General features: G+C 34.3%; 56 protein-coding genes and 3 tRNA genes (2 of these 59 cut by a window edge). 8 read left to right on the plus strand and 51 right to left on the minus strand.

Annotation, left to right across the window (positions count from 1 at the left end):
• The 12 genes from QNH69_RS00265 to QNH69_RS00320 all read right to left on the minus strand — a co-directional run.
• Nucleotides 1–157 carry the beginning of an NAD(P)-dependent oxidoreductase gene (locus tag QNH69_RS00265; RefSeq protein ID WP_282928653.1) on the minus strand. It extends 845 nt beyond the left edge of the window, so 157 of the gene's 1002 nt are visible here — the first part of the coding sequence; the start codon lies at nucleotides 155–157; its stop codon lies beyond the left edge, outside the window.
• An 8-nt stretch (nucleotides 158–165) separates the two neighbouring features.
• Nucleotides 166–768, minus strand: coding sequence for a DJ-1 family glyoxalase III (locus QNH69_RS00270; protein ID WP_282928654.1), 603 nt, complete (start codon nucleotides 766–768; stop codon nucleotides 166–168).
• Nucleotides 769–946: 178 nt separating this feature from the next.
• The gene (locus QNH69_RS00275) at nucleotides 947–2041 is read right to left on the minus strand and encodes a Glu/Leu/Phe/Val dehydrogenase dimerization domain-containing protein (protein ID WP_282928655.1); all 1095 of its coding nucleotides are present in this window, start codon (nucleotides 2039–2041) and stop codon (nucleotides 947–949) included.
• Between the two features lie 46 nt (nucleotides 2042–2087).
• Entirely contained in the window at nucleotides 2088–3218 is a 1131-nt protein-coding gene (locus QNH69_RS00280) for a 2-oxoacid:acceptor oxidoreductase family protein (protein WP_282928656.1), read from the minus strand.
• A gap of 4 nt (nucleotides 3219–3222) precedes the next feature.
• A complete protein-coding gene (locus QNH69_RS00285; RefSeq protein WP_282928657.1) occupies nucleotides 3223–3969 on the minus strand; it encodes a thiamine pyrophosphate-dependent enzyme in 747 nt (248 codons plus the stop codon).
• On the minus strand, nucleotides 3969–5030 hold the full coding sequence (gene vorB, locus QNH69_RS00290) for a 3-methyl-2-oxobutanoate dehydrogenase subunit VorB (protein ID WP_282928658.1): 1062 nt from the start codon (nucleotides 5028–5030) through the stop codon (nucleotides 3969–3971). The genes QNH69_RS00285 and vorB overlap by 1 nt, the downstream gene beginning before the upstream one ends.
• A gap of 9 nt (nucleotides 5031–5039) precedes the next feature.
• Nucleotides 5040–5273, minus strand: a complete 234-nt coding sequence (locus QNH69_RS00295; protein WP_073997362.1) for a 4Fe-4S dicluster domain-containing protein — start codon at nucleotides 5271–5273, stop codon at nucleotides 5040–5042.
• Nucleotides 5274–5282: 9 nt separating this feature from the next.
• Entirely contained in the window at nucleotides 5283–5966 is a 684-nt protein-coding gene (locus tag QNH69_RS00300) for an ATP-binding protein (protein ID WP_282928659.1), read from the minus strand.
• Between the two features lie 639 nt (nucleotides 5967–6605).
• Nucleotides 6606–7289, minus strand: coding sequence for a DUF6873 family GME fold protein (locus QNH69_RS00305; protein ID WP_282928660.1), 684 nt, complete (start codon nucleotides 7287–7289; stop codon nucleotides 6606–6608).
• 41 nt (nucleotides 7290–7330) lie between these two features.
• A tRNA-Cys gene (locus tag QNH69_RS00310) sits at nucleotides 7331–7404 on the minus strand.
• Between the two features lie 85 nt (nucleotides 7405–7489).
• Nucleotides 7490–7564, minus strand: a tRNA-Gly gene (locus tag QNH69_RS00315).
• Between the two features lie 357 nt (nucleotides 7565–7921).
• Nucleotides 7922–7997, minus strand: a tRNA-Phe gene (locus tag QNH69_RS00320).
• A gap of 198 nt (nucleotides 7998–8195) precedes the next feature.
• On the opposite strand from QNH69_RS00320, the gene QNH69_RS00325 reads away from it, so the two are divergent.
• Both QNH69_RS00325 and fetB read left to right on the plus strand, forming a co-directional pair.
• Nucleotides 8196–8768 carry an ABC transporter ATP-binding protein gene (locus QNH69_RS00325; protein ID WP_282930175.1) on the plus strand — a complete coding sequence of 191 codons (573 nt, stop codon included), beginning with the start codon at nucleotides 8196–8198 and terminating at the stop codon, nucleotides 8766–8768.
• Nucleotides 8761–9549, plus strand: a complete 789-nt coding sequence (gene fetB / locus QNH69_RS00330; protein ID WP_282928661.1) for an iron export ABC transporter permease subunit FetB — start codon at nucleotides 8761–8763, stop codon at nucleotides 9547–9549. Before QNH69_RS00325 ends, fetB begins: the two co-directional genes overlap by 8 nt.
• A 170-nt stretch (nucleotides 9550–9719) precedes the next feature.
• On the opposite strand, the gene QNH69_RS00335 is transcribed toward fetB, so the two are convergent.
• Genes QNH69_RS00335 through QNH69_RS00345 form a run of 3 tightly spaced genes read right to left on the minus strand, consistent with a single transcriptional unit; the run spans nucleotide 9720 to nucleotide 13808 of the window.
• Nucleotides 9720–11615 carry an ABC transporter ATP-binding protein gene (locus QNH69_RS00335; RefSeq protein ID WP_282928662.1) on the minus strand — a complete coding sequence of 632 codons (1896 nt, stop codon included), beginning with the start codon at nucleotides 11613–11615 and terminating at the stop codon, nucleotides 9720–9722.
• Complete coding sequence (locus QNH69_RS00340) at nucleotides 11605–13368, minus strand: ABC transporter ATP-binding protein (protein WP_282928663.1); 1764 nt, start codon at nucleotides 13366–13368, stop codon at nucleotides 11605–11607. The genes QNH69_RS00335 and QNH69_RS00340 overlap by 11 nt, the downstream gene beginning before the upstream one ends.
• Nucleotides 13365–13808, minus strand: a complete 444-nt coding sequence (locus tag QNH69_RS00345) for a MarR family winged helix-turn-helix transcriptional regulator (protein WP_282928664.1) — start codon at nucleotides 13806–13808, stop codon at nucleotides 13365–13367. The genes QNH69_RS00340 and QNH69_RS00345 overlap by 4 nt, the downstream gene beginning before the upstream one ends.
• 106 nt (nucleotides 13809–13914) lie before the next feature.
• Between QNH69_RS00345 and QNH69_RS00350 the strand changes: the two genes are divergently transcribed.
• Both QNH69_RS00350 and QNH69_RS00355 read left to right on the plus strand, forming a co-directional pair.
• Nucleotides 13915–14820: an AAA family ATPase gene (locus QNH69_RS00350; protein ID WP_282928665.1), complete on the plus strand. Its 906-nt coding sequence runs from the start codon at nucleotides 13915–13917 to the stop codon at nucleotides 14818–14820.
• A complete protein-coding gene (locus QNH69_RS00355; RefSeq protein ID WP_282928666.1) occupies nucleotides 14813–16531 on the plus strand; it encodes a hypothetical protein in 1719 nt (572 codons plus the stop codon). The genes QNH69_RS00350 and QNH69_RS00355 overlap by 8 nt, the downstream gene beginning before the upstream one ends.
• Nucleotides 16532–16638: 107 nt before the next feature.
• Here the strand turns inward: QNH69_RS00355 and QNH69_RS00360 are convergent, their stop codons facing one another.
• The 18 genes from QNH69_RS00360 to QNH69_RS00445 all read right to left on the minus strand — a co-directional run bounded on the left by QNH69_RS00360 (nucleotide 16639) and on the right by QNH69_RS00445 (nucleotide 34836).
• Nucleotides 16639–19137, minus strand: a complete 2499-nt coding sequence (locus QNH69_RS00360) for an FtsX-like permease family protein (RefSeq protein WP_282928667.1) — start codon at nucleotides 19135–19137, stop codon at nucleotides 16639–16641.
• The gene (locus tag QNH69_RS00365; protein WP_282928668.1) at nucleotides 19124–19813 is read right to left on the minus strand and encodes an ABC transporter ATP-binding protein; all 690 of its coding nucleotides are present in this window, start codon (nucleotides 19811–19813) and stop codon (nucleotides 19124–19126) included. The genes QNH69_RS00360 and QNH69_RS00365 overlap by 14 nt, the downstream gene beginning before the upstream one ends.
• Before the next feature lie 99 nt (nucleotides 19814–19912).
• Nucleotides 19913–20890 (minus strand): HAMP domain-containing sensor histidine kinase, encoded by a 978-nt coding sequence (locus QNH69_RS00370; protein WP_282928669.1) that lies wholly within the window; start codon nucleotides 20888–20890, stop codon nucleotides 19913–19915.
• Nucleotides 20883–21542 carry a response regulator transcription factor gene (locus QNH69_RS00375; RefSeq protein ID WP_282928670.1) on the minus strand — a complete coding sequence of 220 codons (660 nt, stop codon included), beginning with the start codon at nucleotides 21540–21542 and terminating at the stop codon, nucleotides 20883–20885. The genes QNH69_RS00370 and QNH69_RS00375 overlap by 8 nt, the downstream gene beginning before the upstream one ends.
• Nucleotides 21523–21738, minus strand: coding sequence for a helix-turn-helix transcriptional regulator (locus QNH69_RS00380; RefSeq protein ID WP_282930176.1), 216 nt, complete (start codon nucleotides 21736–21738; stop codon nucleotides 21523–21525). The genes QNH69_RS00375 and QNH69_RS00380 overlap by 20 nt, the downstream gene beginning before the upstream one ends.
• A 555-nt stretch (nucleotides 21739–22293) precedes the next feature.
• The gene (gene murJ / locus QNH69_RS00385) at nucleotides 22294–23928 is read right to left on the minus strand and encodes a murein biosynthesis integral membrane protein MurJ (RefSeq protein ID WP_282928671.1); all 1635 of its coding nucleotides are present in this window, start codon (nucleotides 23926–23928) and stop codon (nucleotides 22294–22296) included.
• A 60-nt stretch (nucleotides 23929–23988) separates the two neighbouring features.
• On the minus strand, nucleotides 23989–24549 hold the full coding sequence (locus QNH69_RS00390; protein ID WP_282928672.1) for an ATP-binding cassette domain-containing protein: 561 nt from the start codon (nucleotides 24547–24549) through the stop codon (nucleotides 23989–23991).
• Nucleotides 24542–25285, minus strand: coding sequence for an ABC transporter permease subunit (locus tag QNH69_RS00395; protein ID WP_282928673.1), 744 nt, complete (start codon nucleotides 25283–25285; stop codon nucleotides 24542–24544). Before QNH69_RS00395 ends, QNH69_RS00390 begins: the two co-directional genes overlap by 8 nt.
• Complete coding sequence (locus tag QNH69_RS00400; protein ID WP_282928674.1) at nucleotides 25263–26336, minus strand: MqnA/MqnD/SBP family protein; 1074 nt, start codon at nucleotides 26334–26336, stop codon at nucleotides 25263–25265. Before QNH69_RS00400 ends, QNH69_RS00395 begins: the two co-directional genes overlap by 23 nt.
• 2 nt (nucleotides 26337–26338) lie before the next feature.
• A complete protein-coding gene (locus tag QNH69_RS00405) occupies nucleotides 26339–27880 on the minus strand; it encodes a 4Fe-4S dicluster domain-containing protein (protein ID WP_282928675.1) in 1542 nt (513 codons plus the stop codon).
• Nucleotides 27877–28173: a hypothetical protein gene (locus QNH69_RS00410; protein WP_282928676.1), complete on the minus strand. Its 297-nt coding sequence runs from the start codon at nucleotides 28171–28173 to the stop codon at nucleotides 27877–27879. The genes QNH69_RS00405 and QNH69_RS00410 overlap by 4 nt, the downstream gene beginning before the upstream one ends.
• Before the next feature lie 87 nt (nucleotides 28174–28260).
• Nucleotides 28261–29910, minus strand: a complete 1650-nt coding sequence (locus QNH69_RS00415; RefSeq protein WP_282928677.1) for an ATP-binding protein — start codon at nucleotides 29908–29910, stop codon at nucleotides 28261–28263.
• Nucleotides 29907–30566, minus strand: a complete 660-nt coding sequence (locus QNH69_RS00420; protein WP_282928678.1) for a response regulator transcription factor — start codon at nucleotides 30564–30566, stop codon at nucleotides 29907–29909. The genes QNH69_RS00415 and QNH69_RS00420 overlap by 4 nt, the downstream gene beginning before the upstream one ends.
• 1 nt (nucleotide 30567) lies before the next feature.
• Nucleotides 30568–31185 (minus strand): PhoU domain-containing protein, encoded by a 618-nt coding sequence (locus QNH69_RS00425; protein ID WP_044567585.1) that lies wholly within the window; start codon nucleotides 31183–31185, stop codon nucleotides 30568–30570.
• 5 nt (nucleotides 31186–31190) lie between these two features.
• Complete coding sequence (gene pstB / locus QNH69_RS00430) at nucleotides 31191–32126, minus strand: phosphate ABC transporter ATP-binding protein PstB (protein WP_282928679.1); 936 nt, start codon at nucleotides 32124–32126, stop codon at nucleotides 31191–31193.
• A gap of 12 nt (nucleotides 32127–32138) precedes the next feature.
• The gene (gene pstA, locus QNH69_RS00435) at nucleotides 32139–32951 is read right to left on the minus strand and encodes a phosphate ABC transporter permease PstA (RefSeq protein ID WP_282928680.1); all 813 of its coding nucleotides are present in this window, start codon (nucleotides 32949–32951) and stop codon (nucleotides 32139–32141) included.
• Nucleotides 32952–32973: 22 nt separating this feature from the next.
• Nucleotides 32974–33834: a phosphate ABC transporter permease subunit PstC gene (pstC, locus tag QNH69_RS00440; protein ID WP_282928681.1), complete on the minus strand. Its 861-nt coding sequence runs from the start codon at nucleotides 33832–33834 to the stop codon at nucleotides 32974–32976.
• A gap of 3 nt (nucleotides 33835–33837) precedes the next feature.
• Nucleotides 33838–34836 (minus strand): substrate-binding domain-containing protein, encoded by a 999-nt coding sequence (locus QNH69_RS00445; protein ID WP_282928682.1) that lies wholly within the window; start codon nucleotides 34834–34836, stop codon nucleotides 33838–33840.
• A gap of 257 nt (nucleotides 34837–35093) precedes the next feature.
• Between QNH69_RS00445 and asnA the strand changes: the two genes are divergently transcribed.
• A complete protein-coding gene (asnA, locus tag QNH69_RS00450; protein ID WP_282928683.1) occupies nucleotides 35094–36107 on the plus strand; it encodes an aspartate--ammonia ligase in 1014 nt (337 codons plus the stop codon).
• 155 nt (nucleotides 36108–36262) lie between these two features.
• Here asnA and QNH69_RS00455 read toward each other — a convergent pair whose 3' ends face one another.
• The 4 genes from QNH69_RS00455 to QNH69_RS00470 all read right to left on the minus strand — a co-directional run bounded on the left by QNH69_RS00455 (nucleotide 36263) and on the right by QNH69_RS00470 (nucleotide 40268).
• Complete coding sequence (locus QNH69_RS00455; RefSeq protein WP_044567445.1) at nucleotides 36263–36502, minus strand: Veg family protein; 240 nt, start codon at nucleotides 36500–36502, stop codon at nucleotides 36263–36265.
• 95 nt (nucleotides 36503–36597) lie between these two features.
• Nucleotides 36598–37980: an aminopeptidase gene (locus tag QNH69_RS00460; RefSeq protein WP_282928684.1), complete on the minus strand. Its 1383-nt coding sequence runs from the start codon at nucleotides 37978–37980 to the stop codon at nucleotides 36598–36600.
• Between the two features lie 8 nt (nucleotides 37981–37988).
• A complete protein-coding gene (htpG, locus tag QNH69_RS00465; protein WP_282928685.1) occupies nucleotides 37989–39827 on the minus strand; it encodes a molecular chaperone HtpG in 1839 nt (612 codons plus the stop codon).
• 54 nt (nucleotides 39828–39881) lie between these two features.
• Nucleotides 39882–40268, minus strand: coding sequence for a hypothetical protein (locus QNH69_RS00470; protein WP_282928686.1), 387 nt, complete (start codon nucleotides 40266–40268; stop codon nucleotides 39882–39884).
• 96 nt (nucleotides 40269–40364) lie between these two features.
• Between QNH69_RS00470 and QNH69_RS00475 the strand changes: the two genes are divergently transcribed.
• Complete coding sequence (locus tag QNH69_RS00475; RefSeq protein WP_073997337.1) at nucleotides 40365–40577, plus strand: DUF1858 domain-containing protein; 213 nt, start codon at nucleotides 40365–40367, stop codon at nucleotides 40575–40577.
• Between the two features lie 41 nt (nucleotides 40578–40618).
• Here QNH69_RS00475 and QNH69_RS00480 read toward each other — a convergent pair whose 3' ends face one another.
• The 3 genes from QNH69_RS00480 to QNH69_RS00490 all read right to left on the minus strand — a co-directional run bounded on the left by QNH69_RS00480 (nucleotide 40619) and on the right by QNH69_RS00490 (nucleotide 44111).
• Nucleotides 40619–41134 carry an NUDIX domain-containing protein gene (locus QNH69_RS00480; RefSeq protein ID WP_282928687.1) on the minus strand — a complete coding sequence of 172 codons (516 nt, stop codon included), beginning with the start codon at nucleotides 41132–41134 and terminating at the stop codon, nucleotides 40619–40621.
• Between the two features lie 73 nt (nucleotides 41135–41207).
• Nucleotides 41208–42857, minus strand: coding sequence for a putative manganese-dependent inorganic diphosphatase (locus QNH69_RS00485; protein WP_282928688.1), 1650 nt, complete (start codon nucleotides 42855–42857; stop codon nucleotides 41208–41210).
• Nucleotides 42858–42866: 9 nt separating this feature from the next.
• Nucleotides 42867–44111 (minus strand): hemolysin family protein, encoded by a 1245-nt coding sequence (locus QNH69_RS00490; RefSeq protein WP_282928689.1) that lies wholly within the window; start codon nucleotides 44109–44111, stop codon nucleotides 42867–42869.
• Nucleotides 44112–44222: 111 nt separating this feature from the next.
• On the opposite strand from QNH69_RS00490, the gene QNH69_RS00495 reads away from it, so the two are divergent.
• Nucleotides 44223–45542, plus strand: coding sequence for an NCS2 family permease (locus QNH69_RS00495; protein ID WP_282928690.1), 1320 nt, complete (start codon nucleotides 44223–44225; stop codon nucleotides 45540–45542).
• Between the two features lie 55 nt (nucleotides 45543–45597).
• On the opposite strand, the gene QNH69_RS00500 is transcribed toward QNH69_RS00495, so the two are convergent.
• Both QNH69_RS00500 and QNH69_RS00505 read right to left on the minus strand, forming a co-directional pair.
• Nucleotides 45598–45894 (minus strand): MTH1187 family thiamine-binding protein, encoded by a 297-nt coding sequence (locus QNH69_RS00500; protein ID WP_282928691.1) that lies wholly within the window; start codon nucleotides 45892–45894, stop codon nucleotides 45598–45600.
• Between the two features lie 9 nt (nucleotides 45895–45903).
• On the minus strand, nucleotides 45904–47172 hold the full coding sequence (locus QNH69_RS00505) for a M18 family aminopeptidase (protein WP_282928692.1): 1269 nt from the start codon (nucleotides 47170–47172) through the stop codon (nucleotides 45904–45906).
• A 122-nt stretch (nucleotides 47173–47294) separates the two neighbouring features.
• Here QNH69_RS00505 and QNH69_RS00510 point away from each other — a divergent pair, with 122 nt between their 5' ends.
• A complete protein-coding gene (locus QNH69_RS00510) occupies nucleotides 47295–47870 on the plus strand; it encodes a xanthine phosphoribosyltransferase (RefSeq protein WP_282928693.1) in 576 nt (191 codons plus the stop codon).
• Between the two features lie 24 nt (nucleotides 47871–47894).
• Here QNH69_RS00510 and QNH69_RS00515 read toward each other — a convergent pair whose 3' ends face one another.
• From QNH69_RS00515 to clpX, 9 genes are all read right to left on the minus strand, one after another.
• The gene (locus QNH69_RS00515) at nucleotides 47895–49001 is read right to left on the minus strand and encodes a Sapep family Mn(2+)-dependent dipeptidase (protein ID WP_282928694.1); all 1107 of its coding nucleotides are present in this window, start codon (nucleotides 48999–49001) and stop codon (nucleotides 47895–47897) included.
• A 2-nt stretch (nucleotides 49002–49003) separates the two neighbouring features.
• Entirely contained in the window at nucleotides 49004–49951 is a 948-nt protein-coding gene (locus QNH69_RS00520; protein ID WP_282928695.1) for a N(4)-(beta-N-acetylglucosaminyl)-L-asparaginase, read from the minus strand.
• Nucleotide 49952: 1 nt separating this feature from the next.
• Entirely contained in the window at nucleotides 49953–50678 is a 726-nt protein-coding gene (locus tag QNH69_RS00525; protein WP_282928696.1) for a copper homeostasis protein CutC, read from the minus strand.
• The gene (locus QNH69_RS00530; protein WP_282928697.1) at nucleotides 50668–51771 is read right to left on the minus strand and encodes a MupG family TIM beta-alpha barrel fold protein; all 1104 of its coding nucleotides are present in this window, start codon (nucleotides 51769–51771) and stop codon (nucleotides 50668–50670) included. Before QNH69_RS00530 ends, QNH69_RS00525 begins: the two co-directional genes overlap by 11 nt.
• A 103-nt stretch (nucleotides 51772–51874) precedes the next feature.
• Nucleotides 51875–52330, minus strand: coding sequence for a hypothetical protein (locus QNH69_RS00535; RefSeq protein ID WP_282928698.1), 456 nt, complete (start codon nucleotides 52328–52330; stop codon nucleotides 51875–51877).
• Between the two features lie 114 nt (nucleotides 52331–52444).
• Nucleotides 52445–54280, minus strand: coding sequence for a flavocytochrome c (locus QNH69_RS00540; protein ID WP_282928699.1), 1836 nt, complete (start codon nucleotides 54278–54280; stop codon nucleotides 52445–52447).
• A 132-nt stretch (nucleotides 54281–54412) separates the two neighbouring features.
• Nucleotides 54413–55012, minus strand: coding sequence for a ribosome biogenesis GTP-binding protein YihA/YsxC (gene yihA, locus QNH69_RS00545; protein ID WP_282928700.1), 600 nt, complete (start codon nucleotides 55010–55012; stop codon nucleotides 54413–54415).
• Entirely contained in the window at nucleotides 55009–57339 is a 2331-nt protein-coding gene (gene lon, locus QNH69_RS00550; RefSeq protein ID WP_282928701.1) for an endopeptidase La, read from the minus strand. The genes yihA and lon overlap by 4 nt, the downstream gene beginning before the upstream one ends.
• A gap of 56 nt (nucleotides 57340–57395) precedes the next feature.
• A protein-coding gene (gene clpX, locus QNH69_RS00555) for an ATP-dependent Clp protease ATP-binding subunit ClpX (RefSeq protein ID WP_282928702.1) crosses the window boundary here: on the minus strand, nucleotides 57396–57671 show its 3' end. Its footprint extends 945 nt past the window's final position; the window shows 276 of its 1221 coding nt (coding positions 946–1221); its start codon lies beyond the right edge, outside the window; the stop codon is at nucleotides 57396–57398.

Consider the following 57671-nt stretch of genomic DNA (forward strand, 5'->3'; position numbering starts at 1 on the left):
ATTCAACCTTATCTTCTTCTTTAAATTTCAAATTCTCTGGAAGTTCAACTATATCAACTGTTTTTACGCTATAGCCTCTGTTTACTGCTTCTTTGACGGTATGGTAGCCCAGAAATCCAGCTCCACCTAGGATAAAAATCTTATTTAATTGTTCCATAAATCCTCCTAATTATTGTTAATATAATCATAGCTTATATCATAATAAGCTTCCACAGCTTCTTGTTGGGTGCCCTTTTTTAGTTCTTCTACAGCTTTTTTGCCTTTTAAAATCTCAACTAGTCTCATAGCTAGATATACTGTAGTTGCCGCACCCCTACTAGTTGTAATATTGCCATCAGTCACTACTATTTGATCATCAATATAAGCCCCAACATTATCAATATCTTCCTTCATACTTGGAAAAGATGTTGCTTTTTTATCTGCCAAAACTCCTGCACGATTTAAAACTATAGGACCAGCACATATTGCAGCTATTACTTTGTTCTTTTGATCAAATTCTTTGATAATATCAATTACACGATTGTCATGACGCAAGGTTTCTGCACCCTTTGTGCCACCTGGTACATATAAACCTAGGTAATCATCTATATTGATATCAGAAATGTGCTTATCAGCGCTTATTTTTATATTAGATTTTGTGGTAACCGTTAGATCATCCATCACAGAAACAGTGTCGACATCAACGCCTGCCCTGCGTAAGTAGTCGATGACTGTTAGTCCTTCCACATCTTCAAAACCATCAGCAAGAAAAACAATAAATTTATCCATAAGAATCCTTTCCTTTATTTTACATTCTTTTAGAATATATACCCCTTTTGAAATGAAGCTATATATCATAGCAAGAACTTTATTATCCTAACGACTTTCTTAATAATCGTCTGCATTGATAGTAAAAGAGCCCTTGCACTGATGCAAGGACCCTCTTACTAACGATAATACTTATTTTCTATCTTTTTATAGAAGATTTAGATTCTTTTTCGAATATTCCCTTTGTTTTTTCTATGTCTTCTATCCTTCTTTCTGCAAGTCTATTTGCAGCTACATTTGTAGGAATATCTTCATTTTTGGAAATTTCAAATACTTTTAGGATTTGATCGCCAATTTTGTCTATTTTCTTGTTGGCTCTTTCTCTATTAAAACCCCCGTATAGTTCATCGTGGCAATGAATTACTCCACCTGCGTTTACTATGAAGTCTGGAGCATAGAGAATACCCTTATCTTTTAACATTTGACCATGGCGTTCTTCTTTAAGTTGATTGTTGGCAGAACCACATATTATGTTAAATTTCATCAAATCGATTGTTTGATCATTTACTGTGGCACCAAGGGCACACGGACAATATATATCCCCTTGCCAATCCCACATTTTGTCAGGATCGACTATAGCAAATCCTTCTTTTTTAGCCTTTTCAATCAGTTCTTGGTTGATGTCGCATACGGATACATCAGCGCCTTCTTCTTTCAAAAATTTAGCTATTTCGCTACCTACATGGCCAAAACCTTGGATTAGTATTTTCTTATCTTTTAGTAAGTCATCGCCGTATTTTTCTTTGGCTGAAGCCTTCATAGACATATATACTCCACGGGCTGTGGATGGTGATGGGTTGCCACTAGTGCCTGGCTTCATTGTTGTTCCAAGTACATAGTTTGTTTCCTGGTATACAAAGTCCATATCTTCTTCGCTTGATCCTACGTCTTCAGCTGTGATATATCTGCCTTCAAGAGAATCTATATATCGACCAAGAGATCTGAGCATAGCTTCTGATTTTGGATGTTCCTTATCCACCATTACAACTGTTTTGGCACCACCTGCCCAAATACCACAAGCGGCATTTTTGTAGGTCATGCCACGAGCTAGTCTCATGGCATCTTCAATGGCATCCTCTTCTGAGTCGTATTCCCAAATTCTCATTCCACCAATAGCTGGACCTAGAACTGTGTTGTGTATGCAGGTAACTGCACGCAAGCCTGTTTGTACGTCATTCATGAATATTAGTTGTTCAAAATCATGCTCTTGCATTTTTTCAAATATATTTGCCATAGTACACTCTTCTCTCTTTTTATTAAATTGTCGCTGTTTTATATCCTTAAAAAGCTGAATATGATTGGTCAGCCCACCATTGTTCTTGGTGTAATTTTGTGTGTTCGTCAAATTGATCAAAGTGCATTTTTTCCCATTTAATCAACTCAGTATACAATTTCTTTGATTTTTCTTCTTCTACTCTTTCACTTGCTTTCTTGTAAAAATCTAGTTCGTTATATTCTATATACAAAGCATTCTTAAGGGCAGATATTATTAGTTCACCTTCAAAGTCATCAGCCTTTGAGTCTTCAAATATAGCTGTTGTTTGGTAAGCATCATAATTTTGTTCTAGATTATCACTGCCTTCTTCTAAAGAAGCTAGCAAGTCTTTAATATAGCTTACATGCTCTTCTTCTTGGATAGCTATAGATTCAAATATTGCCTTGTAATCTCCATCTAGTTTTTCGTTAAGTGATTTGTAATAATCAATAGCATTTTGTTCAAATTCCAATGCATATCTTGCAGTTGTGATTGGATCATCGAATATAGACTCATCATATTTAAACTTTGCTTCAAACTCCTTGTTTGCAGCAAGGGCAAATGATTTTGGTGTTTTTCTATATTGATCTTTTTGATTATTATTGCCAGTTTCATTATTTTTAATTAAATTCATTCCTTCATCTAGGGCCTTTTGGTTTGCTGGAATCAAGTGTTTTTTCTTATCTCCAAAAACTTTTGTGAAAGCTTCGATGATTGAATCTAGTTTTAGTAAGTTGGTAACTTCAAGAAAAGAACCAAGCATTACCATATTTGCCATTTTTATATTGCCAAGTTCTTGGGCTTTACCACTTACAGGAACTTCGTAGATATTGATTTTGTCGTTTTCATAACCTTTTGTATCAATTAGTGAAGTGTTGATAAATAGATTGCCACCTTCTGATACCTTATCTTTAAATTTGTCAAAAGAAGGTTGGTTCATAACTATCATATCAGTAGCAATATCAACGTTTGGAGCTCCAACTGGATCATCTGATATTACTACAGAACAGTTTGCTGAGCCACCTCTCATTTCTGGACCATAGGATGGATACCAAGAAACTTCCTTGCCTTCTACCATACCTGCATAGGTTATCATTTGACCCATTGCAAGTACACCTTGACCACCAAATCCTGCACATAAAATACGTCTTTGCATACTATTACTCCTTTATTCTTCCTAATGGATAGTAAGGGATCATGTTGTCATCAACCCATTTCATGGCTTCTACTGGTGTCATACCCCAGTTGGTAGAACATGTTGAAAGTACTTCAACTATTCCAAATCCCTTGCCTTCTATTTGATATTCAAAGCATTTTTTTATGGCTGCCTTTGCTTTTCTAATTCCTGCTGGAGAGTTTACTGCAACTCTTTCTACAAATTTTGCTCCGTCGATTGTAGCAAGCATTTCTGAAACTTTTATAGGTTTACCTGACCAAGCTTCATAACGGCCTTTTGGAGATGTTGTTGTAACTTGGCCTACTAGTGTTGTAGGTGCCATTTGTCCACCAGTCATACCGTATATAGCGTTGTTGATAAATATTACTGATATATTTTCGCCCCTGTGAGCTGCATGGACTATTTCGTTGGTACCGATTGATGCTAGGTCTCCATCACCTTGGTATGTAAATACAAATTTATCTGGTTCTACTCTCTTGATGCCTGTAGCAAGCGCTGGTGCTCTACCATGATCTGCTAGAGTCATATCGAAATTCCAATATGCTGTAGATGGAGCTGCACAACCTACTGGAGCAACACCAACAGTTTTACCATCAACACCAAGTTCTACAAGGCATTCAGCTACTAGTTTGTGAACTATGCCGTGTGTACATCCTGGGCAAAAGTGAAGGGGTGTATCTGTTAATGCAGTTGATTTTTCATAAACCACTTTTTCTTTTACTTCAGTCATTATTTGCCTCCCAATATTTCCATTGCTTTAACTACTATTTCATTTGCAGTAGGGATCATGCCACCAAGCCTATTATAGAAGTGAATATTTGCTTTTCCTTCTGCCGCTATTTTTACATCTTCTATCATTTGACCATTGTTTAATTCTACAACTAGTATATCTTCACATGGTAAGTTTTTGTAAGAATCAAATGGGAATGGCCATACTGATATTGGTCTAACAAGTCCAACCTTGTAGCCATTTTCTCTTAAGATGTGGATGGCTGTCTTTACAATCCTAGCTGTTGATCCATAAGCTGTCAAAACAAGGTCGCAGTCTTCGATACCATCTGTTTCTACTACAACTTCTTTTTCCATAACTTCTAGGTATTTTTCGTATCTTTTTCTGTTTATCTTTTCAAGTTCTGGAGTTGATAGTTCTAGAGATGTTAAGACATTTCTATGTCCTCTTTGGCCACTATTACCATCTGTAACCCAAGGCTTATTAGCTTTGTTTAAAACTTCTTCATTAGGCTCTGGGAATTCTACTGGTTCCATCATTTGGCCAAGCATACCATCTGCCATTATGAAAGCTGGCATTCTCCACTCATCAGCTTTGTCAAAGGCCTTGATAGTGTAGTCAACAAGTTCTTGGACATTGCTTGGAGCATAGGCTAATACTCTATAGTCACCATTTCCACCGCCTCTAGTTGTTTGGAAGTAGTCTGTTTGAGAAGGTTGGATTGAACCAAGTCCTGGGCCACCACGCATCATATTTACGATAACCATTGGCAAATCAGATCCTGCTGCAGAAGATATACCTTCTTGCATTAGTGATATACCAGGTCCTGAAGATGATGTCATTGTCCTATGTCCTGCAGCTGCTGCTCCATAAAGCATATAGATAGAAGCAACTTCACTTTCAGCTTGAAGGAAAACTCCTCCTACTTCTGGCAATTTTCTAGCAAAATATTCTGGAACTTCTGATTGTGGTGTGATTGGGTAACCAAAATAACTTCTACAACCAGCTCTAATTGCAGCTTCTGCTAATGCTTCATTGCCTTTCATTAAAACTTTTGTCATAGTTTCCTCCTATACTAATTTATAAACTGAAATAACTGAGTCAGGGCAAGTTATAGCACAGTTTCCACAAGCTATACAATCATCAGCTCTTACAGCGCTTGATGGTGAATAACCCTTTGCATTGATAGTATTTAGGTCAAGCTCTAATACATTTTTAGGGCATACACTAACACAAAGACCGCAGCCTTTGCATAGATCTTTTTCTATTACTACCTTTCCTAGTCTTTTTTTTGTTTCTGTCATATTTCCTCCTTAGCTCATCCAATCTGATCTGAAGTACAAATCGATAGGAAATAATTTATCTTTAACTTCATTAGAAACATCCGGATCAGATCTCATAGCCTCCGCTAGATCTCTTTTACATACATTGTATCTAAATTCTATGCCAACTCTTTCAGAAACTTCTTTAACAATGGAATATCCCTTAAGAACATCTTCCATTGATGTGTCCTTCAACATATGAGTATTATTTATCAGTGTATTTGCCTTTATACCACCCATCCCTTCTATTTGATTCATATAAGCTATAATAGCATCTGGATTGCTAGTTTCTGGTCTATTGGTATTAATTACAAAAATATTGTCAGTATCTACTAAATATGGACTATAGGTGCGAAGAATCAAGGCTCCTTTTGGATCTCCTCCAACATCCAAGATTGCCTGGTAATCCTTGTTTTGGATAGGCTTTAGGATACTTGCATCCAAGGCTGGCACGTCCAAAACATCTTGGTGGCCCCTGGATGATGAATAAACCTCTATACCTTGATCAGCCAAAAAGTCCGTCTTCTCACGCGACCTAAAATACATATTGATAATATCCAAATCGCAGATAGCAACATTTTTGTATTGCTCTTTCAAATAAAGAGCGTAGTTAATGGAAAATTCAGTCTTGCCACTACCAAAATGGCCAAAAACGATATGAATTCTATTTTCCACTTATAACTCCTTTTTAAATATTGGAATCAACTATTTTTATCTTTAAGTATAAGCAATTATAGTGAAAACGTTATTTATATACTCAAAAAAAATAAGTCAATGAATTTTATATAAGATACAAATAATCACAATAATTAAGTTTAATAATGCAAGCTTACAAGTATTAAGATATTTACCGGTAAATTTTATATGTACTCTCTTTAATGATTTTAATCACCAAGATTAGATTTATTAAGTATTTATAAGCCCTAGATATCCTACTAGTAATCTATAGCATGCTAAGCAAAATATTCTTAAAGATATTCATAGAAAAATAGTTCAAATTCCTTTTAGCTCTTCTCCACTTTCTAATATTTGTGTAGAAATTGATAAAATATATAGGTAAACATACAAACGTTTTTATATATCTTATCAATAATATAATAACACTTTAGATAATAATTTACAATAATTAGTGAATAAAAGATAAAAAAAATACAAAGTTACATATTCCTATGAAAGTTCAGCAAAGGTCATAAGACCAATGTTTTTAGAACTTTAAATGGATAATGTGAAGAATAAATTATTAATAATAAGATGAATTATTCCAATAAAACCGCATAAACAATTAAAATAGCATACTTAATTAAAAGCTAATAACTAGCAATCAGTAAGGTAAATAATTGAACCAAGGTCTACTAGGGGCAAATCTGCATACATGAGTTTTATATTAGATTTCATAGCTTCATTTTTTATAATCTCATAATTAGGAGAATTTTCTATATTCCCATTAAAAATCAAAGTATCTCCTATTAGGCCGCAAGTCCCGCCAATAAAACCATTTGCAAAACCATCTAGGGGAATGTGCTCTTCTTTTAGTAAAATTACATTAATCTGATTTTTTAGTGACTTATAAATCCCATAGTCAGAAGTAAGAATCTTTTCTCCCATAGGAATGATAGAACACCTACTATAGCCTTGCTTAGTGTAAAAATGGGTATAAGAATTACTTTTCATATAAGCTTTTATATTGGATTCTGTTATATCATTATGGATATAAAAGTTGGCATATTGGTAAATATTATAGATAGAGTCATTAGGATAAGAGTAAGAAACTTCATCGCCATCTATTATGTTTTTAAATTTGATATGTTTTTTGTAATAAGAACTCACGTTTTTATCAATAACAAGATTATTATCATCCAAGGCAAAGATAGATAAGTCAGGATGATCAGCTATGCGTGAATCAAGGTTAGGGTTATCAATAGTTTCTATAAAAGAAAAATTATTATCGCAAAGAAACTTTTTAAATTCTTCTGATGACTTGTGAGAAATGATAAGCATAAAAACTCCTAACAAAAAAAGCTCTCAAAATGAGAGCAAATTGGAGGCGCCACCCAGATTTGAACTGGGGGTAAAGGTGTTGCAGACCTCTGCCTTACCACTTGGCTATGGCGCCAAAATGAGCCCGTCCGGCTAAAGAAGGACCCTCCATGGAATGGTCGTGCATGGCACGAAAAAAGCCCTTTTGGGCTTTTCTTATATGGAGCGGATGACGAGATTCGAACTCGCGACCCTCGCCTTGGCAAGGCGATGCTCTACCACTGAGCCACATCCGCATGAATTAGGTTACTAATATATTATACCATAATATGTTTTGTTTTTCAAATATTTTTTTGTTCTATTCGCTTCGCTCCTGCGGCCACTCCATGGAGGGTGCTCTCAGGACGCCGGACAGGCGTGCTTTTGGTCCTCGGCTTCGCCTGCGGTTGTTCCGCGTCTATAGGACGCGGGTGCTCCCGGGAAGCCGCACGGGCTTGTTATGGTCCTCGGCTTCGCCTGCGGTAGTTTCGCGTCTGTAGGACGCGAGGCCTCCCAGGAAGCCGGCCAGGCTTGCTTTGGTCCTCGACTTCGCCTGCGGTTATTCCGTGCCTGTTGGGCACGGGCCCTCTCAGGACGCCGGGCAGGCGTGCTGTTGGTGCCCAGAGGCGGAATCGAACCACCGACACGAGGATTTTCAGTCCTCTGCTCTACCGACTGAGCTATCTGGGCTTATTTACAATTACTTTACCTATTTTAAACTTAATTTTAATATTTGTCAAATATTTATTTCTTTTCTATGCATATTGTCTTTTATTAAATTTTGCTATAAACTATAATATAGTTATCAAAATTATTTTAGAAAGGAATTTTTATGTTTAATTTCATAATGTCGAGTTTGAAGACATTTTAGATATTGATGATCTTACTATTAATAGCAATGAAATTACTTGCATTATCGGGCCTAGTGGGTCTGGCAAGTCTACTTTATTAAGACTTATCAATAAGCTTATTTCTCCTACCAAGGGATATATTTCTCTTGATGGTGAGGATATTGCAAGTATTGATTCTACTACATATCGCAGGCGTGTACCTATGCTTTCTCAGAATCCTGTGACTTTTCCTGGCACTGTTAGAGATAATCTATTGATGGGAAGGAAGTTTCAAGAAAAAGATTTGCTTTCTGATGAGATTTTAAATAAAGCTTTAGAGTCTGTAAAGCTTTATAAATCACTAGGAGAAGATATTGATAATCTTTCTGGTGGCGAGGCCCAAAGGCTTGCTATAGCCAGACTTATGCTTTGCGATTCTGATATTTATCTCCTCGATGAGCCTTCATCTGCCCTTGATGATTTGACTGAAGATTTCGTTATTAAGACCATGGTAGATATGGCTAGAGAAAAGAACAAAACTATTATCTACATTACTCATTCCAATGCGATGGCAGATAAGTATTCTGACAGAGTAATTAAGATTGTAGATGGGAGAATATGTAATGAATGAATCAGTTATGAATATTTCAAATAGCCAGCTTATGCTAACCTATCTTTTTGCTCTAATTGCTATGCTAATCACATCATTTAATGGCATCAATCGCAACAAGGACATAGTCGTTGGCGCTGTCAGGATGACCGTTCAACTCTTTATAGCTGGTTTCATCCTTGTTTACATATTTGACAGTGCATCTTTCATCCTTTCTGCACTGATGATTGCTGTTATGGAGTTTTTTGCAATTTTTAATATTGTTACCAATAAGAAAGGCAAATTAAATAGCGTCCTTAAAAAGACTCTAATTCTCGCCCAAGTTATTGGAACTGTTTTTACCCTAGCATTTTTCCTTATAATAGTTGTAAGGCCAGATCCAATCTACAATCCCCAATATCTAATACCTCTTGGAGGTATGATTATTGGTAATTCTATGACTGGTATAAACCTTGCCCTAAACCAAATGCTAAAGTCCATTGAAAACAATAGATCTACCATAGAAGGATCATTGATGCTTGGTGCAAGCCCTAGAATGGCTATGAACAAGATTATCCAAAACGCCTTTGATACAGCCATCACGCCAACCCTCAATTCTATCAAAAATATGGGGATTATCTCCCTACCTGGTATGATGACAGGTCAAATCCTTGGAGGGGTTTCCCCACTTATAGCTATCAGATACCAAATAGCGATTATGACAGCCATAATGAGTTCAGTTGCCATCTGTGTCTTCATATTTTTGCACTTAGGATACAAAAATTTCTTCAATGACCAAAAACAATTAGTAAAAGCCCAATAAAAAAGCACCTGACCTGGTGCCTTTTTTATGTAAGTCATAGGGTAGCGAAATGTCTTGTCCTTACATTATCTATATATCCTAAATAATCCCTGATTAGTAAAATTATAGTAAAAGTTTTTTAAAATATATGTAAAAACCACTTTCCCGTATTTGGAAAAGTGGTTTTTTGCTTAGTCTAATTCTAAGGCTCCAGTGTAAAGTTGGTAGTAGGTTCCGTGTTTTTCCATAAGTTCTTGGTGGTTACCACGTTCTATTATCCTACCATCATCCATTACCATTATAACATCAGCATTTTGGATTGTTGAAAGTCTATGGGCTATAACTATAGAAGTTGACCCATCCATTAGCTTATCCATTGCCTTTGTTACCTTGATTTCTGTTGAAGTATCTATAGAGCTTGTCGCCTCATCAAGTATTAGCATAGGTGGGTTAGCCACTGCTGCTCTTGATATTGATATAAGTTGGTTTTGTCCATCTGAAAGTGATGAACCATCTCCATGGATTTCTGTTTGATATCCGTCTGGAAGTCTTTTTATAAAAGAGTTTGCGCCAGCTAGTTTTGCTGCATCTTTGACTTCTTCCTCACTTGCAGAAAGTTTGCCATACTTGATATTTTCTTCTACTGATTCAGTAAATAAGTTTACATCTTGAAGTACCATACCAAAGGCCTTTCTTAGGTGGTCTTTTTTGATATCTCTTGTATCTATACCATCAATTTTGATAGATCCACTATCAATTTCATAAAATCTTGTGATTACATTGGTAACAGTAGTCTTACCAGCTCCTGTCGCTCCAACTAGGGCAATCTTTTCACCTGGATTTGCATAAAATGTAACATCTTTTAATATTTTATCTGAATCATCATAAGAAAAGTCAACGTGTTCAAAGTCTATGCGACCCTCTAGCTCCTTATATACTTCCTTGCCATTTTCATCTGTCCATTTCCAGGAATAGCATCTTTCCCCAAGCTTGCAAGGCATTGGATTTCCATTTTCATCAATCCTAACATTAGCAAGTTCTATATAACCACTGTCTTTTTCAATTGGCATATCTATAATTTCAAAGATACGGCTAGCTCCTGCCATAGCAGAAAATACTGCATTTGCTTGTTGGGAAATATTTGCAATTGGATTTTGCAAACTCCTAGCATTGGTCAAAAATGTGGCTAGAACACCGACCGTGAGATTGCCATTTATAGTCATAATAACTCCAAAAATTGCTAGTATTGCATACATTATATTTATTGAGTTTACCAAAAATGGCATCATACGTCCTGCATTCACCATGGCTTCAGCCATAGTTGATCGCAAATTTTCGCTTTTTTCTTCAAATTTTTCTATAGTGTCACTCTCTTTGTTAAAAACTTTTATTACTTTTTGGCCTGAAAGCATCTCTTCGTCAAAACCGTGCAAGATTGATACATTTTTCTGCGCTTCTTTAAAGAGCTTGCCAGTCTTTTTCACTATGTTTTTTAGGATTAAAATCATTACTACTAAACCTATTAGCATTACTAGAGTAAGTTCCCATGATAAACCTATCATAACTATGAATGTTCCTACAAGCATCAACAATGACCTTACTAAGGTTGGTAGTGTTGATGATAGGGATTGAGAAAGTGTGTCAGTATCGTTGGTAAATCTTGACATGATTTGACCGTGTTGGTTTGTATCAAAAAAGTTTATTGGCATTTGTTGGATTTTTGTAAATAGGTCATTTCTTATGTTTCTAATTGATCTTTCACCTATTCTAATCATTAGCCTAGTATAAACAAATGTAGTGATTATAGAAGTTAGGTAAATCAATCCCATCTTTATTACTCCAGACTTTAGCCCTGATATATCTGATTTTAGGATGTAATTATCTATGATTGGTTGAAGCATGGATATGCCCCACACTTGGGTTAAAGAAGATATTACAACACATATAAGTACAATTATTAGTTGCCACTTTTGTTTAAAAAGATAGGAGAAAAGTTCTTTTATGGCATGTGAATCTACGTTACGACTATGCTTGTTATCAGATATTTGAATTTCTTCAGTTTTTACACCATCTTTCTTATCTGTCATCATCCCCTCCTTTGTTTTGTATGTCGTAGGTTGTCCTATACATTTCATTTCTTTGGTAGAGTTCTTCGCCTGTACCAATGTCAGCAATTTCTCCATCGCCTAAGATGACAATTCTATCAGCATTTTCAAATGATGATAGCCTTTGAGATATGATTATTTGAGTCATATCCTTATCTAATTTATTAAATCCGTCTAAAAGTTTTGCTTCAGTCTTGGTATCTACTGCTGATGTTGAGTTATCTAAGATTAAGATTTTTGGTTTCTTTAGTAAAGACCTTGCTATAGTAAGTCTTTGTTTTTGGCCACCAGATACTCCAGATCCACCTTGGCCAAGTTCTGAATCGTATCCATCATTTCTTTCACTTACAAATTCGTCTGCTTGAGCGAGTTTTGCCATTGCTATTATTTCAGCATCAGATGCATCCTCATCGCCCCATCTGAGGTTGTCTATAATCTTACCAGAAAATAAAGTGTTTTTCTGTAATACTATAGATACTCCATCTCTAAGAGTTGTAAGGTCATAATCTTTTATATCGTGTCCGCCGACTTTTAAACTTCCTTCTGTTATATCATAAAGTCTTGGAATAAGTTGTACAAGGGTGGATTTTGATGAACCAGTTGGTCCAAGTATACCGATTACTTCTCCGGACTTGATATGAAGGTCTATATTCTTTAGTTGATAATTATCGCTATCCAAATCGTATTTGAAGCTTACATTATCAAAATCAATCGATCCATCTTCTAAGTCTAGACCATCTATCTTATCGTCATTATCCATAGAAATTTCTCGTGTCAAAACTTCTTTAACCCTAGTAACTGATGGAGAAGAAGCCATAAGCATAGTTAGTACCATTGATAGGCCTATAAGGCTTCCAAGAAGCATCATAGCATACATATTAAAACTAACAAGGTCTCCAACACCCATATTTCCAGCTATGATTTCATTGCCACCAAACCAAGCTATTGCAATAAATGTCGCATATAATATAGCATTTGCTGTTGGAAATACATAACTTATTGTTCCTTGGGATCCATCTGATAGCCTAAACATTTCCTCATTGGCCATAGAAAATTTATCTATCTCATATTTCTTTCTGACAAAGGCTTTAACAACCCTCATATTATTAAGATTTTCTTCAATAATAAGATTCAATTTATCATATTGTTTACGAGTTTGTCTAAATTTTGGAATAGCCGATGACGTTATTGTCAATAAAATCAATAATAAGATTGGCATAAGTATCAAAAATATTATTGAAAGCTTCCTACTAGTCTTAAAAGCTAGGAAAAAAGCAACTACAGCCATTACAAGAGTTTTTATAATAAATCTTGTTGTCATAAATGTCGATTGGGCCAAAGCCTGCATGTCACTGGTTAACCTTGTCAGTAGTGACGGTACTCCAAAATACTCAAAGTCTTCAAAAGAATAATCTTGAATCTTCCTAAATTGTTCCTTCCTAACATTATCTGTAAGTCCTGTTGATGTAATACCAGCATTTTTTGAAGCCTGAGTTCCAGTAAACATTGACAAAAGTGAAATCACAATTATAAGTCCACCGTATTTTAAAGCCTGGCTTGTGTCTTTTTGATAAATTACTTCATTTAAGATAATGCCCATAATAGCAGGAATCAAAAGTTCAAATATTGTTTCTAGCACAGTCATAAGCATGGAAATGCTTCTATTTTTCTTATACTGATTTAAGTATTGCTTTAAGTATGAAAAAGCGTGGTTAAATTCTTTTAAGCTATTCATATATCCTCCCCCTTCATAATATTTTCTAAAACATCAATTATTTGATTGAGATCATCTTTAATCGAATTTATTTTTTCTTCACCTAATTGATCATAAATTTCTTTGTTGGATGCCTTAAGTGAATCATTTATTTTCTTTACTTCTTTTGCACCTTTTTCTGTAAGGACTAGGGTTTTGACTCTCTTATCTTCCTTAGATGCTTGCATATAAAGAAAGTCATTTTCTTTTAAATTCAGTATTATAGAGTTTATTGTTTGCTTGGGCATTTGGAGTTTATTTACCAAGTCTTTTTGGGTAAGATTTTCTATCTTATCTATATGAAATAGGATGATAGACTCCAAATTATTTAAGCCAAAACTCTCAACTCTCTGTTTATTTAGTCCATTTAGTTTTCTTAACATTGAAAATATAATAAAAATTTCATATGATTTATCGTCCAATTTCAGACCTCCTTTTAGACATAAATATAATATAGTCTATAAATGGACTTTGTCAAGTTTAAAAATAGTATTTTTATTGTATAATATTAAAGCTAAAGGAGTAATGATGAGACAATATTTAGAAAAACAAAATGTTGATAAAAACTTAATAGATCAACTTGAAATATACAGGAAAGAAAATGGACTATTCGACGATTCCAGAGTCGTTGAGCCAGAATTTAAATACTATGGCAAGGAAGTATTGGAACAAGCCATATCCGCCATCCTTGCAGGAAAAAACTTGCTTTTAACTGGCCCAAAGGCTACTGGTAAAAACGTACTTTCATCAAATCTTTCCTACCTATTTGCTAGACCATCGTGGAATGTTTCCTTCCATGTGAACACTGATTATAACTCTCTTATAGGCGCAGATACCTTTAAAGATGGAGAAGTTGTCTTTAGAAAAGGACCTATATACGAGGCTGCCATAAGGGGTGGATTTGCAGTACTTGATGAGATTAACATGGCAAAAAATGAAGCAATTTCTGTACTTCACGCAAGTCTTGACCACAGAAGAATCATAGATATAGCTGGCTATGAGAAAATAAATCTTGATCCAAACACAAGATTTATAGCAACTATGAACTACGGCTATGTCGGAACTCGTGAAGTGAACGAGGCCTTGGCTTCTAGATTTATGATTATAAATATGCCAAATATCACTAGAGAAAACTTAGACCAGCTTTTATCTGACACATTTCCAAGTCTTAAGGAAAAATATCGCAAGGCTTTCATAGATATGTTCATTTCCCTACAATTTAAATCTGAGAACAATGAAATTTCCACCAAGTCAGTCGACCTAAGAGGACTTATATCTGCTATCGACACAATGAAAGTTGGACTAAATCCTTATAATGCCATACTAATGGGTATCGCTAACAAGTCCTTTGATGAATTTGAACGAGAGATTGTAATTGATACCATTAAAAGCAAAATCCCGCAAAATATAGAAGAGAGCATATTCGATGACTGAATCATTGGATAAGATCCGTGAATATAATATTATTTGGGATTTTAGTGAAAATTATAAATTCACTCCCAAAAAAACTTATCCCATGGATGAAGTTTTCAAAAATATTATAGCGGGTTTTACAATTAAAACTTTTGATACAAAAATGCTCGATTCATTCTTTGCTTATCTTTATGAAAATAATCCTTTTTATGAGGACTTCAAATTTATGACAAATCTTTTGATAGAAGATATTTGTGTCAAAGAACTTAGTAAAGATAATCTTGTCATAGAAGATTTGCAAAAAAAATTCGCCAAAAAATCATACTATAAATACAGCCACCACAACCCAGACAATCTAAAAGAGCAAGTTGAAAAAGCTTACTATGGACAAATCCTTGGCAAACCTATCATAGAAGGGGCTATTTTTAGAAATATTTACCAGGCTGTTTTTTCCATATATACAACCGATACCAGTAGTCTGATTGACGAGCTAAATAAGGTCTTCAAAACTTACTTTAGATTTGATAGAACTAAAGAATACGACGAGATGTTTGAGGAAATGGTTAAGGAGAAAAAGGCCAAGGAATTCAAAAACAGTGAAGATAAACCATCAGAGTATTCCGATGAGAATATTGACCAACAATTTGCCATTGGTTCAGCCGAATTTACCGGCAATATCTACTACGCTGACAAAAAAGAAGACCTAAACAAGAACTTACTCTTCTTAAATTCTAACCAAGATGACTACCACTCCTCAGATGAATTTATAGAAGACTTTTTTGGCAAGTCCATTCTTTCTAAAAACATAGTAGAAAATATAGAAAAAGAAGTATCAACAGGCATTCACCAAAATAAGAAACTTTATTTTACAAAAGGTGTATATTCAAACAAGGCTAACGCCAAATTTTACAAGAAAAAGCGTAAGGAACAATCTGATAAAAATAAAAATTATATAGAAAAGAACCATGCCATAAACCACAGAAATATCAACCAATTAAGTCTTGCCATCAAAAATTCTCTAGCAAGCTACGAAGATTATGAAGACAGGATAAAAAACTACGGTGCAATAGATTCCACCAAGGTATGGCGAGCATCAATAATCCATGATTACAATGTATTTAACAATATCGAAAATGACGATGTCAAAAAATTTAAAGTAGACCTAATACTCGACTCATCAGCAAGTCAAATCCACAGGCAACATATAGTGGCAAATCAAGCCTATATAATCGCAAAATCTATGGACTTAGTGGGTATACCTATAAGGATCACTGGTTTTTCTACTTTACGTGAACATACAGTTTTTACTGTATATAGAGATTACACAGAAAAAAATAAAAACGAAGAACTTTATAATTTCTTTGCAGCTGGATCAAATAGAGACGGTCTCGCCTTTAAGACCCTCCACCATATCATAGACACCAAGGATGATAGCAAACACATCATAATAGTCCTATCCGATGGCAAGCCAAATGACGAAAGAGCCAATATCAACACAGCAAAACTCAAAGATAAGGACCAATACACAGGTAAAATAGCAATCGATGATACAGCTTTTGAGATAAGAAACCTTAGAAACGACAATGTTTCAGTCCTTGGAGTCTTCACAGGAGAAGATGAAGACGTTGAAAACGCAAAGCTAATTTACAACAAAGACTTTGTAAGAATAACAAATTTGGAAAACTTTTCAAAGATAGTTTCAATATTTATGAAAAATCAAATACTAATGTAAAAAGCAGGCCAATGGCTCATTGAATTAGGGATTTTAGAAGAACTGATTTAAAGAGTCTTTAGGCGGCAATAGAAAAGGCTATGAGTTTAATGCTCACAGCCTTTTTCTTATATACTCTTGAAAGTATTATCTGAGTTTTCGTTTATTGTTTTAAGACCACTTTTTATTGCAAATAAAACTCCTGCAATCATAAATACAAATACTACTATTAGAGGGATATAATTCATATTTGTTATCAGACCTTTTATCGCAAATGCTAATTCATAGTTACTTCTATAGGCTCTAAATGCAATTCCAATAATGAACATAAAGATATAGGCTAAGAAAATATTTTTAAACAATATTTTCCCTTCTCCAAAGACCATCTTTTCCATTTGTTTTTCTGTCATACCTGTAGTGGATAGGAGTTTAAAATCATTGAATCTTGCTCTAAGGTTTCCTTTAAAACTATTGTAGGCGTTGGAAAGAGCGATTGTTATCAGAATGATTTGAATAGCTAGGTTTAAAAGTCTTTCATTCCTTGTTTGCTCTTTACTTGTTGCTTCTCTTAAAATTTCTGTAGCTGTTCCATGGTCAGACTTTGGTACATAATTTGAAATTACTTTTTCGGCATCTTCAAATACTTTTTCCTTGTTTTTTTCAGCTTTTATTTTTACAAAATAATAGTAAACAGGATCTGATTTATCTATTCCATACTCATCAATAAATTTCTTCATATTACTTGTGCTTGTGTAGATGGGTATTTCATTATTATCATAAGCTTCTAAGTCATAAGGCATTTCATCAATACTTGCGTCAATTTTTATATTTATTGGTTTGCCCTGTGCATTATATTTTAAAGTAACTTTTCCTGTATCCTTATCAGAAATTTTTATATACTCGCTAAAAGCGTAAGGCGTTCTATTGTCTTCTCTTATCTTATTAAGCAATAAGTAAGATGCATTAGGCATGTTATTTTCTTTTAAAATTGTTTCAAAATCTTCATCTGTTAAAGCATATAAACTTGCATATAGTCTATCATTTTCTATTTTGCCACTAGCTAAAGAATCTTTTAAATCTTTAGAAATTAAATCTTTATTATCGTCAACATAAAATTTTGTGTCATTTCTTTGATATAGGTGAAGCTCTTTTATTCCGTCAACTTTTTCTAAATCAGCTAATAAGTTTTTATCTAAATTCTTATCAGTGTAAATACTTGAATTAAAATTGTAAGGACTTTTATAAGAGTTATATTTTTCGTTCAAAGTTCTATATGATTGGCTAACTAAAACTGTAGTCAGTACAAAGGCAGAAAGAGCCATTGAGATTACAATAATTCGATAGGTTGATCGATATGACCTATAATAATCTTTTGCTAAAGTCTTTTCTATAGGTCCATTTATTTTTGATTTTCCTAATTTTATATTTTTTTCTGTAATCCCATTTAAACCTTCTATTATCTTTAATTTTGCACTTTTCCTAGCAGGGATTGTCGCAGATAAATATACTGTCAAAAGCGATAATAAAATAATTATTAAAATAGAAGTAGGATCTAAATAAACTAGGTGAAAATCTGGTGCCTTAAAACTTTCTCCAATTATCTCAGACATATTCTTATAGGATACTGAGTTATTAAGCCACATTAAATACATTAATAAGTTTGCGAAAACCCAGGATAGAAGTGTACCTAAGGCTACTGGCAATGCAGATAGTTTAAAGGCTTTCTTTTTTATCATTTTTTTAACTTGTTTTGCAGTCATACCTGTGCTTTTTAATAGGGCAATTTCTTTTAAATCTCTATTATTCCATACGTTAAAAGCACCATAGATAATAAAAGCAAATAGAAGAACTAGAAAGAAATACGCACTATACTCTTCTACAGCAGATTTTATCACTGACTTAGGCGGAAATATTCCTTGAGGATAAATCAACTTATACTCTAAAATATCTGTGTTATAAGATAGTCTTCCTATGTCTATTGAAGACTTCTCGTCTATATTCATAGTAGATAAAATTTCTCTAGTCTTTGTATAAGTATCTCTTGGATGCTTATACCATATTAAGGCTTCTAAACCTCTATTGTTTTTTAATAAGTCTATCTTTTTATCACTATCAGCCATAGTAAGAAACATAGACTTTTCAAAAGAATATCCATAATCATCATAGACTCCAACTATGGTATAAGTTTTATCACTTGCAGTAATTTTAGAGCCTATATTATAATTTTTATTCTTTGTTAAAAATCTTTCAGGCACTAATAGTTCATTTGAATTATTAGGTTCTCTTCCTTTTTTTATTTCGTAGCCAGTTAATAGGTTGCTATATTTTCCATTTTCATAAATATTTGCATTTAAATCTGTCTCTATGATTTTATTAAAAGAAATTTTTTCTATATCCGTATCATTTATTAATTTATCATATAGTTTTTCATCAACTTCAGTAATTGCTACATGGTAGTCTCCAATAGTTTTTCTTACGTAGTTATACTTGTCATATTTTAAGGATCCTACAATAAATACAACTGTACCTAGCAATATAACTGCTAAAAGTATGGAAATTTTAATAGCAAAACTGTCTTTCTTATTATTTTTTACAGCTCCATCAGCTAGGTCATTAATAATTTTCATAAGTTTCATCTCCTAAGAAATTTAACCTACCATCTACTATTCTATAGACCTTATCACAAGAATTTGCTACTTTTTCATCATGAGTTATTATCATAATTGTAGAATTTAATCTCTTATTTACAAATCTGAAAAGTCCTGTGATTTCTTCAGAATTTTTTCTATCGAGATTTCCTGTAGGCTCATCTGCTAAGATTATTGCAGGTCTTGTAATCAAACTTCTGGCAATAGCGACTCTTTGTTGCTCTCCACCGGATAATTGTTTTGGATACCTATCAAGCTTTCCTTCTATTCCTAGTATCGATAAAATTTCCTTTAAATATTCTTCATCTGCCTTTTTATTGTCTAACAAAAGAGGAAGTAAAATATTTTTTCGAACGTTGATGTTTGGAATCAAATTAAAAAATTGATAGACAACGCCTATATTCCTTCTTCGAAAGATTGTCATCTCATCTTTATTAAACTTAGTAATATTTTTATCTTGAATAAAAATATCCCCACTTGTTGGTTTATCAACTCCTGCAAGTAAATGGAGTAGTGTAGATTTGCCAGATCCACTGTCTCCAATGATGGCAACTAGGTCTCCTTTTTCTAGTTCAAAGTTTACATTTGAAAGGGCATTTACTTCTACTCCGCCATTATATGTTTTTGTTAAATCAACTGTTTTTACTATATTCATATTGTATCCTCCTTAACTTGTCCATATAATATTAGACTTAAGTGACTGGAAAGTGACTAGAAAAAAACTGTGTCTTATTTTTAGACACAGTCTTAAAATTTAATTATAAAATCTCAGTTCAAAGGAATTTGATTTCTTCCCCTTACGATATAAAAGCTCTCCATTTTGTCTTTCCATAACAGATTTTGCCATAGGAAGCCCAATCCCATAGCCTTTTGAATTCGGATCTGCTTTATAAAAACGTCTAAAAACTTTTTCTAACATTTCTCTATCTAAGCCATCTGAGAAATCTTCTACTAATATGCTCTTATATAAGTTCGTATCTTTTAGATGAATTTCTATATGTCTATCTTCTGTTGCTTCTAGACCATTTTTCATCACATTAAATACCGCTTCATAGGTCCACTTCTTATCGCATATAAGATCAAAATCTTCTCCATAAAGAGAAATTTCAATATTATCATTGATAAAATAATCTTTTAGATTTTGTGTGATGTCTTCAATTAATTCTTGAGCAGATATACTGTCTTTTATCATTTCTATTGTACCAGAATCAAGGGCTGCAAGTTTTAATAAAATGTCAGATAAGTTGTGGAGTCTAAGCAAATTATCTCTAAGTCTTTCTATATACTCTTCTGAAGAATTTTTATCTTCGGCTTCTAATAAGTCTAACAATAATAGTGATCCAGTCAACGGAGTTTTTATTTGATGGGCAATGTCTTCAGTATATTCTCTTAAAGTTTCCTTATTTTTCTTTGCATTTTCAGCTATTCTCTTATTTTCTATAATAATTTTAATAATCTCATCTCTGAGTTTACCAAATTCATCATCTATAATTTCATAATTGTCTGAGTCTATATCAAGTGAATGTAGGAGGTTAAATATATTATTAATTTTATCCTCTAGATCTATTTCTTTTTTCTTTTCAAATTTTCTAATAATTAGAAACAGAATTATATTTATAAGTAAAAAACCTATAAGTGTTAGAATATCAAATCTTGGATTGAGATAAACTACAAACAAAGACATTATCAAATTTAAAATTAAGACAAGTAAAATATTTTTGTTTTTACTCATTATCCCACCTATAGCCTATTCCCCTAAGAGTTTTTATATAATCTCCATACTCGCCAAGTTTATTTCGAAGTCTTTTTATAGTTACTGTTAAAGTATTGTCGTTTACTTCATAAAAATCATAACCCCATACATAATCTAAAATTCGCTCTCTTAGTAGATTTATATTTTGGTTTTCTAAAAGCATTTCCAAGACAGCAAACTCTTTTAAGTTAAGGTCTAAATCTTTTCCATCTATCGAAGCTTGTTTTGATATAAGATCTAAAGATAAATTTTCAAAAGTCAGTTCATCAACCTTTTTTATTTTTCTGCTAAATACATTGTCTATTCTCGCCTTTAAAACAGGGAGAGAAAAAGGTTTTGTAATATAATCATCTGCTCCTTGAGAAAGACCTTTTATTACATACTCATCTTCATTTTTTAAAGTAAGCATTATTACAGGAAGATCAGAAAATTCTCTTAGCCACTTTAAAAAATTAAAGCCTGACCCATCTGGGAGATTAGCATCAAGAAGAATTAAATCAAAATCATTAAAATTAAGATTATCTGTCTGAGAAAGATTGTTATAAATAATTGTTTCAATATTATGTTTGTTTAGGTAAGTTTTAACAGCAAAAGCAATTGTGCTGTCATCTTCAATCATTAGTATTTTCAATTCTATACTCCAGTACTTCTGATATATCACATTTAAAATACATACACATTCTGCCAAGGATATCCATGCTCACATTTTCATCTCGTCCCATTTTAGCTATGGTATGAGGAGTTGTATTTATGGCTTTTTGTAAGTCTAATTTATTCATCTTTTCATCTATCAATTTTTTCCATAATTTGTCATAGGAAAATCCTATAATTGACTCCAGTTTAATCTTCTAATTTGTACAGTTTTTCTATATTATACCGTACTTATCTACCTAATCGTTAGATATTCATAAAGATGGATTCTTTTACATCATTTTTAATTAGTAGAATTAAATCTTCTAAACAAATATTAAAAATCACTTTTTTCTTAGGGCTAGTAAAAGAAAATTTTTTCTAAAAAGGCGAAACAACTGAATGTCTTTACCTTTTATTAAGAAGAATTTACTGAAAAATTTTATAACCGTATTATAAAATATAATAGAATATGTTTTCTTATAAAAAATAAAAGAACTAAATATGTGATTCTAGAAAAACACTGGGATATGTAGAAAAAAATAAAGCAGATGATGAAACATTTGTATATAAGCTTTATATATAACAATAAGAAAAAGCTTAACAAAAAGAAGAAAATAAAAACTTTGAATTAATTGAAATTTATAAGGAAAATTCACTTTTAAAAATCGGCACAAAGCTTAACTCCTTCATGCCGATTAAATTTTAAGCAAATAAAACCCTGGTTAAGTGCTCCTAAAGGCCTGCATTTCTTATCGTCTTTTCCTAGATTCGTATTTTCTAGTATTTTCTATTTGTTTTCTTTTTTGTTTTGGAAGTTCTATATGCTCGCTCTTATTTGTATTTATGTGCTTTTGAGCTTTTCTCTTTCTAAAATACTTGTGGTAAATGGTGTTAATTAGTTCCATTACTTCTGGGATTCTTACTAATAATATCAAAAATCCGTATACAAAGGCCGCTAAAAGTATTGCTATAAATACAGCCAATATATGTGGCAGATTATCTGCTGTTATAGCATAGATTTTTCCTGCTACAAGTGCCATTATCCCTGTTATTATAAGGATCTTCAATATAGAAATCAGAGTGTTTTTAAATTTAAAACTACCAAAGTTATCTCTAAATTTGTATATCATAAGGCTTGATCCTATGATAGTAGATATTACTGTGGCATAGGCTATACCGTTTAGGCCATAGAATTTGATAAAGATGGCATTTAATATTACATTTATTAGTTGTTGGATAACAACAATTATTACTGGTGTTTTGGAATCTCCTACTGCATAAAATCCTCGATCTACTACATCTGTTATTGATTGGAAGATTATAAATGGTGCATAGGATACCATCATGCTTGCAACAGCTATAGTGTCTTCGCTGGTGAAGGCATTTCTTTGGTAGACTAATTCAATTACAGGATTTGACAAAACCATAATACCAATTGTAGCTGGTATTACCAAAAGCATGGTTGTTACTACAGAGGAACTAATTGAGCTTTTCATTTCTTCGATTTTTCCACTTTGACCAAACTCGGAAATTTTTGGAAAAAGTGCTGTGGTAACTGAAACGGTGATAACTCCTGTGATTAGTGTTAGCATTGTTTTTGCATAGAATAATACTGATATACTCTCTTCTCCAAAAAAAGCAGAAGCCATCGAGTTATCTACAATTATAGAAATCTCCCCCGCGGCTGATGATATAATAACTGGTAGGGCGATTAACATCAGCTGTTTTACATATTTATTTGAAAAATCAATTATCTTATTGTGCCTATATCCAGCTTTCCTAGTGGCCCTAGGAAATAAGATGTATTGTAAAACATTACCCAAAAGAGCACCAATTATTAGAAAATATGGATTTCCAGTCTTTCCAGTTAGAACTGTAAATATTATTATGATAATATTCATAATAATGCCAGTTATGGCCGGATTGAAAAAATCTCCCTTGATGTTCAGATATCCCCTAAATACAGCAGAATATAGGTAGGCAAAAACTGCAAACATCATTATTCTAGTATAATTTGTAGCTAAGTCTAATAATTCGCCTTCAAGAGATGGGGATAAAATCTTAGAAAATGGTCTAGCAAAGATAAAACCAATCAATAGAGCTATGGCTCCAAAGACCATCAAAATATTAAAAATATTTGAAGTGAATTTCTCTGCTTCTTTGATTCCTTCTTCATTTTTGGCCCTATTATATATGGGTATGAAGCCTGAAATAATACCAACGGCTACAAAGTTTGCTACAACTACTGGCAAAGTATTTGCAGTCGTATATATTGATTTGATGCCACCTGCCCCAATATAGGATGCCATAACTGCTTCTCTTATAAAACCAAAAATTTTGGATATTATCGTTATAAGCATAAGCATGAATGTAGTTTGACCCATAATTACCTCACTTATAAGTATCGTCTTAATATTATATCTATATTCATTTTTATTTACAAGTTATAAATAAAGGACATTTTCCAAAGGAATATCAAATTTTGCCATATCATCCTTATTATGAGAAACCAAGATAATAGTTTTTTCGGCAAATTTCTCCTTGATAAGATCTATGGCAATATTCTTGTTATAATCATCAATACCGGCAAAGGGCTCATCCATTATCAAAATATCGCCATCAAAGATAAGCGCCCTTGCAATGGCAACTCGCCTTTTCATTCCACCAGAAAATTTGTATATTGGACTTTTTAGATCTTCTATATTTAAAGCTCTTAAAGTATCCTTAATCAAGCTAGAGTTATGGTTAACAATCTTCAAATTATCAAAGGCCGAAATCTCATCAATCAGCCTATCTTCTTGAAATATTACTGAGACTTTCGAAAAATCCTTATAAATACTCCCCGAATCTGCTTTTTCTAAGCCCAAGATTAGATTGATCAATGTAGTTTTACCAATGCCAGACCTACCAAATATAGCAAAAGGCTCTCCATTTTTTACTTCAAAAGACAAATCATCTATGACCTTGTGATCAAAGGACTTCGTCACATTTTCAAATCTAATCATCATCTTCCTCCAAAATCTTCCTAAGGGTGTATTCAAATATAAAGGATAAAATTAGTATGGCCAAAGTCCACGCAAGAAGTGATGGCATATCCAGGTATATCTTTGTATTATAAAGATTTTTACCTATTGAACTATCAGGAAGTCCTATTACTTCTCCTGCAATACCTGCCTTTAGCACAAGGCCCGATACAGAAATAATACTTGATTTTATAAAGGCCCTGGCCTTGATAAGGTATATATATTTTAACTTATCTAGTTTATTAACTTCATATATACTAGCCATTTGTAATAGTTTTTTATCAATTGATTTTAGACCTTCATAGGTATTTGTGTATATAATTGGCATAGCCATGATAAAGGAAACAAGGATAGAAAGATTCTTAGTATTTATCCAAAAAAGAAAGAATATGACAAGACTTGCCAATGGTATTGACCTAAATATCACTATGATTGGATTTATAAATTCGTAAAATAAATCATATTTGTAAGAAAAATACGCTAGTATTAGGCCCAAGCATATGGAAAAAACAAAGCCTATGAAAATTTTACCAAAGGATGATAATATCGTGATATAAAATTCTTTGGTCACAATAAGTTCAAAAAATCTTTGTAATACAAGAAAAGGAGATGGCAATAGTATCTCCTCTCCTATCAAACTTGCCATTATTTGCCAAATTACTAACCAAATAAGGGCAATTATTATTTTTCTTTTCTTATTTTGTAAAGTAGAAATCATCTTCTGGTATAGATCCGCCTATTAACTGTGGATTAGTATTGTTCAAATCTTCTAGGTGCTTTGCCATAATTTCTTTTAGCTTATCACCATCTATATATTCTAAAGCTAGATTTGGAATTGCTTTTTTTGCAACAGGAGCTGGCATTATATCATATTTTTCTAGCAAGGTCGCCGTTTCGTCTGGATTCGCCTTAGCCTTTTCTATAGAATTTTTAAATGTATCTAGAAGTTTTTCTACATCTATCGTATCTAAATATTCACTTCTTCCAACAAGTACTGATGAAATTATTGGATAGCCTGTTGCGTCTTCATAAAGTTCATTTAAGTTAATGGCAACTTTGGCATCTTCTGCCTTTAATAGGACACTTGATACCATTGGTTCAGGAAGAATTGCAACTTTGGCCTCTCCTGCAATTAGCTTTTGAGCTGCTTCATTGGCTTGGACAAGGTAGTTGATATTTAGATTATCAGAACTATAGCCGTTTGTCTCTAAGATTTTATTTATTGCAATCTCTGGAGTTGCTCCCTTGCCTGATGCTAGTATTTCTTCTCCATAATTTGCTAAATCTTCTATAGAATTTATTTCTACATCTCCCTTTGTGACCACATACAAAACTCCAAGGGAATTTGTAGATAGGACTTTTACTTTGCCTTCTGTCTTGTTATACAAAGTAGCAGCTAGATTTGCTGGTATGATGGCAAGGTCAGCTTCACCAGATACGAGTTTTGGTACAAGGGCATCTGGAGCTCCATCCACGCTTTCGTTTATGGTAAAGTTTGATTCGCCATTTTTTGATTCTTCTACCATATTTATGGCGCCAACACTAGTTGGTCCAGCCAGCATAGAAAGATTTGCATCGTAATGCTTAGCATCTTCTTGATTATCATCTTCTACTTTTTCTTCTTTTACTTCTTTCGAATCTTCAGTTGTTGAAGAAGTATCTTCTTTTTGTTCGATTTCGGTATTTTCATTATTTGTTTGGCCTTGATTTCCACATCCTACTAGAGCCAAGGCTAGTAGGAGGACTAGTGACTTATTCTTTATTTTCATTCTTATTCCTTATCTTCGCTAACTTTTAACTTTTCATCATCTGGCCTGTCTTCTGTTGGGATTTTGTCGTTATCTGCTGGGGATCTGTAGATAGATTCCTTGGCAAAGGCACGAACAGCCTTACCTGTCTTAGTATCTGCAACTACAGTACCAGGTCCTCCAACACATCCTCCAAAGCACGCCATTCCTTCTATTAGTTTGCCATCCATCTTGCCTAGTTTTGCTAGTTGAGCTAATTTAACACAGTTTGACAAACCATCTGCAGCTTCTACAGCTACATCGATGCCTGGTCTGATTTCTTTAGCACGTTTTACTACAGCTTCTGCTACTCCACCTTTTACAGCGTAGTTACGGCCAGTTTCTGACGCATCCATCATTTCTTCTTCTACTTGTATTTCTGATGGCTCAATTCCTTTGGCTAGGAACATTCCTAAAAGCTCTTCGAAAGTTATTACAAAGTCGATAACTTCGGCTACTTCTTCTTCCAAGGCTTCTAGCTTTTTGGATATACATGGACCAACAAATACAACCTTGCAATCTGGGTCTCGTTTTTTCATTTGCAAACCTGTATAGATCATAGGTGTTGATGATTCAGAAATATAATCATTGATTTCTGGGAATTGGTTTCTAACCATCATCTTCCATGAGAAGCAACAACTTGTACCCATAAATGGAAATTCTCCTGTTGGTACTTTTTCAAGGTATTCGTGAGCCTCATTCATAGTTGTTAGGTCAGCACCAAGCCCTACTTCTATTACATCAGTGAATCCAAGTGCTTTGATAGCTTCTCTAATCTGTTTTGGACTAACATTTGGACCAAATTGGCCTACAAATGATGGTGCAAGAATAGCATATACTTTTTTATCTGCTTGGATGGCTTTGATAAGCTGGTAGATTTCTGACTTATCAGATATAGCACCAAATGGACAAGTGGATATACATCTACCACAAGCAACACACTTATCTGAGTCTATTTGTGCTCTGCCAAGCTCGTCAGAATGTATAGCTTTTACTCCGCAGCTTTCAGCACATGGGCGTTTTTGGTGGTTGATGGCATTGTAGGGACAAGCGCTAACACATTTACCACATTTGATACACTTATCTTGGTCTATGATTGAACCTTCTGATGTAAATGTTATAGCGTTTTTTGGGCAAACATTAACACAAGGATGGCCAATACATGCCTTACATTGGTCTGTAACAGTAACTTTATTTTCTGGACAAGCTTCACAAGCTATCTTTATTACGCTTACCAAAGGTGGATGGTATATTCTTTCTTTTACATCCATCTGATCTAGGCCTTCTGTAATAGCATCAGTCTTATCAGCAGTTCTTGCATCTAGACCTATACCCATACGAAGTCTTTCACCCATTACAGCTCTTTCACGGAAGATATTTTCCCTATATGTGGCTGATTCACCAGGTAATATGTCATAAACTTCAAGGCCTATGTCTGTAATTGGCCTGTTTTCATATGCAATCTTTGCAATATGTTCAAAGGCCATTCTTCTTATATGTAATATATCTATGTAAGATTCTTTCATCTATTATCTCCACGCTTTCTTGGATGAAACTTGTCAAAAATGTATTCCATCAATACTTCAGGCTTAGCATTTTTGAAATATTTGTCATCAATCTTTGCAAATGGCGCTGATTTTTCTGGTTTATCAGCCTCATTCATAATATTTTCGTAAACTACTTCAAGTTCTGGTAATGGACCTAAGTTTTCTATATCATAGGCAACTTCTAAGTCTTTTTTGATTAGATTTGCATAATCATATAGGAACTCGTTTCCGGCAGCTGTGCACCTTGCACATGAACAAATTGTAACTTTCATATTTGTCTCCTATCTCTCAATCTCTATATAAATTGTAACAGATAAATAGCTTACAGGCAATGATAAAAATTTATCATCATCTATAAGCTATATTTCCCTATCAAGTTCTAGGGGTATCTCTATAATGAACTTACTTCCTTGGTTAATCTTAGATTCTACTTTTATATCATATGATAGGTGCGAACAGATATGTTTGACTATAGATAGACCAAGACCAGTTGATTTTTTATTTCTCTTCCTAGACTTATCCACAACATAAAATCTCTCAAAAATCCTCTTTTGATCAGCCTGGCTAATGCCTATACCTGTATCTTCTATTATTAGAAAATAAGAATTGTTAGCTAGGTCATAGTCGAAAGTAATGCTGCCAGAGATCCTGTTGTATTTTATGGCATTATCAAAAAGATTTGAAACCAAGTCATAAAATAAGGATTTGGATGTATAAATCCTATATGGTTTAATTTTATTGATCACAGTCAAATCTTTGCTTGCGGCTATTGGGGCGTATTTTTCTATAGTAGCTAAAACAACATCGCAAATATCAACTTCTTCAAAAGATCTCTCAAAGTTTTGCTCATCAAGCCTTGAAATTTTAAGAATATCATCAATTATTTCAAGTAGTCTATTGCCTTCTTTGTAAATAATTTGACCGAATTTTTTTATGTCATTTTCTTTTGCTATACCGGTCGCTATTAGCTCTGCATAGCCATTTATAGACGTTAGGGGACTTTTTAGCTCATGAGTTACATTAGCTGAAAATTCCCTTCTCATCTGTTCAGCTCTTTTTTCCTCAGTATTGTCTATTATTATCATTGCGAAGGCTTTTTTGGAATAAGTTGAAAGCGGGTCTATAAATATACGCAAATTGTAGCCATTTAAGTTTATATCCACATCTTTACTGCGTTTTAATATTGAAGCTTCCCTAAGAGCCAGACTATACTCCCTGTCATCTATTAGATTTGTAATCTTTGCAGTATTGTCTACTCCTAGGTAGGTTTTTGCAGAATCATTGATGAGCTCTACATTGCCCAGGCCATCAAACAATATGAATCCTTCCTTCATATTTGAAGTAATAGATGTAAACTCCTTAAGCTTAGATGAAAGAGTGTAGTTTTCATCATCTAGCCTATCAATTCTATCATTATAAGCAAGTAATATTTCAGAAAATTCCTCATAATCCTTACTTTTTAGTAGATGGTCTACATATTTTATCTTAAGCCTTGATGTATAAGAATCAATCTCCTTAGCTTGTTTTTTATTTATATATAGATAAACCATTAGACCTAGCAATAAGTGGCCAAGAAGTAAAGGAAATGATAGGTAAAAGCCAATATTATTTCTGGTACTTAAGGCAAGAAGCTTATCAGTATTTGACACAAAACTTAACCTATAGCCCAAAAATCCATCGTCAACCTTTATGATATTTGTGGGAGTCTTAGCAAGCTTGGCCTTAGATTTGATCCTTCCTGCATTTAAATTGCTAGGATTGTAGTAAATATCATTATCGCTATCTACAAATACTACAGATATCTGAGGGTGTGTATTATTAAATTGTTCTAATGTATGCAAAAAGTCAGCTTCATTTTCCTTAAGTAAAAGAAAGCTCAAAGCATTTTCGTAAAAATTACTTTGAGCATCCTTTTTGTTTTTTATGGAAAAAAAATTGCTGATTAAAAAGCTAGCCAATATAAGGACAAAGGCTAGACTTTTCATCTTTTTTAAAGCAAGATTTTTCATATGTCTCCAAATTTGTATCCTAGATTTCGAACTGTTTTTATATGCTTGCCCCCTTCTAGGAGCTTGTTTCTAAGAGAAGCTATATGTACATCTACTGTACGAGTTTCTCCCTCATAATCGTAACCCCAAATCTTTAGTAAGAAGTCTTCACGAGTAATGACATTTCCCATATTATTCATAAATAATAATAGCATTTCAAACTCTTTGAAGGTCAAGTCTATAGGTTGGCCATCAACTTTTACAGTTCTTTTTCTAGTGTTGATAGTAATATTATCGTAGTTTACATGATCATTATCTTTTTTGCTAGATCTTCTCAAAATTGCCTTTACCCTTGAAATGAGTTCAAGGATGGAAAAAGGTTTTGTAATATAATCATCAGCTCCAGACTCAAGACCCAATACCTTGTCAAATTCATCTGTTCTTGCTGTAAGAAGGATAATAGGTATGTCAGAAAATTCTCGGATTTCTTCAAGAATTTCTATCCCGTCCTTGCCTGGTAGCATGATGTCTAGGATTAAAAGCTCTCCACCATCTTTTTTGATTAGCTCTACAATATCTAGACCATCCTCAAAAGTCTTTATTTGGTAGCCTTTTTCTGATAGAGCATAATCAACGAGATTTCGTATAGATTTGTCATCTTCAACTACATAAATCATCCTACAACCTCGTTGCTAGATCGCCTACTCTTGCTAATCTATCTCCAAGTCGTTCAAAGTACTTATATAATAACACTTTTTCGGATAATTCCATAGGGCCAATTGCATTTTTCTTATTTTGATCAGCTATATAAGATATTGCCTCTTCAAATAAACTGTTGTTTACTTCATCATCTTCGATAGTTTTTAAACCAAGATCATTGTCGTTGTTTACAAAGCTTTCGATACTATTTGTAGCCATTTGTTTTTCATTTGTTATAAATCTTTTTACAAAATCAATCTCTTCATCTGTTAGGCTGTATTCTAATAAAATCATAGCAGCTTGGGCTAGGTGGCTGGAAATCCTTTTATAGGTACTTGCAAGTTTTATACTCATTTGCAAAAATCTAAGGTCTCTGGCTACTGGTTGTTGCAAAGCCAGTAGCTCAAAGCAAAATCTTTCTATATCAGCTGCATTTCTTCTGATATCATCGTTTAATTCAACAACTTCTTCAAGATTTTTTTTATTTTGGTTTTCTAAGTATAAATCAATCTTATCGTAGCAAAGGATAACTAGTTCCATTAGTTCATTTGCCATGGATCTAACAGAATCTAGATCTTGTCTATATCTAGTTCTCATGCTGATTAACCAAACCTTCCTGTAATGTAGTCTTCTGTTCTCTTATCTCTTGGATCTTCAAAGATAGTCTTTGTATCATCCATTTCTATAACCTCTCCTGTTAAGAAGAAGGCTGTTTGATCTGAGATACGAGCAGCTTGTTGCATATTGTGTGTTACTATTACTATTGTATACTTCTCTTTCAAATCTTCCATCAAATCTTCAATTGCTGCTGTAGAAATTGGGTCAAGAGCACTTGTTGGCTCATCCATTAGGATGATTTCTGGTTTTACTGATAGGGTTCTTGCTATACAAATCCTTTGTTGTTGACCACCAGAAAAAGATAGAGCGTTTTGGTCTAGCTTATCTTTTACTTCATCCCAAATAGAAGCTTGTTTTAATGAAGTTTCTACTATTTCATCAAGGGTATCTTTATCCTTTATACCCCCAATTTTTGGTCCGTAGGTTAGATTGTCGAAAACTGATTTTGAAAATGGGTTTGGACTTTGAAATACCATTCCTACATTACGACGCAATTCTACCACATTGACATTTGGTTGATATATATCTTGATTATTAATTTTTATAAGACCTTCTACCTTACAGGAATCAATTAGGTCATTCATTCTGTTGAAGCATTTTAAGGTTGTTGATTTACCACATCCTGATGGTCCTATAAATGCTGTTACTTGACCTTTTTTAATATCCATATTGACACCCTTAAGGGCTTGGAAATCACCATAATATAGGTCAAGGTCTTTTACCAAAATAGCTGTTTCTAAATCAGAAAATCTATTTTTGTAATCTAGGGTATGAACCTTTCTTATCCCATCTCCATCTTTGTTTTCAATATTAATATCTGATCCATTCTTATTAGAAGAAGTATCAGCATTATTTAATATTTCTTTTGACTTTTCCTTATTGTCAGATGTAGATGAAGATTCAAATGTTTGCTTATCCATTTACTTCTCCTCTTATTTTACTAATTCTTTTGTAATTCTACTTGATATCCAGTTGATTACAATTACGAATATTAATAGCAATACTGCTGTTGCGTAAGCTTCATTTACGTGGAATCCTTCTGATGAAAGCATATACATGTGTATAGCTAGTGTTCTACCAGAGTTTTTTAGACTGGTTGGTACAGAAGGTTGGGTTCCCATGGTGTAAATAAGGGCTGCTGATTCACCTACAATCCTACCTGTTGCAAGGAATATACCACCCAAGATGCCATCCATAGCCTCAGGTATCACTACTTTAAATATTGTTTGAATTTTTGTAGCGCCTAGGGCAAGAGAGGCGTGAGCTTGCAAAGGGTTTACTGTATTAATTGCTTCTTCTGTAGTTCTAATGATAGTAGGTAAGATCATTATTGCAATTGTTAAGCAGCCTGCAATCAATGAATATCCCATTCCAAGTCCCATGTTTACTCCACTTACAAAGAATAAGTAACCGAAAAGGCCATAAACGATTGATGGGATTGATGATAAGATTTCTGTAGAAAATCTTACAGCTTTTATAAAGCGCTTGTTTTTTGCATAATTTGATAGGTATACTGCTGTAAATATACCCATTGGTAGTGTGATTAATAATGTTAAAATTATCGTAAATAATGTCGTTACTAATGCTGGCATAATGGAAACATTCTTTGATGTATATTGCCATTCAAATAATCCAGGTGATATATTTGGAATACCTTGGATTAAAATATAAGCTATGATTATTCCACTAAAAGCATACGCCAAAAAAGTAAATAACATTACAAAAATTTTATATGGTTTTGTCATATTTTACTCCTTAGTTTCATAATTATAGCTTACTTTCATTCTTATCTCTGATAATATTAAATAAGATATTTATTATTAATATGAAGAAGAATAGCACCATGCCTGTAGCAATTAGTGATTCTCTATGCATTCCTGATGCGTAACCCATTTCCAAAACTATGTTTGTTGTAAGAGTTCTTGCTCCCTTTAAAATTGAGTTTGGCATCCTTGGTTGGTTACCTATTACTAGATATACAGCCATTGTTTCACCAATAGCACGTCCTATAGCAAGGATTATTGAAGAAAAGATACCACTTTTTGCATATGGAATCATAACTTTGTGGATAGTTTCTTCTTTTGTTGCTCCTAAAGCAAGGGAACCTGTATAAAAAGTTTTTGGAACTTGACGAAGAGAGTTCTCCGAAATGTTTACCATTGTAGGCAAAATCATAATACTAAGTAGTATGGATGCTGTAAGCATATTGTACTGTGGTGCACGGAATATCTTTCCTATAAGTGGTGCAAGTACAACCATGGCAAAGAAACCATATACTACTGAAGGGATAGCGGCCATTAAATTGATTAGTGATTTTAGAAATCCATAACTTTTACCAGCATAATATGCCATATATATAGAAACAGCTAGGCCAAAAGGAAGGGCTATAAGAGTTGACACTAGCGTTACTATAATAGAGCCTACTATCATAGGAAATATTCCAAAGCTAGCAGGCTTTGCTGTTGGGGCCCATTTAGAACCCGTTATAAATGGAACAAGTCCGTATTTACTTACGAATTTTATTCCTGATCTAAAGATGAAGAATATAATTAATAATATAAGTATTACGGACATTGCTGCTGATATAAGGAATATGATTTCTCCAAATCTTTCCTTAAAGTTTTTCATTTATTATTTTAAATCTCCAGTATTTGTAATTTCACCTGAGAAGATTTGTTTTAGTTGTTCAACTGTCAAATCTTCAACCTTGCTTTCAGTATTAACAACTACTGCTATACCGTCTGTTGCGATAACTTCTGGTGTAAGTTGTTCTTTTTCTTCATCTTTAAGTTCTCTTGAAGCCATAGCAATGTCTGCTGATTCGTCTATTACTGCTTCAATACCTGCAGATGATCCTGTAGATTGTAGGTCGATTTGTACATCTGGGTTAAGTTCTTTGTAAGCTTCGATGAATTTTTCCATTAATGGAGTAACTGATGTAGAACCAGCAACTGTGATGCTACCACTTAATCCTTCAGCTCCTTCATAAGCTTTTGTATCGCTTAGAGGTACATAACCTTCTTCTTTAACAATTTCTTGAGCTTCTGTTGATAGGCAGTAAGCTAAGAAGTCTTTTGAAATGTCGTTTAGTTTGTCTTCTTTGTAAGCAAGGTTAAATGGTCTAGAAATTTTGTATGAACCATTTACGATGTTTTCTTCTGTTGCTTCAACACCTTCAACTTTTACAGCTTTAACTGTATCGTTTAGTGAACCAAGAGAAATGTATCCGATAGCATTTGGATCTTGTGCTACTGATGTCATTACACCGTTTGTAGAGTTTTGAACTACAGCATCAACTGTTGTTTTATCTTCTTTAGAACCGTCTGCTGCTTCTTCTTCAAGACCAACAAGTTCGATGAAAGCTCCTCTTGTACCTGAACCTTCTTCTCTTGAGATTACTGAGAAGTCATAGTCTGCTTGATCAGCAGTATCTTTTGTTTCTTCTTCTTTTTTGTCTTCTTCAGCTGGTTCTTCTGTTTTTGTTTCTTCAGTTTTATCAGCTTCTTTATTTTCTTCTGTTGTTGCAGCTGGCTCTTCTGTTTTGTTTTCAGCTGCGTTGTTACCACATGCAGACAATACTAATCCTAGGGATAAAGCTGCTGCAATTATTTTTGAATTTTTAAGTGTCATGAAAAATCTCCTTATAGTTTGTATAATTTTGTTTTCTTAAGTAGTGTACAGGAAGATAATTAAGATTAGTTAAAGCCTTTGTAAAATTTATGTAAAATCATAATTTTATGGCTAAATATTATTTATTCCAAACTACATTAGTACTTTACCCACTTCTAATAGCAATAAACTCTTTACCACACTAATTTCCCAAGCTTGACATAGGCTCATATAAAATTATAATTTATAAATAATGAATAATTAGATAAGAGGCAATAATGACACAAGTAATTTTTCCTGATGGATATAAATCAAACAAAGACTTATATACCACCCAACTATTAATAAAAGAAATAAAAGATTATTTTCAAATAAACTTAGCAAACAACTTGAACCTTAAGAGGGTCAGTGCTCCACTTTTTGTATCAATAGAATCTGGATTAAATGACAACCTAAACGGCCACGAAGGTCCAGTAGTCTTTGATGTACCAAATGCTGATAAGGAGGAGCTAGAGATAGTCCACTCCCTAGCCAAATGGAAAAGATACGCCCTCAAAAAATATGACTTTAAAGTTCACGAAGGCCTATACACTGATATGAACGCCATCAGGCGTTGCGAAGTTCCTGACAATACCCATTCATTTTATGTAGACCAATGGGACTGGGAACTTATAATAAATAAAGAAGACAGAAACGAAGTATACTTAAAAGAAATAGTAGAAGTAATATATAGAACCCTAAAATCTCTTGACGAATACCTATCTACACTTATTCCAGATAGGCACAAGCTTTTAAAAGATCAAATAACCTTCATAACTACAGAAGAGTTACTACAAAAATATCCTGAAATCGAGGATGCGACCGAAAGAGAAAGGCTTGCAGCCAAAGAATACGGGGCGATATTCTTAATGCAAATAGGTGGCAAACTATCAAACGGCCAAAAACATGACAACCGTGCCCCAGACTACGATGATTGGCTACTAAATGGCGATATAATAGTATATAACCCAGTTTTAGATGACCAGCTAGAGCTATCATCAATGGGCATTAGGGTAGATCCACACAGGCTAAATGAACAATTAAAACTATCAAATAACCTAGAAAGACTAAAATACGAATACCACAGGATGCTAATAGAAGGAAAACTACCACTTACTGTAGGTGGAGGTATAGGCCAATCTAGGCTATGTATGTTCTTCTTACAAAAGGCCCACATAGGAGAAGTCCAAGTTTCCTACTGGCCAGACCAACATAGGAAGGCTCTAGAAAACAAGGGCATATACTTACTTTAAAATACAAGACAAAGATACCAGAATTAGTTTTACACTTTTTCTGGTTTTTCTTATGTAAAAATGCCAAGAAAAAACCAGAGCCCATATTCATAGCTCTGGCGAATGAACCGATATTCTTGTCGGTTAAATTTTATATTTTGTTTCAAATCAGCTTTCTATTCTGCACTCAATAGCTCAACAGTTGATGTTAAAATATCTGAATAAGAATATGAAACTGTTCGTTCTACGTCAAAATCGTTGTTAACTTTTACAGTAAAAACGCTAGGGAATGCATCTACAATGACACCAGTTTTGGTTTTGATGCGTTTTCTGCCCATATCGGCTTTAAGAATTACTTCTTTACCGATACTGTCTTTGACTTGCCTTCTGATATCATTAACTGACCTTTGCTCCATCTAATCATCCTCTCATTAAATACTAATAACAATTATACTTCATAAAGGTCAAAATGTCAAAAAAGCAATATATTATACTAGTTTAGCCAACCTTGTCAAATATTTTCGTAAAAGGCTTTGTAGGCCTTGCAAGTTGAGTACAAATCGGCCTTTGAAATCAATTCTGTTGGAGCATGCATTGACACAACTGGAGTGCCGCAGTCAACTACATCCATATTGTATTCTGCAAGTATGAAGGCAATAGTTCCGCCACCACCTGCATCTACTGCACCAAGTTCACCTGTTTGGTAGATGACATCTTCCTTATCAAAAGCAGCTCTTACTTCTTGCAAGTATTCTGCATTGGCATCGTTGCTGCCACCCTTTCCACCTGAACCTGTGTATTTTGTTAGGGCTACTCCACAGCCAAATTGAGCAGAGTTATCAAGTTCTGACACATCCTTAAAGTTTGGATCATAGGCTGCTGTTACGTCTGCAGAAAGTACTTTTGAATTAGCTAAGGTACGTTTTAGGGAAATTATATTTGCCTTATCATTTATATTTAGTAGTTCAAGAACTGTGTTTTCAAAGAAGTGTGAACCCATTCCTGTAGCTCCGGTTGATCCAATCTCTTCCTTGTCGACAAAGAGTCCTACCAAAGTTTTCTTTGGATTTTCTACACTTAATATTGCATTTAAGGCTGAGTATGAACAAACTCTATCATCGTGGCCGTGACCTATTATCATAGAGCTATCAAGGCCTGCATTTCTTGCTTTGATAGCAGGAATAGCTTCAAATTCTGCTGTTATGAAGTCTTCTTCGATTATGCCATATTTTTCATTTAGGATTCTTAGAATATTTTTCTTAACTGGATTGTCAGATTCATCTTTTAGTGGAATTGAGCCAACTAAGATTTTTAATTGTTCACCCTCTATAACTTCTCTAGCAGATTTATCCATTAGTTTTCTTGATAGGTGGATTAATAGTTCTGATATTGTAAATACTGGTTCATCGTCCTTATCACCTATTGAGATTTCTAACTTTTCACCATCTTTTGTGTATATTACTCCGTGAAGTTCTAGTGGAATAGTTGTCCATTGGTATTTTTTAACTCCACCATAATAGTGGGTTTTAAAATATGCTAGGTTTGAATCTTCAGAAAGAGGAACTGGTTTGAGGTCAAGTCTTGGGCTATCTGTATGAGCTCCTACAATAGCCATACCATTTTCCATATCTTCGCTACCAATTACAAATAAAGCAACTCCCTTGTTTTTGTTTAGGGCGTATACCTTATCACCTGGCTTTAGACTTTTTGCTGCAATTTTTTCATTTATGTCTACAAAGCCTTTTTCTTCAGCTCTTCTTATGATTTCTTTGGCAGCAAGTCTTTCGGTTTTTGCTGTGTTTAAAAAATTGATGTAATCTTTTGAAATTTCTTCAAGCTCATTTTTTTGCTCATCATCGATATTTAGCCACACATTTTTTCTTTTGTATTCCATATTTCCCCCTAAATAAGTTTCCAAATATTTTTTGTAAATTCTACTGGATCATCTATTTCTAGGCCTTCGATTAGTTTTGCTTGGCCTAGTAAGAGATTTACTATCTCTTTTTTCTCATCATCTTCTGCATTTTGTAGAAGTTCATAAGCTTTGGTGTTTTTGCCGATTTCTAGGACTTTTTCAGCCTTAATCTCTGGTGAATTAGGTTGATTTTTGAGAGCTTTTTCCATCTCTATTGAGATATCTCCTCTTTGTTTAATCATTGCTGGTACATCTTCAAGTTTGTCTGTAAACTTGATGTCAACCACATCATCTGACAAATCTTTTAGCAGTTTTTCTATCAAGTCCTTATCGTCTGTATTTTCCTCAGCCTTTTCATCTTCTTCTGCTATAGACTTAAACTTCAATCCTTGGTATTCATCTAACATTCTAATTAGAAATTCGTCAATAGTTTGGTCTAAAAGAAGGACATCTCTACCATCTTCCACCATTGATAAGGCTGGAGAATTCTTGATTTTTTCTATGGAATCACCTGTTGCATACAAGATATTTTCATCAGTTGATTTCATATTTTCTTTGTAGGCCTTTAGTGAAATAAGCTTATCCTCATTTTTTGAATAGAAGAGTAGTAGGTCTTCTAGGTCTGCTTTTTTTGCTCCAAAGGATTCATAGATGGCTACTTTAATATTGTTGCCAAATTCCTTGAAGAAGTCTTCGTATTTTTCTGGTTCTTTTTCCATCATTTCAAGCAAATGAGCGTTGATTTTCTTGTTAATTTGTCTAGAAATAACCCTAAGTTGCCTATCTTGTTGTAAGGTTTCCCTTGATATATTTAGTGTCAAATCGTCACTTTCAACAACACCCTTTGCAAATGAATATGCATCATCAATAAGGTCTTCGCTTCTGTCCATAATCTTTACACCGTGAGTATAAAGTTGCAAACCCTTTTGATAATCTTTTGAATAATAGTCAAAAGGAGCTTTTTTAGGAATGTAAATTATAGACTTAAATTCTACCATGCCCTCTACCTTAAGGTGTAGCCAAGAAAGTGGTTCATCAAAGCCAAAATGTTGGTCTTGGTAGAAGTTGATGTAGTCCTCATCTGTTAGGTCATTCTTATTTTTCTTCCAAATTGGAGTTTCAGAATTTAGGATATCGTAGTCTTTATAATCTTCATATTTCGGCTCATCTTCTGTAGAGTCCTCAGCAAGTCTTGTCTTATTAACTTCCATCTTGATTGGATATCTGATGTAGTTGGAGTACTTGCTGATAAGATTTTTAATCCTAAATTGATCTAAATAGTCGTCATAATTTTCATCTTCAGTATTTTCTTTTAGGAAAAGAATTATTTCTGTACCGTGATTTTCCTTTTCTATTTCAGAAATTTCAAAACCATCGGCATTTTCACTGACCCACTCATAGGCCTTATCTTCGCCATATTCCTTGGATCTTACTATAATCTTATCAGCTACCATAAAGGCAGAATAAAACCCTACACCAAATTGACCGATTAAGTCCTTAATGTCAGAGTTTTCAACAGTTTCCTTAAAGCTTTGGGTACCAGATTTTGCAATAGTTCCTAAGTTTTCTTTCAAATCTTCTTCATTCATTCCAATACCAGTATCGTAAACTGTAAGTGTTCTATTTTCACTATTTGGAATGATTTCTATATAATAATCTTCCTTGTTTGTTTCGGAATCAGATTTTAAATCCTTGTAATATATTTTATCTAGTGCATCTGAAGCGTTTGATATCAACTCTCTTAAAAATATTTCTTTGTTAGTATAGATTGAATTGATCATCAAATCCATAACTTTTTTTGCTTCAGCCTTGAATTCTTGTCTCATATAACCTCCTTAGCACTCTGATAGACTAACTGCTAATATTATACTAAGCCTAGGTTAATTTTCAATTAATTTACTTTCTATCTCAGCCAGCCTCTTAGCTTTTTTTACAAGAAGCTTTTGTATGGCAATCCTCTCTCCTATATATTTTTCTTTATTTTCTTTAATCTTTTTTTGTGAAAGTTTGCTTGTGATAAAAAGGCTTATGGCAAATACAAAAAATATGATGCCAACTAAGCCGTTATTTTCACCAAAAAAATTAATCTTACTTACTAACAATCCAACTAGGATTGTAATTATTATAGGAGGGGTAACTACCTTGTAAAAAGCAACTGAATTTCCAGCATTTGCTACAGCATCATTTGCTATCTTTAAATCCCCTCTTAACTTTAATATGTCCTTTGTAATATCTTCTTTTTCTCTTAATAATTCTTCTTTTCCCATCATTCCTCCATAAAAAACAAATCTCAATCCCTAGTCAACTACTTGTATTTGCTCCAAATTTGGAGTAACATAGTCTTATGAAAAGGGGGCGCTTAAATGGAAAATACTAATACAACTGGCACAGTTGAAATCACCCGCGATATGCTTATAGGTGAGATTATCCAAGCTAAGCCAGAAACTATAAATACACTACTAATGGCCGGTATGGGATGCATAGCTTGCCCATCTTCACTATATGAAACATTGGAAGAAGCTTGCATGGTTCACGGTATGGATTGTGAATACCTACTTGACCAATTAAATAGATAAACTCGAAATTTTAACTTCGAGTTTTTTATATTTCCAAGTTTTTAAATTTCTACATATCTATTGTCTTTGCTTAAATCAAACAAAAATCTTATGAAACTTTCCTTATATCTTACGAATTTTTCCTCTCTTCTAAGCTTGATCACTTCGTCAAGGCTTGCCCACTTGGCATCTGATACTTCTTCTTCTTGTAAGCTTAGACTTTCTAGGTCTACATCTTTATTGATTACATAAAAGTCATCAAAGCCCATAGGAAAATTGGCCGTTACTAGGGGTCTAATGTGTTTGAAATCTATATCTAGACCTAACTCTTCAAAAAGTTCTCTTTGAGCCCCCATTTGTGAAGATTCATGTGTTGATACTGCTCCTCCACAGGTCACATCCCAAAGGCCTGGCATCTTCTTATTTAGGGTTCTTTGTTGGATTAATAACTGACCAAGTTTGTTAAATATACAAACGTGAACCACCATCCTATAAAAGCCCTTTGGTTGGGCAGATCCCCTTATATAAGTTTTATCAGTTTTTTGCCTATTCTCATCGTATAAATCCATTATCTCCATGACATCACTCCTAGAGTATTATTACCCAATTAGTCTAATATATAAAATAATCCTAGCCGAAGCTAGGAGAATTTTAATTATTATTGGTCATTGCATTTGTTAGTCTTGGTATCACTTGTTTTTTACGGCTTAAAACTCCAGGAGCTGATATAGTTCCATTTGTTACCTTGTGACCAAACTCTTCTTCAATATCTTCAATATGCTTTCCTACAACAAGTAGTTCGCTTGTTTCATTGAATATGTCTGTTAATACCAGAACGAAGGTTGATTCTCCGTTTTTGTGAATTTTTTCTTCCATAAGTCCCACTATCTCATCTCTTAAAGGTTCTAGTTCTTCTGGATTCATAGTCATCACTTGGCCAACTCTGACATTTTCACCACTGATTGTAAAAGTTTTTACATCACCTTCTACTATATCTTTTGGAGATTTTTCTTTTAAAGAAGTACCTGCCTTAAACATTTGATTTGCAAAGTCTTCTACGTCAATATCAGCAATTTTGCTCATCCTGTCGACCATACGTCTATCGACATCGGTTGTTGTTGGAGACCTAAATAGCAGGGTGTCTGATATGATTGCCGCACATAGGATACCAGCTATTTCCTTGCTTGGTCTAAGACCACTTTCTAGATACATTTCTGAAACAATAGTTGCTGTTGAACCTACTGGTTCAGCTCTAAAGAATAGAGGTGCTGTTGTAGATATATTTGCTACCCTGTGGTGGTCTATAATTTCAATTATTTCTGCTTGATCAATATCATCTACTGATTGGTTTTTCTCGTTGTGATCAACTAGGATTAGTTTTTTCATCTTTGATGAGATGAGGTGGTATCTAGAAATTGATCCTACAACTTTTTTGTTGCTATCAACAACAGGATATGATCTAAACCTAGATTTTCCCATGACTTCTCTTACTTGATCTATGGTGTCATTTTCGGAGAAATATATCAAATCTCCTGTAGTCATAACGTGACCAACTGGTATTGTCATAGGTAAGAGACGAGAAGTCATAAATGTATTAAATTCTGTGGATAGGATTGTTACATTGTTGTTGAATGCATAGTCCTTGAGGTCTTCATCCATAGTAGAACCATTTGTAAGAATAATTAGAGAAGCCTTTCTAGAGATTAAATATTCTACATAATCTGTTCTGTTGCCTAGGATAACTATTTCGCCTTCTCCAAAGTATGAATCAAAGTCTGGATCATCGTCATTCATGGCCATGACAGTCATCTTTCCATCTAATTTGCTTGGATTTTTTGGCATTACAAGTGGTTTTGCTTTCAAAACATCAATAATATTTTCAATTGGCGTGTTTGCCCTGCCAATTATCTGGTCATCCCACACGTCCATATATGATTTGGTGATATTTGAAAGTGAAGCTATGCCAATTAGTTTGCCATTATCGTCAATTACTGATAAAGAGTGGGTAAGTCCTTCTTGGAAGATGTTCCAAGCAGTTCTTACAGGTATGGATGGGTCAATAGCAAAGGATTTATCAATGTTTATATCCTTTACTTGTAAAAGCATAGATTCTTTAAGAAGAGGAGCTTCTAGCCCAAAATAATTTAGGACAAATTTGGTTTCTGGGTTAAGCTTTCCTAATCTAATAGGAATAGCATGCACATCTCCTTGCCTATTCTTTAGATCTGCATAGGCAAGACTTGCTACGATTGTATCAGTGTCTGGATTCTTGTGTCCGGTGATGTATACAGTTTCTTTCATCTTCTCTCCTTAAATAAACTCAACTTTTAACATTTCGATTTTGTATCTGTCAACCTTATCCACTATTATATTTATATTATCAACATTAACCATATCCCCTTCAACAGGAATTCTCGATAGGTGGTCTATAACATAGCCCCCTATGGAGTCATTTTTGATCTCTTGAATATCCAAGTTAAAATAAGCGTTAAAATCGCTCAAGTGTAGGGATGGTTTTACTAGGTAGGTATTTTCATTTACCTTAAAAATATCTTTATCATCAGTATCATACTCGTCGTCAATTTCTCCAACTAGCTCTTCAACTATATCTTCAATTGAAACAAGTCCACTTGTGCCTCCATACTCGTCAATAACTACAGCAAGGGATACATTTTCGCTTCTCATATTGGTAAATAGGTCAAATATGTGCATATTGTCATAAACATAAAAGGCTGGCCTTACAATCTCTGCCAAATCCAAATCTTTTCCATCTGCAATGGCAGAAACAATATCCTTCATATGCAAGATACCTATTATATTATCAATGTTTTTCCCATAAACAGGTATCCTAGAGTGGTTGGTGTTTCTCAATAGGTCATTTAGTTCCTCTTCAGTGCAATCAAGGGATATTGCTTCCATATTTGTCCTTGGGGTCATGATATCAGACACGTCAGAATTCCCAAATTCAAATACATTATTTATCATTTCGCTCTCTTCGTTATTGATGACACCCTGCTCTTCAGAAACATCAACTATAGTCTTCAAATCTTCTTCTGTAACTATGCTAGTTTCTTCCTTCTCTCCAATTAGGGCCTTTGAAATAGCTCCTGTAATCTTGCCTAGAATAAAATTTATTGGTTTTAAAATAATATCACAAAATCTGATTGGCCTAGCCACCCTTAGGGCCAGCTCTTCACTATTTGCAGTAGCTATGTTTTTTGGTGTTACCTCGCCAAATATAAGGATTACAATTGTAAGTATAATTGGAGAAATAACTGCCCCTCTAGGTCCCATGACCTCAGTAAAAAAAATAGTTGCAACTGTTGTAGTTACAATATTTACTATATTGTTACCTATAAGTATTGAAGTTAGGACAGATCCAATATTGTCCACTAGTTTTTTCACCAAAGGAGCCTTGGCAACTCCATTTTTTTCCATTTGTCTTATTTTAAATATATTTACACTAGTAAGTGCTGTCTCAGATGATGAGAAAAATGCCGATAAAAAAATTCCAATTATTATTACTATTAATCGGATTATATTTGTAGTACTCATATATCCTCCTAGGGATATTATAATGTATGACCATTAAAAAATAAAGAACTTTAGCGAATTTTAATTTTTTGCGTATAATACCCTTGTATCACAAAATATTAGGAGGAAATAATGGCACTTGAATCGTTTAACGAACGTAGATTCAAACTACGTGAACATGGTACAGATACTCGTACAGAAATTATGGCCGGTATAACTACATTTATGACAATGTCCTATATCCTAGCTGTAAACCCTGCAATTCTTTCTGACGCGGGAATGGATGGAGGAGCGGTATTTACTGCAACAATCCTTGCATCAATAGTTGCAATGCTTTGCATGGCATTTTATGCAAATATGCCTTTTGGCCTATCAGCAGGCATGGGATTAAATGCGTTTTTTGCCTATACAGTTGTAAGCCAAATGGGGATGAGTTGGCAATTTGCACTAACAGCAGTATTTCTTGAAGGTCTTATATTTATAATTTTATCATTCACCGGCATACGCGAATCACTCTTCAATGCTATCCCAATTAACCTTAAAAAAGCAGTATCAGTTGCTATAGGACTATTTATAGCCCTAATCGGTTTGATAAACGCAGGTATCGTTGGAGTAGGAGAAATATCTCTAGAGCTTTCAAACATAGCATCTGCTGAAGGTTTTGTATTCTTTTTTGCACTTATAGTAATGATAGTACTTACAGCAAGAGGTGTTAAAGGAGCCCTATTATGGGGAATCTTAGCTTCAACTATAGTTGGCCTTATCACAGGAGTAACACATTTTCCAGAAGGAAATACTATTATGTCCCTACCACCAACAATAAAACCAATAGCATTTCAGTTAGACTTTTCTAACATTTTTTCCTTTGAAATGTTCTCAGTTTTATTCTCATTTTTATTTGTAGACATCTTTGATACCCTAGGAACCCTAACAGGGGTTGCAACAAAAGCAAAAATGCTTGATAAAGATGGCAACCTACCTGATGGATCAAAGGCTCTATTAGCAGATGCAGTAGGTACAACACTCGGAGCATTATTAGGAACATCAACAATTACTACCTTTGTAGAATCATCTGCAGGTGTAGCAGAAGGTGGAAGAACAGGTTTAACAGCCCTATCAACAGCAGCATGCTTTGCAATTGCAGCATTTTTCTTCCCATTATTTTCAATAATCCCAGCTCAAGCAACAGCGGCAGCACTCGTAGTAGTAGGATTATTTATGCTATCAACAGTAGTAGAAATCAATTTCTCAGACATCACAGAAGCTTTCCCAGCATTCATGACCATACTAATGATGCCTGCAACATATTCTATAGCTGAAGGTATATCATTTGGAATGATCTCATATGCAGGAATTAAACTACTAACAGGTCGTGGCAAAGAAGTAAGTCCGCTTGTATATGGCCTTGCAGTAATATTTTTACTAAGATATATAGTTCCAGTTTTCCTATAAGAACAAAAAACAATCAAAAAAAGATTGCCATAAAATTGCGGCAATCTTTTTAAATTTACAATTTTTCATTAACAGATTTGATTTTTTCTTCCATATGAGCTTCTTTGTCTCTCCTGTCATCCATCTTAATAACAGAATAAACTCTCTTAGCTCCTGCATCAAAGACTTCTTCTTGCATTTGTCTAACAACTTTTAATAATTCGTCTGGGTCCCCCTCAAGAACTGTGCCCATAGGGTTTAACTCATGCTTTATCCCAGATTCTTTGAGTATCTTACTAGCTGCTGCTACATATTTACTCACAGATGTAGCCTCAGTTCCAATTGGTACCAATGTTAGTTCAAGTATAGCCATTTCTTCTCCTTATAATTCGTAAAATGCCTTGTAAATCTTGTAGGCATCGTAGTGATCTTCTATGCCGCCTAGTTCTCTGATTGAGTGCATTGCTAGTATTGGTTCGCCTACGTCTATTGATACTATTCCAAGGCCTGTTGATGCTATTGGCCCTATTGTTGAACCACCTTGCTTGTCGTTTCTGTTGTGGAATTTTTGTATCTTTGATCCTATAGAGTTTGCTAGGTCGATTAGTCTTGCATTTGATGCTATATTTGATGAATAGGCACCATTTGCTGCAGTTTTTATAACAAGTCCTCCATTCATTTTGATAGGGTTTGTTGGGTCATGGTATTCTTTGAAGTTTGGGTGAACTGCATGGGCTTGATCTGCAGAAATTAGATATGAGTTGGCTAGTGCTATATAAAAGTCTTCCTCATCTAATCCGCATTTTTCGCACAATCTTTTTAGTGTATCTCTTAAAAATGGTGAGAAAGCACCTGTAGGTGTTCTAGATCCTATTTCTTCATTGTCGTTTAGTACCAAAACATTGTTTTTATTAGCTTTACTATGGCACATTGCCATAAGTGATGCGTGGACAGAGCCTAGGTTATCAATGCGGCCAATTTGATACATATTGTTGATGATGGCACCTTTTTGTCTGTCATATAGGCCCAAGTCAAAGTCTAGTATAGAGTCTTTATCTATGCCCAACTCTTCTGCCAATAATTTTTCCAAATATCCACCTTCAAAGTTTTCTTCTATAGTTTGAATTATTGGATAAAGGTGGTTTTGTGGATTTATTTCAAAACCCTTATTTACTTCTCTATTCATATGAATAGCAGCATTTGGTATGGTTAGTAAGTCTCTATCAAAGTTTACAAGGCTAGTTTTGATTTTTCCGTCTTCCTTGTAGGATACTTTTCCAGCCAAAGATAGGGTTCGATCAGTCCATGTTGAATAGATCATGCCACCATAAGGTTCTATATTTAGCTTTAGATATCCACTATCTATCATCTCAGAATTGGATTTTAACTTAAAGGTAGGGCTATCGGTATGAGATCCAATGATATCAAAACCTTGTGTTAGATCATCTCCTACAGTAAAAGCGATTAGAGCTGTGTCATTGCGGCTTACATAGTATTTATTATTTTTTTCTACCTCCCACTTTTCGTTTTCTTTTAGCTCTTTAAATCCATTTTCATTTAAGATTTTTTTCGCATTTTCTACTGCAAAATAATTCAAGGGACTTCTGTCAATAAAATTAATTAAATCTTTACAAAATTCTAAACTGTTCATACTAATATCTTACCCATTTTTAGCCCTTGGTCCCAATATAAGCAGGCTAACCTTTGACTATTTTTCTTTTAGTCTTATAATATAAATAATAAGTTTTACATAAATTAGATGAAGGAGTTATGATGAAAGAATTACAAGATAAAATTCTAGAAGAAGGCATTGTTCTGGGCCGCGATATATTAAAAGTAGATTCATTTTTAAATCAACAAATAGATGTAGATTTGATTTCAAAGATGGGCAAAGAATTTGCTGAACATTTCAAAGATAAAAAAATTGATAAGGTCTTTACTGTAGAATCTTCAGGCATAGCCCCAGCTCTTGCAACAGCAAGCGAGCTAGGTGTGAAATGCGTATTTGGCAGAAAAAAACAATCTCTAACAACCAGTGAAGAAGTTTACCATTCTAGTGTATTCTCATTTACTAAGCAAGTTATGAATGAGCTTATTGTAAATAAGGAATTCATTAGTGAAGGTGAAAATGTACTAATGATTGACGACTTCCTTGCCAATGGCCAAGCTGCAAAAGGCATGATTGCCATAATCAGACAAGCTGGTGCAAATCCTGTAGGATGCGGCATAGTAATAGAAAAATCTTTCTCAAATGGACGTTCAATTATCGAAGATATGGGAGTTGAAGTATATTCCCTAGCAAGAATAAAAAGTCTTTCAGAAGACGGCATAGAATTTGAAGAAAACTAAAAAGGTAGAGGGTTGACTTAACCCCTACCTTTTTAATTTATCCAACCTATAAATACCAATGGCGTATATCTTTGCCATATCTAACAAGTCATCTATGTCTATCCACTCATCTGGCAAATGAGCTATGCCATTTTGCCCTGGAAACGATGGGCCGAATCCTATTACATTTGGGCAATAGTGAGCATAGGTCATGCCCGTTGTTGTATTTGGACTGATATTATCTCCAGTGTAGTCATTATAGGCTTGGTTTAGCCTTGATACTAGAAGAGAGTCCCTTGATTCTCTACTAGGTCCATAATATTTTACCAAATTTACATTTAAATCCTTGGACTTTTCTTCTATTTTTTTTGTTAAATCATCTATTTCTATTTCAGGAGTAGATAAAACTAATCTTATGGAAGAATCATTTTTTTCTGCAAGTTTTACAATTATTTGGCCAAAGGTCTCATCTTTAAAATCCAAGTCCAATTTTTCTTTGATTTTGTCTTTATCACTTAGGAAATCTTCATAAAATGGATTTAAAGCATCTCCTGTGATTTCAAGTTCTGCCCTTCCTCTTTCTGCAAAGATTGCCGGGAATTTGTTGTCTGGAACAAAACCCATAATAGGCGGCTTTTCGCATTCAAGATAGTATTTAAGGTCACTCATACCAGATTCTTCATCAGAGCCAAATACCATTCTTACTTGGTGGTTCATGGAATATCCTAAGTTTTTAAGAGCAAGCAGACCGTAAAATGCTGCCATAGACGGCCCTTTATTATCCAGAGCTCCCCTACCATAAATCCTATTATCTTTAAAAGTTGCCTCAAAAGGTGGATAGGTCCATTTTTTTTGATCACCTGCTGCGACCACATCAAGGTGACCAAATATTCCAATATATTTATCGGAATTGCCAATAGAACTATAGGCCATATGGTTTCCTACAAAATGAGTTTCAAGTCCCTCTCTTTTTGAAATCTCCATAGCTTTTTCCAATGCCTTTTTAGGATATATCCCATAGGGAGCATCTTCTTGTGCTTTCCCCCTTACGCTTGGAATTTCTATAAGGCTTATTATGTCAGAAATTAAATAATCTTTTAATCTGTCAATCTCAGCTATTAATTTTTTTTCAAATTCGCTTATATTTTTCATAGTTACCTTCTAGTTGACATATATTCTTCAAACCATTTTTCACTTGCTTTTTCTATAGTTGTCATGCCTTCGATGTTTTTTGCAAGGTAGATTGTAGGACTTTCTTTTTCTGATGCATAGACAAAAGAAAATTCCTTGGTGTTGGTTGCTGCCCCCATATTCCCATTTTTATCTATGGCTATGATGGATAGATCAGAAATCTCTCTCTTTGCTTTTAGCTTCTTATCGATCTCTTCCATAGCCTTTTGGCAAGCTTCTTGTGCATTTAGTCCATCTTTCATATTCCTTACTACTTCATAGCTTATTAGATGTCTCATAAGGTCTTCGCCCATACCAGTTGCAGCACAAGCTCCATACTCACTATTTGCATAAAAACCAGAGCCTACTAGAGGACTATCTCCTACCCTACCAGGATGTTTCATAAAAAGTCCTGAAGTTGAAGTTCCAACAGAGATATTATTACTATCATCTAGGGCACAAACACAAACTGTATCAGCCGCATCATAATCAGACCCATCGTAGGCTGATAGCTTTGCCCTGTCTTCCTTGAGTCTGGCAAAATACTTGTCCTTGGCCCTATCTGTAAGCATATTGCATCTCTCAAAACCATTTTGATCTGCATATGCTTCTGCTCCAATACCAGCCAAGATATTATTGTAATTCTCTTTTGAAAGCTTTATGGCAAGATCTATGGGGTTTTTGATATTTTTCACAGCCATGACGGCTCCTATATCAAAAGTATCTCCATCCATAAAACCAGCATCTAATTCAACTTCCATGTTTTTATTTGGAAGACCACCATAACCTACCGACTTAAAGTATGGATTGTCCTCCACGTCATTTATAGCAATTTTTATAGCTTCCTTGCTACTTGCACCTTCCTTAAGAAGATTATTTGCTTTTTCTATACCATTTTTAACCATAGCCCAAGTTCCAATTATTGCCCACATATCATCCTCCTATTTGATCCAAAACTTTTCTAGCTTCTTTTACCTTGTCAAAACTTGTCACATATTTACCCTTGGAAGGTATTTCTAGGTCGGATTTATAAGTGATATGGGATTCTTTTTTAACCTTTGCAGACATATGGAAATTTGATATCTTGGTCTTTTCATAAATCTCTCTTATATTGCAAGCATCTACTCCAGATCCAGCCATAATTTCGATTTTATCTCCGTATTTTTCTTGGATATGGGAAATCAAGTCTATGCCTCCAAGAGCTGTTGATTTTTTGCCAGAAGTTAATATTCTAATAATTCCCATGTCAATTAATTGGCCAATCACTTGATCTCCATCTTTTGAGTAATCGAAAGCCCTATGCAAGACTAGAGGATAGGGTTTGGCTAACTCTACTATTTCTCTAAGCAAATCCAAATCTAAGCGTCCATCTTCTTTTATGGCTCCAAAAACAAAACCATCTATGGGATATTTTTTGTAGGCTTTGATTGCTTCCTTTATTTGTTCAATTTCCTTTCTACTATAGGTAAAATCACCATCGCGAGGTCTTAGCATGACAAATTTTTCTATTTGCTCATTCTTACAAGCATAGGAAACTAGTCCCAAGTCCGGACTTAATCCGTCAGCAAATAAAGCAGAACAAATCTCAACCCTATCAGCCCCTCCCCTTACTGCATTGTCAAAGGATTCTAGAGAATCTATACATATCTCAAGCTTCATCTGCTAACCTCAATCCAAATCTTTGCCATGGTTTTAGGAAATCTATTATAAAAATTTCATCTTCAGCAATATGACCTACCACATTGGTAAGACCATTATTTTTCATATCTGTTTTTGCTATTTGTAGCTCTCCTGTATAGTGACCGTATCCATTGCCATCGATTAAGATGTCTCCTTTTTTGATTAATTCTGGAGTGTTTACTTGTGGGAAGTCACTGCCCTTGTACTTGACCCTAGATTGGGATGAGCGGATGAGATGGTCAGATACATCTCCCCTGTATAAATGTTCTTCCTTAAGAACTATTTTTGTCATTATATCTGTGATTTTATCTTCTAACTTGACATTAAAAACTACTTTTGTTAAATCTACATTTGATAGTTTTTCAAGCTCATCTTCACTAGCATAAGAGTTTGAAATCAATATATCGTCAATATTATCCATTGCTACATAATGCTTTAACTGAACATCTATAGGTAGATTCCTGTGCATTTCTAGGGTCGGTAGCTTATCATCTACTGGCCATGGTCCAAAAGCTTCTTCGTTTTGGCTTGTTATAAAGGCAGCAGTTCTTAGCTTATATTGGTTGAACTTTTCTGTTGTCTTGTAGAAAAAATCAAGAGAAAGTCCTGTGTAATTGTGGGGGTAAAAGTTATGGCAGCCTATCAAATTGTATTTATTTGGCTGATAGTCCATGATAGCATCAATCATATGGTTATCAATGCTCATATTTATTTCCACTTTGAGATTTTGATTATTATGGGTCATGGAAGCTTCTGGGAATCCATTAAAGCCACCATCAAGCCTAATCCCATCTACATATATTTCATTAAAAAATGAATAGTCACCTGCCTTGACTCCAAGTTTGTCAAATACTGCTGGATTGACATCAACTATAGTCTCATAGCCCAGGTCCTTGGCAAATTTATTAATCTCAACAAATTTATCTTTTCTCTTCTCATCTTCTAAATCATCAAATTCTATCAATGATGAGAAAATCCTTCTAAAACCCTTGCTATAGGCAAGTTTCAAATATTCTTTCAGTTCATTAGTATCAGATTTATCTGGATATATGGATATGCCCAAACGTCTCATTTTTACTCTCCTTTATGCTTCTTACAATATATTTACCCTGAATATATTTCTATAATAAAAAAACCGGAGGATAAACCTGTCATCCACTAGTTGTTGTCATCAATCAATGGTCCACAATATCTTTTATTTGAGAAATCAAATCATCATCAGATAGTAGGGTTGGGTTATCGTATTTGCCAAGCTTATTATAAAAAGTATAGTGAAATTTATTTGTGGACTCATCCCTTATCGAATCATACATATAAATACTTTCCTCCCTATCCTTATTTTTTAAGTTTATAATAAGACTATTAGCATCTGGGATGGATGCATATGAATATGACTCGTCTACTACTTGGCATTTTGCCAAAAGGTCAACTATCTTTTTTGTCTTTTCTTTGTCATTAAAACTCGTAAAGATATCTTTTTCTATCATTTTCTCTTCGTCACTTATTATAGAAACTGTCAAATCTTCAAAATTATAAACTTCACCAGTAGCAAATTTAATTTCATAGCTTTCATCTTTATTACAAGCACTTAGTAAAAATAAAGAAATTAGCATAAGAATAATTTTTTTCATAGCTGCCTCCATAATTTTTTATACTCTTACTGCCTTAATAATATACTTATCTTACAAGCAAGTCAATGCACAAAAAAAGAAGAGGATTTTCTCCTCTTCCTTCTAGTATTTGTTCTATTTTGCAAAGTTTGCTGCGTTTTCACCAGCTATTCTACCGTATACTGTGATATCTGCTATAGCAGCTGATCCAAGTCTGTTTGATCCGTGGATTCCACCAGTTACTTCACCTGCTGCATATAGACCTTCGATTGGCTTGCCATCTTTGTCTATTACTTGAGCGTCTGTGTTGATTTTTAAACCACCCATTGTGTGGTGAACTGCTGGCGCTGCTTTTAGCATATAGTATGGACCTTCTTCGATTGTCCAACCTAGCATTCTTAGGTTGAATTCTGGGTCTTCTTCTTTTTTAGAGTTTTCGTTAAATGTTTTAACAGTTTCTAGTAATTGGTCTTTATCAAGATCAAAGTGTTCAGCTAACTCTTCGATTGTGTCTGCTTTTACAAGGTTTCCTTTATCGAATTGTTCTTCAGCTTCTCCTGGGTTTGAAGCCATTGTTCCTGTTACTTCGTTTGATTTTTCGTCCCAAAGTAGGTAGCCAACGTGGTCTGTTTGAGCTTTGATAGCCATAGAGATTTCACGTCTTGTTCCTAATTCTTCGACAAATCTCTTACCTTCTTTGTTTACTAGTAGTGCTCCACCAACAAGTCTTGTATCTCCTACATATAGTAGTCTACCTGTTTCTGGGTCACATACTGGGTAAAGTTGGATTTTGTCCATATCTACAGTATCAGCATTTAAAGCTTCTGCCATTACGATACCATCACCTGTAGCTCCTGGAGAGTTGGTTGATTTAACGTATTCGTCAATTTCATGGTCGTTTTCATATGTCATTTCGTCGTTTGCACCAAAACCACCTGTTGCAAGTACAACTGATTTAGCATTTACTGTCAATTCTCCATCAGGAGTTTCAGCTTTTACACCAGTAATTTTATTATCTTCTGTTAGAATTTCTTTAACATCTGCTTCTGTGATAACTTCTATGCCAAGTTCTTCACATTTTTTTAGGTAGTTTTTGATAAGTTCGTTACCTGAGTGAGCTGCTGGAATTAGTGATCTTTTTACAGAGTGTCCACCAAAGAACATTAAGCTATCTAGCCATTCAACTCCGATATCATCGCGTAGCCAATATGCATCTTCTGTTGCATGTTCAGCTAATACATCGATTAGTTCTGGGTCTCCACCAGCTTCTTTTACGTCATCAGCAAATAATTCTTTGCTATCTTCAATTCCATCTTCTTTTTGAAGATCATTTTCTGGAGCAGCGTATTCTCCACCAGATATTAATGTGTTACCACCAACTTGTGGCATTTTTTCTAGTAATACTACTTCTGCTCCATTTTCTTTAGCAGTAACTGCAGCAGCAAATCCTGCTCCACCACCACCTACAACAACGACATCAACATCTTTGCTTGACTCTGTTTTTTCTTTGTTGCCAGCAACTTCATTTTGGTAATCAGCTACGTCTCTGCCACTTTCAGTGATTGCTGCACTAACAGCTTCGATTAGTGCTGTTGATGAAAATGTAGCGCCAGAAACTGTATCTACATTAACTGTTTGGTTATCAACCATTTCTGGTATAAGTTTTTCTATAGCATCAGCACCAAGACCTTCTGTTTCACCATGGTCTGTTTCAATGGATACGATTTTATCCCCATCAAAAGTAACCTTAGCTACAACATCTCCCTTGTAACCTTTTGCCTTACCTTCGAATGTATCGCCTGATGCAGTTTCTTTAGAGTCACTAGTTTCAGTAGTTTCTTTTTCTTCTACTTCTGTTTGCTCTGTTTCTGTCTTTTCTTCTGCTGGCTTATTGTCAGCTCCATTTCCCCCACATGCTGTTAAAAGCATGGAGAAAGATAATATGTATGGTAATATTTTTTTGTACTTCATAATCCCTCCTGAAGTTATGTATTATAGTGCTTATATATTAGCAAAGATTTCAAAAATAGACAAGGCACTAGGATAGCTAGTCGTCAAAATTAAACAGTTTTTGTCAAAGTCTGGCTATCCTAAGTATATTTCCTATATAAAATCTTTGTTATTTACTATCACCTCAATTTGTTCGTGAATTACTCCCAAATTGTGCTTATTTTCTGATGAATAGGCGAATATTAGACCCTCATCTTCTATGTCTAATTTCTTCATTATGGACTTTATATGTTTTTGTAGTTGGTTTTTTGAAATTTTGTCGTATTTTGTTGCTATTATAAATCCAGTAAAACCAGATTCTATGATCCACTCATACATTTGGCGGTCTAGGTCTGTTGGCTCGTGGCGAATATCTACAAGTAGGAAGACTTCCTTTAGATTCTCCCTGTCGTGTAGATACTCGTTTATTAGCTTATCCCACTTTTCCTTTTCTTTTTTACTTACCTTGGCATAGCCATAGCCCGGTAGGTCCACTAGTCTAAATTTCTTATCTATATTATAAAAATTGATAGTTCTAGTTTTACCTGGTATTGACGAAGTCTTAGCCAAGGACTTTCTGCCCAAGAAAGCATTTATAAATGATGATTTACCAACATTTGACCTGCCTACAAAGGCAATTTCTTCGATATTCTCACTTGGCCATTGGGACTTAAATCCAGCCACTTGTTCTAGTTCAATACTTTTAAATTTCATATTAGGGCCCTATCCAAGACTTCAGAAACATTAGAAACTTCTATAAAGTTAATCTTATCTCTGATTTCCTTTGGTATATCTTCAGTGTCTTTCTTGTTCTTCTCTGGAATTATTACATCTCTTATCCCATAAGAATAGGCTGCAAGAGCTTTTTCCTTAAGTCCACCTATTGGAAGAACAGCTCCAGTTATAGTTACTTCACCAGTCATGGCTATGTTATTTCTAACTTTTTTACCTGTTAGAGAAGAAACCATAGCTGTTGTCATTGTAATGCCCGCTGATGGGCCATCCTTTGGAGTTGCTCCTTCTGGTATGTGGACGTGGATGTCCTTATTGTCATAGAATTTGCCACGGATACCAAGTTCTTTGGCATTGGACCTAATGTAAGTCATGGCTGCTTGACCAGATTCTTTCATAACATCTCCAAGAGATCCAGTAAATTCTACACTTCCCTTGCCATCCATTACATTAGCTTCAATGGTTAGCATTGTTCCGCCTACAGATGTCCAGGCAAGGCCGTTTACAACCCCAACCTTATCCTCACGAGAAATATGATCGTCTAAGAATCTTTCTCTTCCTAGGTACTTGCTGTAGTTAGTCATTGTAACTCTAACCTTATCTTTGCCCTCTAGGATCTCTTTTACAGCTCTTCTACAAATCTTATCAATAAGCCTTTCTAGTTCACGAACTCCAGCTTCTCTGGTATAGTTTTTGATTATATGTTCTATCACTGAATCAGAAATTGAAAGTTCGTCTTCCTTCAGGCCATTTTTCTCCAATTCTTTTTTGATTAAATATTTTTTTCCAATGTTTAATTTCTCATTCATTGTATAACCAGAAATCTCTATAATTTCTAGCCTATCGTACAAAGGATCAGGTATTTCGTTTGGATCATTTGCTGTAGTTATGAAAAACACATCTGATAGGTCAAAGGGTATATCTAAGTACCTATCAATAAATTTATCATTTTGCTCAGGATCTAGGACTTCTAGGAGGGCAGATGATGGGTCTCCTCTAAAATCAGAACCTAATTTATCAATCTCATCTAGCAAAAATACTGGGTTTTTGACTCCACACCTATTGATATTGTTCATAAGTCTGCCAGCCATAGCTCCAACATAGGTTCTTCTGTGGCCTCTAATCTCGCTTTCGTCGGTCACACCACCAAGCCTCATAGAAACAAACTTACGGTCTAGGGCTCTTGCTATAGATTTGGCTATAGAAGTCTTACCAACTCCTGGAGGCCCAACTAAACATATCACAGACCCTTGGTTGTTTTTGTTCTTAATCCTAACAGCGATTGATTCTAGTATCCTCTCTTTTACTTCATATAGGCCATAGTGGTCTTCATTTAGGACTTTTTCTGCTCTTTTAATGTCTAGAAGATCTTTGGTCTTTTTTGACCATGGCAAGTTTACTGTAAAGTCAAGATATGAGCTAATCACCCCATAATCAGGGCTCATTTCTGGTATTGTTTCCAAGCGTGATAGATCTTTTAGCAAGGATTCCTTGCTATCCTTATCAATTTTGAGTTTTTTTATTTTTTCCCTCAATTGATCGGTTTCATTGTCAAATTCACCTGTCGTCTCATTTAATTCTTTTTTTATGACGTCAATTTTTTCCCTAAGGTAATATTCTTTTTGGGATTGATTGATGTTTTCTTGAACTTCCTGGTCAATTTCTATAGAAAGGTTCTTTAAGTCTAGTTCTTTCATAAGAATCTGATGGAGGAGGGTTAGCCTTTTTTCACAATCAAGCTCTGCCAAAAGTTCATAATACTCATCTGCCCTTAAGTCTAAGTGATATATTATTATATCAGCCAACCTGTGAAGATTGGTAACTTCACTTATGGAAAAGACTGACTCGTCAAAAGTATTGCCATCTAGCTCTACATAGCTTTTGAAATCTTCTATTAGTAGCTTTCTAAGAGCTTGCTTTTTCTTACTATCTTTTTCGTTTTCTTCTATATACTCATATTCAGTGACACTTGCCCTGTAAAAGCCCTCGCCAATCCTTACTTCTTCAATCTTTGCAATAGCCTTTGCTTGAACATAGACTCTGATATCTCCGTTTGGCAGGTTAAATGATTCCTTGATACTTACAACCATACCAAAGTCGTAGAGTCCATCTGCCTTTGGGTTCTCATCAAATACATTTTTTTGATTGACCAAAAACACATCTGTGTTTCTTATATTGGCATCTTCTATAGCTTTTTTGGATATAGACCTTGCACAATCAAAATTCAGTATAGTATTTGGATATGCCCATAGTCCCCTTAGTGGAACAAGAGGATATTCATTTGTGCTTATTTTATAAACATCGCTCATATATATTTTCCTCTCAAAAAAGGGAATGGTAAGCCATCCCCCTTTTCAAATCTCTCTTATCTTTTCTTGTATTTTAGTTTTGACTTATCGTCAATAGATTCTTTTGTAACAATGACTTCTTTAATGTCAGTTTTTGATGGTATTTCATACATCACATCTAATAGTAAGTCTTCAAGAATGGTTCTAAGTCCACGAGCTCCAGTCTTGTGGGCTATGGCTTTGTTTGCTATCTCAATAACAGCATCATCCTTGAAAGTTAACTTGACATTGTCTAATTCAAACATTTTTTGGTATTGCTTGATAAGTGAATTTTTTGGTTCTTTTAATATTCT

It is taken from the genome of Anaerococcus sp. Marseille-Q7828, from assembly GCF_949769285.1.
Taxonomy (GTDB): domain Bacteria; phylum Bacillota; class Clostridia; order Tissierellales; family Peptoniphilaceae; genus Anaerococcus.

Bases quoted from the DNA above. Each gene is read 5' to 3' on its own strand.
- QNH69_RS00270 (WP_282928654.1), bottom strand. From the start codon at position 768: ATGGATAAATTTATTGTTTTTCTTGCTGATGGTTTTGAAGATGTGGAA.
- QNH69_RS00275 (WP_282928655.1), bottom strand. From the start codon at position 2,041: ATGGCAAATATATTTGAAAAAATGCAAGAGCATGATTTTGAACAACTA.
- QNH69_RS00280 (WP_282928656.1), bottom strand. From the start codon at position 3,218: ATGCAAAGACGTATTTTATGTGCAGGATTTGGTGGTCAAGGTGTACTT.
- QNH69_RS00285 (WP_282928657.1), bottom strand. From the start codon at position 3,969: ATGACTGAAGTAAAAGAAAAAGTGGTTTATGAAAAATCAACTGCATTA.
- vorB (WP_282928658.1), bottom strand. From the start codon at position 5,030: ATGACAAAAGTTTTAATGAAAGGCAATGAAGCATTAGCAGAAGCTGCA.
- QNH69_RS00295 (WP_073997362.1), bottom strand. From the start codon at position 5,273: ATGACAGAAACAAAAAAAAGACTAGGAAAGGTAGTAATAGAAAAAGAT.
- QNH69_RS00305 (WP_282928660.1), bottom strand. From the start codon at position 7,289: ATGCTTATCATTTCTCACAAGTCATCAGAAGAATTTAAAAAGTTTCTT.
- fetB (WP_282928661.1), top strand. From the start codon at position 8,761: ATGAATGAATCAGTTATGAATATTTCAAATAGCCAGCTTATGCTAACC.
- QNH69_RS00335 (WP_282928662.1), bottom strand. From the start codon at position 11,615: ATGACAGATAAGAAAGATGGTGTAAAAACTGAAGAAATTCAAATATCT.
- QNH69_RS00340 (WP_282928663.1), bottom strand. From the start codon at position 13,368: ATGAATAGCTTAAAAGAATTTAACCACGCTTTTTCATACTTAAAGCAA.
- QNH69_RS00350 (WP_282928665.1), top strand. From the start codon at position 13,915: ATGAGACAATATTTAGAAAAACAAAATGTTGATAAAAACTTAATAGAT.
- QNH69_RS00355 (WP_282928666.1), top strand. From the start codon at position 14,813: ATGACTGAATCATTGGATAAGATCCGTGAATATAATATTATTTGGGAT.
- QNH69_RS00360 (WP_282928667.1), bottom strand. From the start codon at position 19,137: ATGAAAATTATTAATGACCTAGCTGATGGAGCTGTAAAAAATAATAAG.
- QNH69_RS00365 (WP_282928668.1), bottom strand. From the start codon at position 19,813: ATGAATATAGTAAAAACAGTTGATTTAACAAAAACATATAATGGCGGA.
- QNH69_RS00370 (WP_282928669.1), bottom strand. From the start codon at position 20,890: ATGAGTAAAAACAAAAATATTTTACTTGTCTTAATTTTAAATTTGATA.
- murJ (WP_282928671.1), bottom strand. From the start codon at position 23,928: ATGGGTCAAACTACATTCATGCTTATGCTTATAACGATAATATCCAAA.
- QNH69_RS00390 (WP_282928672.1), bottom strand. From the start codon at position 24,549: ATGATTAGATTTGAAAATGTGACGAAGTCCTTTGATCACAAGGTCATA.
- QNH69_RS00395 (WP_282928673.1), bottom strand. From the start codon at position 25,285: ATGATTTCTACTTTACAAAATAAGAAAAGAAAAATAATAATTGCCCTT.
- QNH69_RS00400 (WP_282928674.1), bottom strand. From the start codon at position 26,336: ATGAAAATAAAGAATAAGTCACTAGTCCTCCTACTAGCCTTGGCTCTA.
- QNH69_RS00405 (WP_282928675.1), bottom strand. From the start codon at position 27,880: ATGAAAGAATCTTACATAGATATATTACATATAAGAAGAATGGCCTTT.
- QNH69_RS00410 (WP_282928676.1), bottom strand. From the start codon at position 28,173: ATGAAAGTTACAATTTGTTCATGTGCAAGGTGCACAGCTGCCGGAAAC.
- QNH69_RS00415 (WP_282928677.1), bottom strand. From the start codon at position 29,910: ATGAAAAATCTTGCTTTAAAAAAGATGAAAAGTCTAGCCTTTGTCCTT.
- QNH69_RS00420 (WP_282928678.1), bottom strand. From the start codon at position 30,566: ATGATTTATGTAGTTGAAGATGACAAATCTATACGAAATCTCGTTGAT.
- QNH69_RS00425 (WP_044567585.1), bottom strand. From the start codon at position 31,185: ATGAGAACTAGATATAGACAAGATCTAGATTCTGTTAGATCCATGGCA.
- pstB (WP_282928679.1), bottom strand. From the start codon at position 32,126: ATGGATAAGCAAACATTTGAATCTTCATCTACATCTGACAATAAGGAA.
- pstA (WP_282928680.1), bottom strand. From the start codon at position 32,951: ATGACAAAACCATATAAAATTTTTGTAATGTTATTTACTTTTTTGGCG.
- pstC (WP_282928681.1), bottom strand. From the start codon at position 33,834: ATGAAAAACTTTAAGGAAAGATTTGGAGAAATCATATTCCTTATATCA.
- QNH69_RS00445 (WP_282928682.1), bottom strand. From the start codon at position 34,836: ATGACACTTAAAAATTCAAAAATAATTGCAGCAGCTTTATCCCTAGGA.
- asnA (WP_282928683.1), top strand. From the start codon at position 35,094: ATGACACAAGTAATTTTTCCTGATGGATATAAATCAAACAAAGACTTA.
- QNH69_RS00455 (WP_044567445.1), bottom strand. From the start codon at position 36,502: ATGGAGCAAAGGTCAGTTAATGATATCAGAAGGCAAGTCAAAGACAGT.
- QNH69_RS00460 (WP_282928684.1), bottom strand. From the start codon at position 37,980: ATGGAATACAAAAGAAAAAATGTGTGGCTAAATATCGATGATGAGCAA.
- htpG (WP_282928685.1), bottom strand. From the start codon at position 39,827: ATGAGACAAGAATTCAAGGCTGAAGCAAAAAAAGTTATGGATTTGATG.
- QNH69_RS00470 (WP_282928686.1), bottom strand. From the start codon at position 40,268: ATGGGAAAAGAAGAATTATTAAGAGAAAAAGAAGATATTACAAAGGAC.
- QNH69_RS00475 (WP_073997337.1), top strand. From the start codon at position 40,365: ATGGAAAATACTAATACAACTGGCACAGTTGAAATCACCCGCGATATG.
- QNH69_RS00480 (WP_282928687.1), bottom strand. From the start codon at position 41,134: ATGGAGATAATGGATTTATACGATGAGAATAGGCAAAAAACTGATAAA.
- QNH69_RS00485 (WP_282928688.1), bottom strand. From the start codon at position 42,857: ATGAAAGAAACTGTATACATCACCGGACACAAGAATCCAGACACTGAT.
- QNH69_RS00490 (WP_282928689.1), bottom strand. From the start codon at position 44,111: ATGAGTACTACAAATATAATCCGATTAATAGTAATAATAATTGGAATT.
- QNH69_RS00495 (WP_282928690.1), top strand. From the start codon at position 44,223: ATGGCACTTGAATCGTTTAACGAACGTAGATTCAAACTACGTGAACAT.
- QNH69_RS00500 (WP_282928691.1), bottom strand. From the start codon at position 45,894: ATGGCTATACTTGAACTAACATTGGTACCAATTGGAACTGAGGCTACA.
- QNH69_RS00505 (WP_282928692.1), bottom strand. From the start codon at position 47,172: ATGAACAGTTTAGAATTTTGTAAAGATTTAATTAATTTTATTGACAGA.
- QNH69_RS00510 (WP_282928693.1), top strand. From the start codon at position 47,295: ATGAAAGAATTACAAGATAAAATTCTAGAAGAAGGCATTGTTCTGGGC.
- QNH69_RS00515 (WP_282928694.1), bottom strand. From the start codon at position 49,001: ATGAAAAATATAAGCGAATTTGAAAAAAAATTAATAGCTGAGATTGAC.
- QNH69_RS00520 (WP_282928695.1), bottom strand. From the start codon at position 49,951: ATGTGGGCAATAATTGGAACTTGGGCTATGGTTAAAAATGGTATAGAA.
- QNH69_RS00525 (WP_282928696.1), bottom strand. From the start codon at position 50,678: ATGAAGCTTGAGATATGTATAGATTCTCTAGAATCCTTTGACAATGCA.
- QNH69_RS00530 (WP_282928697.1), bottom strand. From the start codon at position 51,771: ATGAGACGTTTGGGCATATCCATATATCCAGATAAATCTGATACTAAT.
- QNH69_RS00535 (WP_282928698.1), bottom strand. From the start codon at position 52,330: ATGAAAAAAATTATTCTTATGCTAATTTCTTTATTTTTACTAAGTGCT.
- QNH69_RS00540 (WP_282928699.1), bottom strand. From the start codon at position 54,280: ATGAAGTACAAAAAAATATTACCATACATATTATCTTTCTCCATGCTT.
- yihA (WP_282928700.1), bottom strand. From the start codon at position 55,012: ATGAAATTTAAAAGTATTGAACTAGAACAAGTGGCTGGATTTAAGTCC.
- lon (WP_282928701.1), bottom strand. From the start codon at position 57,339: ATGAGCGATGTTTATAAAATAAGCACAAATGAATATCCTCTTGTTCCA.